The organism is Halomonas jincaotanensis, assembly GCF_018448785.1.
Classification (GTDB): Bacteria; Pseudomonadota; Gammaproteobacteria; order Pseudomonadales; family Halomonadaceae; genus Halomonas; species Halomonas jincaotanensis.
Genome location: NZ_JAHCLU010000001.1, coordinates 1 through 57,208, shown reverse-complemented (window position 1 = coordinate 57,208; position 57,208 = coordinate 1). Strand labels below are relative to the sequence as shown.

Below are 57,208 nucleotides of genomic sequence, written 5' to 3'. Positions count from 1 at the left end.
CGATGCATTATCGAACATCGTATCCTAACCTCCATGCCTTACGCCACCACCTACCCGCTTGCAGCATTGCGGCGCAGCAAGTTTAATGGTCGCCCATTCGCCAGGCCTGGAAACAACTTGCCGTGCTGCTACCGATAATCACCGTACTGCTGGGTTTTCTTGCCCTGCTGTGGAGCGCCGATCGTTTCGTCGGTGCCGCCGCCACAACGGCCTATCGGGCTGGGATGAGCCCCATGCTGGTTGGCATGACCATTGTGGCCCTGGGCACCTCGGCCCCGGAAATCGTTGTCTCCCTGATGGCATCGCTAGACGGCATCCCTGACCTCGCCACCGGCAATGCGCTTGGCTCAAACATCGCCAACATCGGTCTGGTACTCGGTGTGACGGCGCTGGTTACCCCCATCCCGATTCGCTTTTCGATTGTGCGTCGCGAGCTTCCCCTGCTGCTCGGCGCCACCGGCCTGGCGGGTTATGCCCTGGCCAACGGAATTTTAGGGCGCTTCGACGCCCTGTTCCTGCTGGCCTTGCTGGTATTCAGTCTCTGGTGGCTGTTTCGCGCCGACAGTACCGACGACGACGCAACCGGTGATATCCCGGACATGAGTCTGCCCCGGGCCCTGTTGTGGCTGATGGGAACATTGGCCATTATGGTCATCGGCTCACGCGCACTGGTCTGGGGCGCCAGTGAACTGGCCAGAGGACTTGGCGTCAGCGAACTGGCCATCGGCCTCACAGTCGTGGCCATCGGCACCAGCCTTCCCGAGTTGGCTGCCTGCGTGGCCAGCGCCCTCAAGCGCCACCATGACATCGCTATCGGCAATGTCATCGGCTCCAACCTCTTCAACTTGCTGGCGGTGCTGCCGGTACCGGGCTTGCTGGCCCCAGGCGTGATCGACGCCGCCGCCGGGGAGCGCGATTACCCGGTCATGCTGGCCTTGACGTTGGCTCTGGCCATGCTGCTGCTTTGGCAGCGGCGCGGCGCATTGGGCCGAGTGCCCGGCGGCCTGCTGGTGCTGAGCTATCTGGCCTATCTGATCTGGCTGGCTACCGGAGGTAGCGGTCTACCCTCTTATTGAGCCGACCGACTGGGCCAAACGACACCTTTAGCTTGAGTGCAATCCGACAACGGGCAACAATCATCGCATGAGTAAAGATACCCCACTCGGTTCGACCACTTCGCCCCTGCGCGAGAGTGCCCGCCGTACCCTGCAGCTTGAGCAGCAGGCCGTAGCGGCGCTCTGCGAACGTCTCGATGACGACTTCGATCGCGCCTGCGAGTTGATCCTGGCCTGTCGCGGGCGCGTGGTGGTTACCGGCATGGGCAAGTCGGGCCATATCGCCGGCAAGATCGCCGCTACGCTTGCCAGTACCGGCACCCCCGCTTTCTTCGTGCATCCCGGCGAAGCCAGCCATGGCGACCTGGGAATGATCACGCCAGGAGACGTGGTGCTGGCGCTATCGAATTCCGGCGAAACCGCCGAGGTGACTGCCCTATTACCGCTGCTCAAGCGCATGGGCATCCCCCTGGTCAGCATGACCGGCCGCCCTGAATCGACGCTGGGCCGACATGCCAACGCCCACCTGAACGCCGGTGTCGAGCGCGAAGCATGCCCGCTGGATCTCACTCCAACCTCGTCCACCACAGCGTCGCTGGCACTTGGCGATGCGCTGGCGGTCGCGCTTCTGGAGTTTCGCGGCTTCACTGCCGAGGATTTTGCCCTTTCCCACCCCGGCGGCAGCCTGGGCAAGCGCTTATTGCTGCGTGTCGCCGACCTGATGCACGAAGGCAGCCGCCTGCCCTCGGTACCGCTGGGGAGCCCGCTGCGGGATGCCCTGCTGGAAATCTCCCGCCAGAGGCTGGGTTTCACCTGCGTGGTCGACCCCGATGGCCGTCTGGCAGGCGTATATACCGATGGAGACCTGCGCCGGACACTCGACCATCACAATGACCTCACTGGCCTGGTAGTCGACGACGTCATGACCACCCCAGGCAAGCGGGTCTCACCCGATACCCTGGCGGCGGAAGCCGTACGCATCATGGAAGACAATCGCATCTCTGCCCTAGCCGTGATCGACGATGAGGAACGCCCTATCGGCGCTTTACACATGCACGACCTGCTGGCCAGCGGGGTCATCTGATGCCTTTTTCCTACTGCCATCCTGTGATTGGAGACTCCATGACCCTTGACACCCCACTGAAAGACAGCCATCTGACCGACCGCCTACGCCACATTCGACTGCTGGCGCTTGACGTCGACGGCGTACTTACCGACGGCCAACTGTATTTTCAAGCCGACGGGATAGAGATCAAAGGGTTCAATACGCTGGACGGCCACGGTATCAAGCTGTTACAACGCGCCGGATTCACGGTCGCACTGATTACCGGGCGTGACTCACCAATGGTCAGCCATCGTGCCACTTCTCTGGGCATCAAGCATCTCTATCAGGGGGTGGAGAGAAAGCTACCCAAGCTGCGCGACCTCTGCTTACAACTGGGACTATCGCTCGACCAGGTCGCCTACTGTGGCGACGACATGCCGGACATCGGCGCCATCAGGCATGCTGGCGTGGGCATTACTGTTCCCGGCGCGCCGGACTACGTCTGCCAGCTGGCCGACTGGGTGACACAGCGAGAGGGCGGCCATGGCGCGGTGCGCGAGATTTGCGACACCCTGCTGAAAGCTCAGGGGCACTGGGACGCTGTACTCGACACCTATCTTCACGGAGCCCACTGATATCCATGGCGCTGCAACTGCCACGCCCCTCGTTCAAGGTCTGGCTGTTCCTGCTGCTGTTGGGGCTGGGTGGCCTGCTGGCGTTTCTCGATCAGCGCGATGTCCTGATTCCCGGCCCCATCCCCCGCGACGAGGCTGGCGAGCCGGATTATTACCTCGAGGGTGTGCGACTGACCCGCTTCGACAGCGAGGGGCAGGCCCACCAGCGGCTCGAGACACCGCGCCTGGTACATACTCCACACGATGACGTGACTCAGCTGGAGACGCCGGACATGCGACTGATCAGCGAGGCCGGGCGAACCTGGCTGGCCAGCAGCAGCAACGGTACAATCGGTCCTGGAGGCAACCCGCTGACGCTGAGTGGCGATACCCGGCTTCGTGCCCCCGAGGAGAACTGGCAGCTCGACACCGAGATTCTGCATTACGATTCCGAGCAGGGTCGCGCCTGGAGTGAAACTCCCTCAGTCTTTCGCCAGCCGCCACAGGAGATGCGCGGGGAGCGATTCGACGCCTGGATTCATGACAATCTTCTTCGTCTGACCGACAATGTCCGTGGCTATCATCCCCCCGAGACAACGCCAACCACCGATGAGGAACCCTAGCCATGATGCCACAGCCCTCAGGCTTGCTGACCAGACTGGCGCTACTCGGCCTGGTCATCGCCACCATTGTTGCCACTCCCGCCATGGCGCTTGAGGGAGATGCCGAAGCCCCTGTCGAGGTCGTCGCCGACCAGCTCGATCTTGACGACAACGCCGGCACGGCGGTCTACACCGGCGACGTAGAGATTCAACAAGGCAGCATGCAACTCACCGGCGATCGTGTCGAGATCCAGCGCAACGCCGAGGGACAACTGACTCGGGCGACCGCCGATGGCGAGCGCGCCTACATCGAACAGCAGCCCAGCCCCGACGCCCCCCTGGTGCGCGGTTGGGGGCGCAAGGTGATCTACCATGTTGCTGAACGCCGAGTGGAATTGATCGACCGCGCCGAACTTCATCAAGGTGGCGACACCTTCGACGGCGCCTACCTGGAATATTTTCTCGATCGTCAGGTGGTTCAGGCCCGCTCCGAGTCTGAAGGCGTCGAGGATCGCCAGCGCGTGCGCATGACCCTGCAGCCGGAAAACTGAGGCCTTCATGAAGACCCTTCGTGCCAGCCACCTGGCCAAGAGCTACAAGAGCCGCCGCGTGGTGCAGGACATCAGTCTGTCCATCGAACAGGGTCGTGTGGTGGGTCTGCTGGGCCCCAACGGCGCGGGCAAGACGACCTCCTTTTACATGATCGTGGGGCTGGTACGCGCCGATGCCGGCGAAGTGCATATCGACGACCGCGACCTGTCGCGCGCCGCCATGCACGAGCGTGCCCGTGCCGGTATTGGCTATCTACCCCAGGAGGCCTCGATCTTCCGCAAGCTCTCGGTAGCCGACAATATCATGGCGATACTTGAGACGCGCAAGGATCTCGACAGTGCTGGCCGCCAGGCGCGCTTGGAAGAATTACTCCATGATTTCCATGTCGAGCCGATTCGCCACAACCTCGGCATGAGCCTTTCTGGCGGTGAACGGCGACGCGTCGAGATCGCCCGTGCGCTGGCCACGGAACCCGCCTTTATCCTGCTCGATGAACCTTTTGCCGGGGTCGATCCGATCTCGGTAGGCGAAATCAAGGGCATTATCCGCCAACTCAAGGCACGACATATCGGCGTGCTGATTACCGACCACAACGTCCGTGAAACCCTCGATATCTGCGATTCCGCCTACATCGTCGGCGATGGACGCATTATCGCCGAGGGGGACGCCGCGGCGATCATCGCCAACCAGCAGGTACGCGACGTCTATCTCGGCGAAGATTTCCGCCTATAAGTCTTATCCCATAGGATTTTCCTGACTTACCTGCATGATCTGTCAGCTTTAAATAGGCTGACGGCATGCTAATTGCCATTGGCATATTTATTGCAAAGAATCAAGTTGCATCCTGTCGATCAGCGGATTAGGGTGATTCTTTTCGGCAGACGAGCAAGTCTTTTTGATGGCCATGAAAGCGTCTCTGCAACTGCGCCTCGGCACTCAGCTGACCATGACCCCGCAGCTGCAACAGGCCATTGCCCTGCTGCAGCTGTCTACGCTGGATCTGCGTCAGGAAATCCAGCAGGCGCTGGAATCCAACCCCATGCTCGAGCTGGAAGATGAATTCGGCGAGCAATCTGCAAGCGAAGTATCCGAAGAGGAGTGGGCCAGCGATATTCCCGATGAGCTTCCCACTGACAGCAACTGGGCCGACACCTACCAGGACCTCACCCCGGCCGCCGGAAGCGGTGAAGGGCCGGACTTCGAACGTCAGGCCGACGGCCAGAGCCTGCAGGGCCATCTCGCCTGGCAACTGGCCATGACCGACCTGGAACCTCGCCAGCGACTGATTGCCGATACTCTGATCGATGCCGTGGATGGGGCCGGTTATCTGGCCCAGCCTCTCGACGAGCTTTGCGAGGGTCTCAGAAGCCAGGGGCTCGCAGGGCTCAAGAGCCGTGAGATCGAGCAGGTCCTGTTGCGCTTGCAGCAATTCGAGCCGACGGGCATCTTCGCCCGCGACCTGCGGGAATGTCTCATGCTACAGCTCGCTGCCCTACCCGATGATACGCCCTTGCTGCCCCAGGCCCGTCGGCTGGTTCGTCAGTTTCTCGAAGCCCTGGCCAGCGGTGACCGACGCTTGCTCAAGCGCCGGCTTGGCCTCGATGATGACGCCCTGGAGGCGGTAATCGCCCTAGTGCGAACGCTCGACCCCCGCCCCGGCAGCCACCTCGGCATAGCCAGCAGCGATTACGTGATTCCCGATCTCATCGCACGACACGACCGCCATGGCTGGCATGTCGAACTCAACGCGCATGCCCTGCCACGACTGCGCATCCAGACCGACTACGCTTCACTGATCCGCCGCGCGGACAAGAGCCGCGACAATCAGTTTCTCAAGGACCACCTGCAGGAAGCACGCTGGCTAATGAAGAGCCTATCGAGTCGCAACGACACCCTACTGCGTGTCGGACGCGAGATCATGGTGCGCCAAATCGACTTTTTGGAACGTGGCGAAGAGGCGATGAAGCCCTTGATCCTCGCCGATATCGCCCAAGTAGTGGAAATGCATGAATCGACCATCTCGCGGGTGACAACCCAGAAATTCATCCATACGCCTCGCGGGGTCTTCGAGCTGAAGTACTTCTTCTCCAGCCAGGTCGGCAATGGCGACGGCGACGCCCATTCCAGCACCGCGATCCGGGCGCGTATCCGCAAACTGGTTCAGGAGGAGCCGCCGCGCAAGCCGCTATCCGACAGCACGCTGGTGGCGATGCTGGAGGAGGTCGGCATTAACGTGGCCCGGCGCACCGTCGCCAAGTACCGAGAGTCCATGGACATTCCCTCGTCGAGCGAACGCAAACGATTGAAATGATGTTGTTCGCAGTGCTTTGGAATCCCGCTGGCAGCGGGGGTTTGCAAGCCCGTAAAAAGGGTTACAATCGAATCACCATTCGAAGGACGAAGGAGCGTGTCATGCAAGTCAACATCACTGGCCATCATGTGGAACTGACTGACGCCCTGCGTGACTATGTGAACGAGAAGCTCACCCGCGTGGAACGTCATTACGACAACATCACCAATGTGCAGGTCACGCTCTCCGTAGAGAAAGAGCGCCAATTGGCTGCCTGCACGCTGCATGCCGCCGGTGCCGATCTACATGCCGAAGCCCAGGACAACGACATGTACGCCGCTCTTGATGCCCTCGCCGACAAGCTGGACCGCCAACTGGTCAAGCACAAGGAAAAATCCCAGGCCCGCGCCCAAGGCGCTGGCGCCCGCTGACTCATCATGACACTCGAAACTATCCTGCCCCCCGAACGCATCCTCTTCAGCGTCCCCGGGGGGAGCAAAAAGCGGGTACTCGAATTTTTCAGTACCTTTATCGCCCAGAACACACCCAGCCTGGACAGCCAGGAAGTCTTCAGCCGTCTGATCGGCCGTGAGCGGCTCGGAAGCACGGGCATCGGCAATGGCGTAGCTATTCCGCATGCCCGCAACCCTCACTGCAAGTCGCCCATCGCCGGCTTCCTGAAGCTCAACGAACCAGTGGATTTCGATGCCATCGACGGCGAGCCGGTCGATCTAGTCTTCGTGCTGCTGGTACCCGAAGAGGCCGACGACGACCATCTGGCACTACTTGCCCAGGTAGCCGGCGTCATGAACGATGGTGAAACGCGCAGCCAATTACGCAAGACCACCAGTCAGCATGAACTCTACGAACACCTGATTGACGCAATCCGACGACAGGCAGATGCCTGATTTCCCTGGGACCGCCGGGCCAGCGACACGACCAGGAGACCCATCATGCAGCTAGTGATCATCAGTGGCCGTTCCGGCTCCGGCAAGTCGATTGCGCTGCAGGCGCTCGAGGATCTTGGTTATTATGCGATCGACAATCTGCCGGCGATGCTACTCGGGCCTTTGGTGGATGAATTGCGTCGAGATCAGGCCCCGCATACCTCGATCGCGGTCAGCATCGACGCACGCAACTTGCCGCACGCGCTCGAGCGATTTCCACGGCTGCTCGATGAAGTCAGGCAACGCCAGATCGACTGCCAAGTGGTCTATCTCACGACCGACGCTCGCATCCTGCTCGAGCGATACTCCGAGACGCGACGCCGCCACCCGTTGACACGGGGAAGCGACATGACCTTGGCCGAGGCGATCGACTCAGAGGAGCAGGCGCTAGCCGAGATTCGTGACCTTTCGGATCTGATCATCGATACATCGCGCTTGTCTGTCCACGATCTGCGCGGGCGAATCAGCGACCAGGTGGCCAGCCATCACTCCAACCAGATGACGCTCACTGTGGAGTCATTCGGCTTCAAGCGTGGTGTGCCGCTGGATGCCGATATCGTCTTCGACGCTCGCTGCCTGCCCAACCCCCACTGGGATCCAAAGCTACGCGATGCCACTGGGCGTGACCCCGAGATCATCGCCTTTCTCGAAGGCTTCCCCATTGTCGGCGACATGTATCGCGACATTGAGACCTGGGTAGAACGCTGGCTGCCTGCTTATCAAGCCAGCCAACGCAGCTACCTGACGGTGGCGATAGGTTGCACGGGGGGCAAGCATCGATCGGTCTATCTCGCCGAGCGTCTTGCGCGTCAGATGTTGCAGCATCGTCCCAGTGTGCGTTTACGCCACCGTGAACTCGGCATTCACGATACCCTACCGCACATCCAACAGCCGCCACTCATCGAGAATTCAAGCCAAGGAACCTGACGCGTGGCGCATCGCAAGTTGACCCTGACCAATCGACGTGGCCTTCATGCGCGGGCCGCGACTAAGCTAGTGAAATGCTGCCAGCCCTTCGATGCCCGGATCACGGTGAGCCATGCCGGACGGCAGGCGGACGGCGCCAACATCATGTCGCTACTGATGTTGGCGGCGCCATGCGGGACCGAATTGCGTATCGACGCCGAGGGCCAGGACGCCGAGGCAGCGTTGCAGGCCGTGGAGGCCTTGTTCGAGGCCCGCTTCGAGGAAGACGGCTAACCGCCGGCCATGGTCATTTCATCGATCAGCCAGCTACCGGTGTGAATGCTGCCGCGCGTATCGGTATCGCTGCCCACGCCCACCAGCCCCTTGAACATGCTCTCGAGATTCCCGGCAATCGTGAACTCCTCGACAGGGTGCTGAATCTCGCCATCCTCGACCCAGAAGCCGGCGGCGCCCCGCGAGTAATCCCCCGTCACGCCGTTGACGCCCTGCCCCATCAGCTCGGTGACCAGCACCCCGCGTCCCATGCGCTCGAGCAAAACCTCGGACGACGTCAGTGGCGCGTCGATACGCAGATTGCGAGCGCCGCCCGCGTTGCCGGTACTCTGCATGCCGAGGCGGCGAGCGCTGTAGGCTGAGAGCATATAACTGGCCAGGCGTCCCTGGTCGATGAACACGTTGTCACGAGTCTGCACCCCGTCGTTGTCGAACGGGCTGCTCGCCATGCCGCCGATCTCCATGGGTCGCTCACCGAGATTGAACCAGTCGGGAAACAGCGGATCTCCCAGGCGATCACAGAGGAAGGAGGCCTGACGATAGAGCGCGCCCCCGGCGATCGCCCCCATCAGGTGCCCGACTAGACCACTGGCCAATGTCGGGTCGAACAGTACCGGAAAACGCCCTGTGGCCGGACGACGGCCGCCCAGACGACGCAGGGTGCGCTTCGCCGCACTCGCACCGACCGTCTCGGGGCTCTGGAGATCAGCGGGATGCCGCGCTGTCGTATAATCGTAATCGCGCTGCATGCCCATCTCGTCCTCGGCGATCAGCATGCACGACAGTGAGTGTCGACTGCCGCGCTGGCTGCCCAGAAAACCGTGACTGTTGGCGTAGACGCGCACCCCTTCGCCGCTCGATAGTGAGGCCCCATCGGAGCTGCGAATGCCGTCGACGCCGCGACCGGCCGCCTCGCACGCCAGGGCCAACTCGATGCCGCGATCCGTGGTCAGCGCCCAAGGATGATGTACGTCGAGGTCCGGAAGCGCGGTTGCCATCGACGCGGCATCGGCCAGGCCTGCGGCCGGGTCTTCGCCGGTGTGACGGGCGATGGCCATGGCTTTTTCCACCACGACACGAATCGAGGCCTCGCCGGCATCCGACGATGACGCGCTGCCCTTGCGCGCACCAACATACACCGTCACCGCGATACCCTGGTCGCGGGAAAGCTCGACTGTCTCCACGTCACCCTCACGCACGTTGATGCCGATACCCTGATCAACGCTGGCACCGACCTCGCAGGCATCGGCGCCCAAGCGACGCGCAAGGGCCAAGGCTGACTCGGCTCGCGACTCCAGCAAACGCTGCTGGACGGCAGCATTGAACGCCTGTGTCATGATATTTCTCCTTGCTTGGCCGGCGCCATGGCCCAGCCTTTTGTCGGGTGCATTGTCCAGCCCGGAACCGCGGGCTGATATAATGATCGGGATACTGACTCTCACGAATGGGAACCGGCATGACTCAGGATGTTCTTTCTCCGGCCGACGAACGGCCCAGCAAATCCCAGCTCAAACGTGAGATGTCGGCCCTGCAGGCCCTGGGAGAGCAAATTATCGCCATGAGTGACGCCGAACGTGCGCGCTTTCCGCTCTCGGATGATCTGCTCGCCGCCGTCAAGGAAACCTCGCGAATCCGCTCCCACGAAGGCCGTCGTCGGCACATGCAATACATCGGCAAACTGATGCGCCGCGAAGACCTCGATGCCATCCATGCCGTGTTCGAGGAAGTGGAGCAGGAACGACTCCATCGCGATCGCGCCTTCCATCGCCTGGAAGGCTGGCGGGATCGGTTGATCGAGCAGGGCGATCCCGCCGTCGAGGCCTTCATCATCGACTTCCCCGATGTCGACCGCCAAGCCTTGCGGCAATTGATCCGCAACGCTCGCCACGAGCGCGACCAGAACAAGTCGCCGACCCATGCCCGCCGCCTCTTTCGTCTGATCCGCGATACTGCTGGCATATAACCGGCGCTCATCAGGACTGCGTGCCGCCCACCGTCAGCTCATCGAGCTTCAACGTCGGCTGGCCGACACCCACGGGCACGCCCTGGCCTTCCTTGCCACAGACCCCGATGCCGGTATCCAGCTCGAGGTCGTGGCCGATCATCGACACCCGCCCCATCGCCTCCGGGCCATTGCCGATCAGGGTCGCGCCCTTGACCGGCACGGTGATGCGCCCGTCCTCGATCAGATAGGCTTCGCTCGCCGAAAAGACGAACTTGCCGGACGTGATGTCGACCTGGCCGCCACCGAAACTCACCGCATAGATACCACGCTTCACGCTGCGCAGGATGTCACCGGGCTCGTCCTGTCCTGCGCGCATGTAGGTGTTGGTCATGCGCGGCATCGGCAGATGGGCGAAGGACTCACGACGCGCGTTGCCGGTCGGCGCCATCCCCATCAGCCTGGCATTGAGCTTGTCCTGCATGTAGCCGGTGAGAATGCCGTCCTCGATCAGGGTGTTGCACTGCCCCGGGGTGCCCTCGTCATCCACGCTCATCGAACCGCGGCGATCGGCCAGGGTCGCGTCATCGACCACCGTGACGCCTCGCGAGGCGACCTGCTGGCCGATGCGCCCGGCAAAGGCCGAACTGCCCTTGCGATTGAAGTCGCCCTCCAGGCCGTGGCCCACCGCCTCGTGGAGCAGGATGCCCGGCCAGCCCGGCCCCAGCACCACCGGCATCTGACCGGCCGGCGCGTCCACTGCGTCCAGATTGACCAGCGCCTGGCGCACGGCCTCCTTGGCATAGCGCTCGGCGACGTTCTCGTCGCGCAGTCGCGCCATGGGGTAGCGGCCGCCACCCCCGGCGCTGCCGCGCTCGCGGCGGCCGCTCTTCACCACGATCACGCTGACGTTGAAGCGCACCAGCGGGCGGATATCCGCCGCCAGGGTGCCGTCGCTGGCTCGCACCAGCACCACTTCATGAACGCCGGTCAGCGAGGCGCTGACCTGCGACACCAGAGGGTCCGCCGCCCGGGCGACACGGTCGGCCTCCTTGAGCATGGCGATCTTGTCCTCGGCGGACAGGCCGGTGAGCGGGTCCACGCCGGCATAGCGCGCCTCACCGGCGACCGCGATGCGCGGTGCCGAGGCGAGCCGCTTGCCGCTGCGCACGATACCCGAGGCGGTGCGTCCGGTTTCGGCCAGCGCCTCGCCGCTGATCTGGTTGGAATAGGCGAAGCCGGTCTTTTCGCCGGCCATCGCGCGTACCCCGACGCCGCCGTCGATGTTGTAACTGGCCTCCTTGACCTCGCCGTCCTCCAGCACCCAGCCCTCGTGCCAGCTGCGCTGGAAATACAGGTCGGCATAATCGATGCCGGCCCCCATGGCATGGTCCAGGCCGGCGTCCAGGTTGTCGAGACCGAGCCCGCCAGGGGCAAGCAGGATGTCGGTCGCGTCGTCAAGCAAGGTGTGTTGGCGTGATGTCATTCGGCACTTTCCACGGAGATCTGAGGCGAGGTCCAGGGACCCCGCACGCGATAATGAATTCGGGTCACGCGGTCGATGGCGTCACCGAAAAGCTTGTCGGCGATAAACAGGGCGCCACCGATGATCGGCGCACCAGCGATTACCGCCGCCAGCGGCAGATTACGGCTCACCGGGACTGTGACGCCCAGGCGCTGGTCGAGTTCCCGCCGCTGCAGGTCTACCTGACCCTCGAGCGTGAAGCGGGTAGCGGGTCCCTCGACCTCCAACGGTCCGCGGGTTTCCAAGATTCCACCATACAGGGTCGCCGCCCCGGTGACACGATCGAAGGCGGTGCCCTGCCCGGTGACGTCCGAGAAATCCAGACGCAGGCGACGCAGCAAGTTGTCGACGTTGAGCAGGCCCACCAGCCGCGCCGAGGGCGATTCGAGGTTGACGAAACGCCCATCGCGAAGGCTCGCCTCGATACTACCCCGCGAGCGCTCGAGGGCAAACTGCCAGGGTGCGCCCTGCCAGGCCAGCTGGCTCTCGACATGCGTCTCGGCGCTGCGTATCGATGCCCTCTGACCGAGTCGCTCCATGGCCGTGCCCAGGTCTCGGCCATCGAGGTCGAGCCGCGCGCGGCTCAGGCTATCGGCGGGCCCGGCGGCCTCCCAGACCAGCTCGCCACGTGCCGCTATCTCGCCCAGCGTCAGCCCCAATGGCGCGATCGTGAGCCGCTCCGCACTGGCCTGCCAGCGTGCGGTAAAGGGACCGAAGCGCCTCCCTTGGCGTTCGATGTCGGCGATGCGCAGGCGGCCATCGGGCAGCTCCGCGATCCATGCCGGAAAGGGTTCGGGCGCCGGCGGCGTGGCGATCTCGTCAAGCAGGTTGCCAGTGCCCGTATCGGCAGGAATCAGGTTGTCCAGGCTCAGCCGCGTCAGGGCAATGTCCAAGGGTTCGGCGGCTTCGGGGCGATAGTCGAGCCGACCCTCGCCAAGGCTGCCATCCAGCGACACGCCCCAGCCACCGCCGGTCTGAGGGCTGGCAGTGGCATCCAGCCAGCCCAGGCAGCGCTCGTTGATCGCCAGGCAATCGGTTTCCAGATGCACGGTCTGCAATATCCGAGAAATATTGGCGCCCTCGGTGGTACCGCCGCCACCTTGCAAGGAAGCAAGCACGCCTCCCCAAGCGTCGAGCTCGATCCGCGGCTGGAAAGCCTCGACCCACCAGCCGGCCTCTCGCGGCCAGTCGGAGGTCGGTGTTCTCCCTAACCATACCTGGCCCTGACCCGCCGGCGCATCGGCAAACTCACGCCAACGCAGGTGCATCTGCTCACCGAAACGGCCTTCAATGCGACCTTCGGATAGGCCAACATCGACGCGCAGTCGCTTGGGTTCGGCACGGGTCTTGCCGAGCGGTGTCGGCAGCGCAATCTCGAGCCCCTGCAAGTCGCTTTCGAGTCGTAGTGCGCTCGCGCCATCCGCGAGGGATAACCGCCCCCGCCAGTCGAATCTGCCATCGATACGCTCGCCCAGGCCGCTTCCCGGGGCATCACTGCCGATTATCTCGCCCAGGGCGGCTCCCTCGGCGCTGCCGGAAAGGTCGAGGCCGCCGGCCAGCGTATCGATATCGGCGTTGAACGGCCCACCCAGCAGACGGCCCGCGACACGTCCCTCGAGACCACCTTGCCCATCGCGCTGCCGCCAGCTCAGCGGGCCTTCGAGGTTACGAAACATCAGGCCCAGCGGACGATATTCGAGCCATGGAAAGTCGATATTGGTGGCGACCTTCAGTTCCAAGGCCTCGGGTGTTTCCAGCGGCAACGACAGGGCGAATTCACCCGTGGCTTGTCCCTCGCCCTGCCAGCTTTCCACGGCCTCGACGCCCTCGATCGGTAGCGCGATAAGAAAACGCCGCAATGCCCCGGCCGAGGCATCGAGGGCTCCGTCGACCTCGAGTCGACCCTCGTCCAGGACGACCCGCCCCTCCCGCGCCTCGACACCCAGGCTTAGGGCACGCTCGACCGTGGCCTCGAGAATCTTGTCCTGCAGATGCAGCTGACCCTCGATGCTTTCCAGAAACGGCCAGTCAGGCGCGATGGGCAGCCGGCCGTCCTCGACCGCCAATGACAGGCCGAAGGTGGGGTCGACACGCTCGCCGCCGCCTGCCATCGGCACATGCAAGCGCAGCGAGCCTTCCGGGACGCGCCCAGATACGCCATTGCCCAACCAGTCGAGCAGGTCGTCGCTCAGAATGCCGACCGGCAGCCATTGCATCAGCGGCGTACCGATCGCATCCACGTCGCGAAAATCGAGCGTCAACCCAAGACCGCCGCGCTGCCCCTTGCCTGCCGACAACCCGAAGCCACCGGTTACCTCGCTTCCTTGCCATCCAACGGCCAGGTTGCGACCGCTGACAACGCTTCGCGGTCCATCATAAGACCAGACGACCTCGCCTTGGGCATGGTCGAGCGTAAGGGGGTCGGCATAGATATCGGGGAAGATGAGCCGGCTGTCGGTATCGCCGGCGAAGCGTACCTTGCCAGTCAAGTCACGCGCCTCGACCCACATGTCCAGCGGCCCTCCACCGGGGGCCCGTTGCCAGGGAGATACCTCGACATCGTGCAGCGAGGCACGGGCCAGCCATTGGCCGTCCTCGCGCCCGACCCTCAGACCCGCCACCCTGCCCCGCGGATCAAGGGTGGCCACTGCCCTGTCGAGGGCACCAGGTAACGGCAGTCGGTCGCGCCAGGCCGCCATGGCATCGAGGGCAAACGCGCTGGTGTTGAGCCACCAGTCATCTCCCTGGCGCTTGATGTGCCAATGGGACGGCAGCGCCGGACCGCTGGCATCGGAGAGTGTCTCGGGAGCGTCCCAGTCGGCGCTGCCCGCCTCGCCTTCCAGCCAGGCCTCCCAACCGTCTTCGTTTCTCAGCCACTGGCCACGGGCTGCCAGGGTCTCGAGCACGATGGTGCGCAATTCGCCATTTCGTGCGTCATGACTCATCGCCAACAGGGGCACCTTGAGGTCGAGACGCGCATCAGCCAGCTCACCACGTTGCCAGCGCCCCCAGAGCCGAGCGTCACCACTGGCGGCTTCAAGGCGCATGGGAGCCCCGCGTCCCACTAATGCGGCCAGGCCCATCAGGCTGCCCAACCGCATATCAGCCTGCAGCGCAGCGCTGAAATCACGCAGCCCCGCCTGGCCGGGTTGTATTTCCATTACCGCCTCGATGGCAGCGTCACGCTCACCGTTCAGATAGACAGTACCTTCCAGATGGGTGCGTCGGTCATCACCCGTCATCAGCAGCTGCGGCGCCTTCAGCACCGCCCGCTGCTCCTGACCATGCAATACCAGCTGCACGTCCTCGACCCAGGCACGTTGGCGCAACAGCACGCCGATCCAGAAATCCAGACGGTCCAGGTTGAAGGCGGTGTCGGGAAACAGCTCACTGGGGAGTTCAGCCGGATCCGGCCAGTGCCAAAGGCCCTCCTCGTCCTGATAGACGTGGATCGTCATGCCCTGAAGGCGAGCGTCATCTACGACCGGCAAGCCATCGCGCAAGCTGGCCAGGGTATCCAGACGCAGCCTGCCCTGCTCGACCTCGATGAGCGGGAAAGCCCCCAGGCCGGTACGCGAGCGAATCGATAGACCCTCAAGCGCCAGACCAGGATCGAGATATGACAAGCCACCTTCCAGCTCGCGGATTTCCACGACGGCATCGAAGCGTGCCGATAACAGTGCCTCGAGGCGGGGTTTGGCCAGATCGATGAAGCCGAGGCCTAATCGTAGCGACAGCAGCACCAGGGCCACCAGCGCCAGCAACAGTGCTGCCAGTGTCAGTAGCCATCGTGTCAGTGAGCGGATCGCAGGCATGGACTCACATCAGCACGATATCGTACTGCTCCTGAGAATAGTGAATCTCGACCTGAAAGCGGATGGTCTTGCCGATAAAGGTCTCGAGATCCGCCACCGCCGCCGACTCTTCATCGAGCAGCCGATCCACCACGGCCTGGGAGGCAAGGACAGTATAGGTCTCGGCGCTGTAGGCACGATCCTCGCGCAGAATCTCGCGAAAGATCTCGTAACACACGGACTCCGGGGTCTTGAGAGTGCCTCGCCCCTCACAGGTCGGGCAAGCCTCGCAAAGGGTCTGCTCGAGGCTCTCCCGCGTGCGTTTGCGCGTCAGCTGCACCAGACCAAGTTCGGTGACACCCGTGCATTTTGTCTTGGCATGGTCCCGCTCTAGAGACTTCTCGAGCATACGCAGGACCTGGCGTTGATGCTCGGTATCCTCCATGTCGATGAAATCAATGATGATGATGCCACCGAGGTTGCGCAGCCGGAGCTGGCGAGCAATGGCATTGGCCGCCTCGAGATTGGTCTTGAAGATGGTTTCCTCGAGATTGCGATGCCCCACGTAGCCACCGGTGTTGACGTCAATAGTCGTCATCGCCTCGGTCGGGTCGATCACCAGATATCCGCCGGACTTGAGTTGTACCCTTCGCCCCAACGCCTTCTGGATTTCGTCCTCGACGCTGTAGAGATCGAACACCGGTCGTTCACCGGCATAGTGCTCGATCCGCTCGACGGCATGAGGCATGAACTCCTGGGCGAACTCGATCAACTTGACGTAGTTCTCGCGCGAATCGATGCGAACCTTTTCAATGTCATCACGCATCACATCGCGCAGGATGCGCATGAACAGCGGCAGATCATCATAGATGACGCTGGGTGCCGGCGCGGTCACCTTGCGTTCACTGACCTTACGCCACAAGCGCAGCAGGAAGTACATGTCGCTGGCGATCTCTTCGCCCAGCGCGCCCTCGGCAGCGGTGCGCACGATGAAACCCCCAGTCACTTCCAGGCTGTTCTCGGCCTGGCTGGTCTCCAGGAGCGTGCGCAGGCGCTCGCGCTCACGGTCATCCTCGATGCGCTGCGAAACACCGTGGTGCGGCGAGTCCGGCATATAAACCAGATACCGCGACGGCACCGACAGATGGGTGGTCAGTCGCGCACCCTTGGACCCAATGGGATCCTTGGTCACCTGCACCACCAGGGCCTGGCCTTCGTGAAGCAGCTGGCCGATAGCGATCTGGTCTTCGGCGGGGGAGCCCGGTGGCATGACTTCCTGGGCGTGGATGAAGGCGGCCCGATCAAGGCCGATATCCACGAAAGCCGCCTGCATGCCGGGTAGTACCCGAACCACGCGCCCCTTGTAGATGTTGCCGACGATGCCACGGCGCCGCGACCGTTCGATGAAGGCCTCCTGCAGGACACCGTTCTCCACTACGGCAACGCGGGTTTCCATCGGCGTCAGGTTGATGAGTACTTCACCGCTCATGCGGGAATCCTTGTCCAGTAGATTCTCTGGGTATTATGGCATAGCGCGATTCCACACCGGCACGCCCTGGCGTGCCAGCAGCGCCGCCGTCTCGAAGAGCGGAAGGCCCACTACCGCTGAATGACTCCCCTCGACACGCGCCACGAACACCGCGGCCAGCCCCTGAATAGCGTAGCCACCGGCCTTGCCGACCGGCTCGCCGGTGGCCCAGTAGGCGGCTATCTCGTCATCGGTCAAATCGCGCATCTCCACCCGAGTGGTCACGCAGGCGTCGAGCAAACCGAACGGCCCGCTCACCGCCACCGCGGTCAGCACCTCATGACCACGACCGGACAGCGAACGCAGCATCGTCGCCGCGTGCTCGCGACCTTCCGGCTTACCAAGAATGGCGCCATCACAGACCACGGCCGTGTCGGCGCCGAGCACCGGCAGAGCGCAGCGCCCGGCGGCATTACAGGCTTTCTCGCGAGCGAGTCGCATCACGTAGGTGGCAGGCGTCTCGTCCACCAGCGGCGTCTCGTCGATATCGACCGGCTGTACGTCGACCTTCACCCCAATCGAGGTCAATAGATCGCGTCGACGCGGCGAGGCCGACGCCAGACAAAGGACGAGGTCAAGCATGGTGGCACCTCCTGCATCAGTCGCGGGCCAGGCGTCGTCCCAGCTCTTCGAACAAGGTGGTCAGCCACGGCCAGAGCAGCGCCCCGATCAACGACGGCAGCAGAAACGACAGATGAATGGAAAATGGTCCGAGCAGGGTGCGTAACCACTGTTCTACTAGCTGGACAATGCCCAGCAGCACGAAGATCAACACCGCCTGCTGGACCAGCGAATAGGCGCGGAAACGGGGGTAGACCAGCGCGCACAGGAAGGCCAGCAGTGACAGGGTAAGCGCATTCTGCCCGAGCGGCGCGCCCTCGAGCAGATCGATCAGGATACCCAATACGAAACCATGCAGGACCCCGACGCGATAGGGTGCCTTCATGCACCAGTAGATCAGCATCAGCCCCAGCCAGTCGGGACGCCAGATCTGCCAGCCATCGGCCATCGGCATGACTTGCAGGCACAGCGCCATCAGCAGGGTGAACCATATCCACAGCATGCTGGCGGGCGACGACGGCTTCATCAACGCTCCCTTTCTTGAAGTGCCTGGTCTTGAAGTGCCTGGTCTTGCAGTGCCTGGCCTTGTGATGACCGGTCTTGCGGCGGCAAGCCAATCAGCAACCGCGCCGCCTCGATGGCCGGCTCGGAAAGCTCGCGGTCCCAGTCGCCCTCGTCCGGCACCGAAGGCACCGGGGGTGGAAACAGCAGCAGGAAGTGACGCGACCGCTGCAGCCTCGCCACCGGCGCCGCCGTGACCCGGGCGAAGGGCTCACCCGGATCGTGCTCCACGCGAGTGACTCGCGCCACGGGATAGCCCGCAGGAAAACGACCTGCCAACCCTGATGTTGTCAGCAAGTCATTTTCGCGGATGTCGGCGGTATCGGAGACATGACGGATCGCGAGCGCCTCGTAATCTCCCGCCCCCTGGGCGATGAACCGCAATCCATTGCGATTGACTTGGACCGGCAGGGCATGGCTGGCATCGGCAAGTAGCAACACCCGGCTGGAATAGGCCGACACGGCAGTGATCTGACCGACCAGGCCAGAGGCATCCATGACCGGCTGGCCGACATAGACGCCGTCACGTCGACCGCGATCGAGGACCATCTGGTGAGTGAAGGGATCGGGATCGAGCGAGAGCAACTCGGCGGTGATGAAGGGAACCTCGTCCCGCTGAGCCGCCGACAGCAGCTCGCGCAAGCGCACATTTTCCGCAGTGAGGCTGGCCATGCGCTGGACACGATGCGACAGCGTCAGGATCTGACCACGCAGGCGGCGATTTTCATCTACTAGCGCACGCTGATCCGAAAGCGCCAGCGCCGACCAGTTTAGGACACCACTGGGCAAGCTAACCACCCATTGGATAGGTGCCACCAGGGTGGAAAGCTGCGCTCGCACATCTTCCATACGAGTAAAACGCGTGTCAGCGAACATCAGTGCCGCTGCCGCCGCCAAACACAATGCCAGTCGGTAGCCGGGCAGTGGCCCATGCGAGAACAGCGGTTTGATAGACATTCTCCCGCGATGTTTCGATATCAGTCGCTGGAGAGCAATTCGAAGGTGTGCTTGTCAATCATCTCCAGGGCCTTGCCACCACCCCGGGCCACACAGGTCAGCGGATCCTCGGCGACGATCACCGGCAGCCCGGTCTCCTCGGCAATCAGCTTGTCCAGGTCGCGCAACAGAGCCCCACCCCCGGTCAACACCAGGCCACGCTCGGCGATATCCGAGGCCAGCTCAGGTGGTGACTGCTCGAGTGCGCTTTTTACTGCCGAGACAATTGAGCTCAGCGACTCCTGGAGCGCATCGAGAATCTCATGGGAATTCAGCGTAAAACTGCGCGGTATGCCCTCGGCCAGATTGCGGCCACGCACGTCAATTTCGCGTAGTTCACCACCCGGATACGCACAGCCGATTTCCTCCTTGATGCGCTCGGCCGTCGCCTCCCCGATCAGGCTTCCGTAATGCCGGCGAACATAGGCGATGATGGCCTCGTCGAAACGGTCGCCGCCGACGCGGATGGACTCCGAATAGACGATGCCATTCAGCGAGATTATCGCAATCTCGGAGGTACCACCGCCGATATCGACGACCATCGACCCCTGGGCTTCATCTACTGGCAGGCCGGCGCCGATGGCGGCGGCCATGGGTTCTTCCATCAGGAAGACTTCACGGGCTCCAGCACCCTCGGCGGATTCCTTGATGGCGCGCCGCTCGACCTGGGTCGACATGCAGGGCACGCATACCAGAACCCGAGGGCTTGGCGTCAGAAAGGTGCTCTGATGCACCTTGCGGATAAAATGCTGGAGCATCTGCTCGGTGACGGTGAAGTCGGCGATAACACCGTCCTTCATCGGCCGAATGGCCGTGATATTCCCGGGCGTACGACCGAGCATGCGCTTGGCGTCGGAGCCGACCGCCGCCACGCTGCGCATGTTACCGGACTGGCGAATCGCCACCACGGATGGCTCATCAAGCACGATGCCGCGACCGCGTACATAAATCAGCGTATTTGCCGTACCCAGATCGATCGACAGATCGCTGGAGAACAGCCCCCTCAAACGTTTGAACATGGAAGTCGTTACCTAGTGCAGTCCGGAAACCCTGTGCGGAGCCAAACGGTATCACCGCGGCCCCCCAGCAGCAAGCGAAAGCCCCTCCAAAGCACCGGCTTGCAGCCCTGCCAGCAGGACAGCGGATGTGATACCTTTTGCGATTATTTTCGTAAACCCGCTTGTAATCGCTAACCCTTCGAGGACAACCGTTCATGGCGATCGACAAAACCGACGTTCTCAGGGCCGCCCATCTGGCCCGGCTCGGCCTGAACGACGACGAAGCCCGCCACTATCAGGACGACTTGAGTCGCATCCTGGCAATGGTCGACCAACTCCAGGGGCTGAATACCGAGGGCGTCGCGCCCCTTGCCCATCCTCTCGACGCCACCCAGCGCCTGCGCGCCGACGAAGTGACGGAAACCGACCGACGCGAGCAGTTTCAGCGCTGCGCCCCGGTGGTGGAAAACGGCCTCTATCTGGTCCCCCGAGTGGTCGAGTGACCCGCCTCTCGTCCCGGTGTTACCGGCAAGCCTCAACGGAGCCCAAGGCCCATGCATGACAAGACCCTGACGGAACTCGCCGCCGGCCTTGCCGCCGGCGAGTTCTCAAGTCGCGAGCTGACCCAGACACTGCTCGCGCGCATCGAGCGACTGGACGGCCAGCTCAATTGCCTGATCACTGTCACCCCCGAGCAAGCGCTCGCGTCTGCCGACAACGCCGACGCCGCCAGGGCCAGAGGCGATACCGCCCGGCTCAACGGTCTGCCGCTGGCGATCAAGGATCTCTTCTGTACCGAAGGCGTCAAGACCAGTGCCGGGTCGAGGATGCTTGACAACTTCGTCGCGCCCTATGACGCCACCGTGGTCGAGAAGCTCAAGGCCGCCGGCACTGTGAGTCTAGGCAAGACCAACATGGACGAGTTCGCCATGGGCTCCTCCAACGAGAACAGCTTCTATGGGCCCGTGAAGAATCCCTGGGACCCGACCGCCGTGCCGGGCGGCAGCTCCGGCGGCAGCGCGGCCGCGGTGGCTGCTGGCCTGGTGCCAGCCGCCATGGGTACCGACACCGGCGGCTCGATCCGCCAGCCGGCCGCCTTCTGTGGCATCACCGGGCTCAAGCCCACCTATGGTCGCGTCTCGCGCTACGGCATCATCGCCTACGCCTCGAGTCTCGATCAGGCCGGCCCGATGGCTCGCACCGCCGAGGACTGTGCGCATCTGCTCGGTGCCATCGCCGGCCATGACCTGCGTGATTCCACCAGCGTGGCACGCGGCGTGCCGAACTATACCGAGGAGCTCGACGCCCCGTTGAGCGGACTCAAGATCGGACTGCCCAAGGAATACTTCGGAGACGGCTTGGATTCCGAGGTCGAGAGCGCGGTACGTGAGGCGGTAAACGTCTATGAATCGCTGGGCGCGACAGTCAGGGAGGTCAGCCTGCCCCATACTCACTATGCGATTCCGGCCTACTACGTCATCGCTCCCGCCGAAGCCTCTTCGAACCTCTCGCGCTACGATGGCGTGCGTTTCGGGCATCGTTGCGACGCGCCAGCCGACCTTATCGACCTCTACAAGCGCTCGCGTGCCGAAGGCTTCGGCGAAGAAGTCAAGCGACGCATCCTGATCGGTACCCATACGCTTTCGGAAGGCTTCTTCGATGCTTACTACAAGAAAGCCCAGCAGGTCCGCCGGCTGATTCGCCAGGATTTCCTCGATGCCTTCGAAGAGGTCGACGTGCTGATGGGGCCAACATCACCGACGCCGGCCTTCGACCTCGGCGCCAACAAGGATCCGGTCTCGATGTACTTGCAGGATATCTACACCATCGCCGTCAACCTCGCCGGCATCCCCGGGATCAGCGTGCCGGCTGGCTTCGTCGGCGACCGCCCCGTGGGGCTGCAGATACTGGGCACCCACTTCGCCGAGTCGCGCCTGCTCAATGTCGCCCACCAGTTCCAACAGGCCACCGACTGGCATAAACGCCGTCCCGCCATCGCCGAGGAGACCCACTGATGCAATGGGAAACCGTGATCGGGCTGGAAGTGCACGTCCAGCTGGCGACCCGCTCCAAGATTTTTTCCGGCGCCTCCACCGCTTTCGGTGCCGCCCCCAATTCGCAGGCCTGTGCCGTGGACCTGGGGATGCCAGGGGTGCTCCCTGTCCTCAACGAAACGGCCGTAGCCATGGCCGTGCAGTTTGGCCTGGCCATCCACGCCGAGATTCCCGAGGTCTCGGTATTCGACCGCAAGAATTACTTTTACCCCGACCTACCCAAGGGCTATCAGACCAGCCAGATGTACCATCCCGTAGTCGGTCCCGGCGAGGTGGAAATCGCTCTGGATGATGGCGCCACCAAGCGTATCCGCGTTCATCATGCCCACCTTGAGGAGGACGCCGGCAAGTCCCTGCATGAGGACTTTCATGGCATGACCGGTGTCGATCTCAATCGTGCCGGCACCCCGCTGCTGGAAATCGTCTCCGAGCCCGACATGCGCTCGTCCAGCGAAGCCGCCGCCTATCTCAAGGCGATCCACTCGATCGTCACCTACCTGGGCATCAGCGACGGCAACATGGCCGAGGGCTCGATGCGCTGTGACGTCAATGTCTCGGTGCGCCCTGTCGGCCAGGAAGCCTTCGGCACCCGCGCCGAGATCAAGAACGTCAACTCCTTCCGCTTCGTGGAACGCGCCATTGCCTTCGAGCTGGAGCGCCAGATCGAACTGCTCGAGGACGGCGGCACGGTCATCCAGGAGACGCGCCTCTTCGATCCCGACCGCGACGAGACACGCAGCATGCGCACCAAGGAGCAGGCCAACGACTACCGTTACTTCCCCTGCCCCGACCTGCTGCCGGTGGTACTCGACCGAGCTTACGTCGACCATCTCCGCGACACCCTGCCCGAGTTGCCCGCAGACAAGCGCACCCGCTTCGAGAATGTCCTTGGTCTATCCGCCTACGATGCCGGCGTGCTCTCGGCGAGCCGCGATATGGCCGAGTACTTCGAGCGGGTCAAGGATACGTGTGGCGACGCCAAACAGGCTGCGAACTGGGTACAGGGCGAACTCGCCGGGGCACTTAATCGCGAAGGACGTCAGATTCAGGACAGCCCCATCACTGCCGAGACCCTGGGCCAGCTCATCAGCCGGGTCATGGACGACACCATCAACGGCAAGGCGGCCAAGCAAGTCTTCCAAGAGTTGTGGAACGGCGAGGGCGAGAGTGCCGACGAGGTGATCGAAGCCAAGGGGCTCAAGCAGGTCACTGACACTGGCGCCATCGAGGCGATGATCGATCAGGTCATCGCGGACAGCCCCGCCCAGGTGGCGCAGTATCGCGACGCCGAGCCTGACAAGCGTGGCAAGATGATCGGCTATTTCGTTGGTCAGGTGATGAAGGCATCGCGCGGGACCGCCAACCCCCAGCAAGTCAATCGGGTATTGAAAGACAAGCTCGACGCCCTCTGCTGACGCGTTCGCCGGCTCGGGTCGGTCGGGGTCAAGAAATGGCGTGGGATGGCCCCGCCCGCCCCACCACGGAAGGCCGCTAGGGGGAAAACAACAAAATCGTTACCGAGGAGGTCAGGATGTCGGATGAGGTCGGCCCCCGCCTGCGCGCTTTGCGCACCCTGCGCGGCATTTCACAGCGTGAGCTCGCCAAGCGATGCGGAGTGACCCATTCCAGTCTTTCGTTGATCGAGCAGGGCAAGGTCAGCCCCTCGGTCAGCTCATTGAAAAAGATCCTCGATGCGATCCCCATGAGCGTCGGGGATTTCTTCACCATGGACTTGGAAAGCGGCCGAAAAGTATTCTACAGCGCTGAGGAGCTGGCTGATGTAGGGACCGGCGACGTCATTTACAAGCTGGTCGGCGCCGACCGGCGCGACCGCGCGCTGTCGTTCATGATCGAGACCTACTCGGCCGGCGCCGATACGGGCCGCGAAATGATCACCCACCAGGGCGAGGAAGCCGGGGTGGTCCTGGAAGGCAGGATCGAGATCACCATAGGCACGAGCACGCGAGTACTGGGTGCCGGCGAGGCCTACTACTTCGAAACCAATATTCCCCACCGTTTCCGCAATCCTGGCGATACCGCCTGCCGCCTGGTCAGCTGCGCCACGCCAGCTCGGGCATTCTGAGACGGATCATCTTTTGACAGAAAAATTCTTTCTACAGATATTGTACAACGGTGTTTCGCATGTGCCGACACCTATGGTCTGGAAAGCTGTAAGAGTCGCAGTTCGGATACCAACTTTGGCACCGAACAAGCCAAGTTAAATGACTTAAGAGGGCTTCAGCTTTTCGATCTCTGCCAACAGCGCGTTGGCTTCCTCCGTCAAGGTGGCGTTAGCCCGCATGTCGCCGTTGCGAGCCGCCAGCATGGCCTGCTCGAGCTTGCGCTCGTATTCCTTCTGCAGCTTCTTGGTGGGATCACGATTGAAAAGTCCCATGTTAAAGCCTCCTGTGGCATGGACAATGGCACTACCATACGACAAATCTTCTACAAATTCGATACATTATCTCTTGAATTGCCACGGACTTGCGACCCGCGCCGATCCCCTTCAACGACAACGCCGGTCGAGGCGACCGGCGTTGAGAGGGCAGCATGCCGCGTTGATTCAGGGCGTCAGCGACATCCACACCGTCTTGAGCTCGGAGTACTCCTCCAGACTATGGTGCGACTTGTCGCGACCATTGCCGGACTGCTTGACACCGCCGAACGGCACCGTCTGGTCGCCACCGGCCCAGTTGTTGACGAAGACCTGGCCGGAGTGCAAGCGGCGCGTGACGCGCATGATGCGATCGATGTCCTGGCTCCAGAAGCCGGCAGCGAGGCCGTAGTCGCTGTCGTTGGCCATGGCGATGGCTTCTTCCTCGGTATCGAAGCCAAATATCGCCAGCACCGGCCCGAATATCTCCTCGCGACCGATCACCATCTGCGGCGTCACCCCGTCGAATACGGTGGGGGGGATGAACCAGCCATCGCCCTTGAGCGCCTCACCCCCGGCGCGCAGCGACGCACCCTCCTCGACCCCCTGGCGGATGAAGTCGAGCACACGGCGATACTGGGTCTCGTCGACCATTGCGCCCATGAAGCTCTCGGGATCCAACGGGTCACCCGGCTGCATCGTCTCGGCGGCGGCCAGCACCTTCTCGACGAACGCCTCACGAATCGAGTTCTCCACCAGCAGCCGCGAACCGGCGATGCAGACCTCTCCCTGGTTGTGGAAAATCGCCTCGGCGGCATTTCGAGCGACCTTGTCCAGGTCCTTGCAATCGGCGAAGACCAGGTTGGGGCTCTTGCCGCCGCACTCCAGATAGACCTTCTTGAGATTGGACTGGCCGGCATACTGCATCAGCTGCTTGCCCACCTGGGTCGATCCGGTGAAGGACAGGCAATCGACGCCCATCGAGAGTGCCAGCGCCTTGCCGACGGTATGCCCGAAGCCGGGCAGCACCTGGAAGACGCCGCTCGGTATGCCGGCTTTTCGGGCCAGTTCTGCCAGGCGCAGTGCCGAAAGCGGCGACTTCTCCGAGGGCTTGAGGATCACGCTGTTGCCCGCAGCCAGCGCCGGCGCGACCTTCCAGGCGGTCATCATCAACGGGAAGTTCCACGGCACGATGGAGGCCACCACGCCAAGCGGCTCGCGAAGCACCAGGGCCAGCGAGTCGTCGCCGGTCGGGGCGACTTCCCCGAACAGCTTGTCGATCGACTCGGCATGGTAACGAAAGCAACCGATGGCCCCTTGCACGTCGCCCAGTGAGCTCGCGATCGGCTTGCCCATGTCCAGTGTGTCAAGCAGCGCCAGTTCGTGTCGATGGGTTTCCATGAGATCGGCGAGCACCAGCAGGATTTTCTTGCGACGGCCGGGGGCGAGTCGCGACCATTCGCCAGAAGCGAAGGCCGCACGCGCATGGCCGACCGCAAGCTCGGCATCGGGCGCATCGCAGCTGGCCACCCGCGCCAGGCACTTGCCGGTGGCCGGGTTGATCGTCTCGAAGGTGTCGCCGGACGCGGCCTCCACGAATGCATCGTTGATGAAAGCGCGGGTCTCGAACTGCCTATCCGCGGCCATCTGTTGCCAGTCGGCATGTCGCTGGGGGTGACTCATGCGTTTTTCTCCTCTATGTCTGAAACGTTGCCCGTCAGGTTATCCGCTCCGCGGGTAATCTGTGGCAACAGGCGACGGGCAACGCAGGCGTCGGCAAACGCCTGGAAGAGGGCGTCGTAGAGAGGGTGCTCGGAGGTGCGCCATTCGGGGTGCCACTGCACCGCCATGGCAAAACCGGGCGCGTCACGCACGGAGACCGCCTCGATCAAGCCGTCGGGTGCCAAGGCCTCGGCTATCAGCCCGAGCCCCAGTGTGGCGATACCCTGCTGGTGCAGCGAATTGACCCTCGCCCGAGGTTGCGGATAGAGCGCCTCCAGCCGCCCACCCGGCAGGATCTCGATATCATGGGCCGGGGCATAACGCTGTTCGCGATCGCCCTCCGGTTCGCGATGGTCGAGCAACCCCGGCACCGATTGAACCACCTGGTGCAGCGTGCCGCCGAATGCCACATTGATCTCCTGGAAGCCACGACAGATCCCCAGAAGAGGCAGCCCCATGTCCAGGGCCGCCGGGATCCAGGCCAGGGCAGCGGCATCGCGATGCCGGTCGTCCCGGGTGTTCTCGGGCGCTCGCTCGACACCATAGCGACCCGGCTCGACATTGCTGTAGCTGCCGGTCAGCAGCAGGCCATCGAGGGGGCGAAGCAGGTCGGGCTGCACGACACCCTCCCAGACCGGCAGGATCACCGGCGCCAGCCCGTAATCCCGCAGGGCGGTCAGGTACTTGTCGGTAACCGTATGGGCGGGGTGCCCCTCCACCTCGCGACGGCAGGCAATCACACCCACCAGAGGCCGGCTTCGCATGTCAGTCTCCTTGAATCGTCTCGTCTCTTAAATGTTATGCTTTGCTCAACATACGCCGCTGGAAGGCGACTGCCAAGTCAGCAGGCCCTATCGACCGGCGGCCACTACCTTTCCGCTTACCCACAGCGGCTGTGATGCTATCGCCGCCCCTGAAGCCAACCCTTAATGCCGGCCTCCCCGTAAAGTATTTGACAACATTCGAGAAGACTTCAAAGATAGCCGGCATAAATAACGAACAGGACATAAAGGTGCGCCATGCCCTCACATCCCGCCGATGAAGCCCTGAGCTTTCTCGAACGTCATCCCGAGATCGACAGCATCGATCTGTTGCTCAGCGATCTCAATGGTGTACTGCGCGGCAAGCGAATTGGCCGCGGCAGCCTCGAGAAAGCCTATCGGGAAGGTATCAACCTTCCGGCGTCGGTCTTCGCCCTGGACATCCTCGGCAATACCATCGAGAAAACCGGGCTCGGCCTGGAAAAGGGGGACGCCGACCGGGTGTGCCGGCCACTGCCGGGTACGTTGATGCCCACACCCTGGCGCCGCCAGGGCCGCCAGGGCCAACTCCTGATGGGCATGGTCGAGGCAGATGAAAGCCCCTTCTTCGCCGAACCGAGGCAGGTGCTGGCCCGCCAGCTCGAACGCCTCACCGCACGCGGCCTGACCCCGGTGGTCGCCGTGGAGATGGAGTTTTACCTGGTCGATCGCGAGCGCGATACCCTGGGCATGATCCAGCCGCCCTGCTCGCCGACCACCGGCGAGCGCGCTACCCAGAGCCAGCTCTACTCGGTGAGCGAACTGGACGAATACGCGGACTTCCTCGAAGCGGTGCAGGCCGCCGCCCAGGTGCAGGGGCTACCCCTGGACACCATGCTCAAGGAGTGCGCCCCGGGACAGTTCGAGATCACCCTGAAGCATGGCGACGACGTCCTGGCCGCCTGTGACGCCGCGGTGCTGCTCAAACGGCTGATCAAGGGTGTTGCGATCGATCATGGTTTCGAGGCGACCTTCATGGCCAAGCCCTACGGGCTTGAAGCAGGCAACGGCACCCATGTGCACATCAGCCTGCTCGGCGAGGCGGGCGACAATGTCTTCGCCGCCACGGACGGCGATTCGCTGGGCAGCGCCACCCTGCATCAAGCCGTGGCCGGCCTGCTCGCCCTCATGCCCGCCAGCGTCGCGCTGTTTTCGCCCAACATGAACTCCTTCCGGCGCTTCCAGCCGGGCCTGTATGTGCCAATGGCACCGACCTGGGGCTTCGACAATCGCTCGGTGGCGGTACGAATCCCCTCCGGCCCCAACACCGCCCGACGCATCGAGCACCGCCTGGCGGGCGCCGACGCCAACCCCTACCTGCTGCTGGCGGTCCTGCTGGCCGGCATCGAGCACGGGCTGGCCGCCGAGCTCACCCCACCCCCACCGGTCACGGGCAACGCCTACCAGCAGTTCCCCCCCAGCCTGACCAATAGCTGGAGCCAAGCCCTCGACCTGCTGGAAAGCAGTGATGTGCTGGCCCAGGCGCTGGGCCGGGATTTCTTGAAGGTCTTCCTGGCCAACCGCCACGCCGAGCGTGACCAGGCCATGCAGCACGTCAGCCGCCTGGAGGTCGACTGGTATTTGCGCCACGTTTGAGCCATCGGCCAAGGTCCCCTGCTGACAGCCAAGACGAGGATACTCATGACCCAAGCCCGCAGCCCTTCGTATTACGCCGCGTCGATCGTCGAGGAGTCCGACTATCCCGTTCTCGAAGGCGACCACCGAGTGGACATCGCCATCGTGGGGGGCGGTTTCACCGGCGTGGCCACGGCGGTCGAATTGAGCGAGCGGGGCTACCGGGTTGCGATCATCGAGGCGAACAGGATCGGCTGGGGGGCCAGTGGACGTAACGGCGGCCAGGTCACCGGCAGCCTCTCCGGCGAGGATGCCATGCGCCGCCAGATGCGCCGGACCCTGGGAGATGATGCTAACGATTTTGTGTGGAACCTCCGCTGGCGCGGCCACCGCATCATCCGCGACCGAGTCGAGAAATACACCATTTCCTGTGACCTCAAGCATGGTCACCTGCAGGCAGCTTACCAGCCGCGCCACCTGAAGGCGCTGCAACAGGACTACGAGGCCTCCCAGTCCCACTGGATCGGCGAGCATGTTCACTGGCTGGATGCGGCAGGCGTCGCGGAGGTGCTCGGCACCCGGCTCTATCACGGCGCCATCCGCAACGACTACAACATGCACCTCCACCCCCTGAACCTCTGCCTGGGCGAGGCCCGAGCGGCGGCGAGCCTCGGCGCCATGATCTTCGAGAGCTCACCGGTGGTGGAGATCCTCCACGGGGAGAGCCCGACGGTCGTCGGCAAGCATGGCCGGGTGCGGGCCAACAGCGTCATCCTGGCCGGCAACGCCTACCACGGCCTCGAACGCAAACGCCTGGGTGGGCGGCTCTTCCCCGCCTCGCTGGGCATCGTCACCACTGCTCCGCTGGACGAAAACACGACCACGGCGATCAATCCCCAGGATCTGGCCGTCTACGATACCCGCTTCGTGCTCGACTATTATCGCCTCACTGCCGACCGGCGACTGCTGTTCGGCGGGGGCACGAACTACTCAGGAAAAGACTCGGCGGACATCGCCGCCGAGCTGCGACCCCGCCTGGAGCATACCTTCCCGCAACTCGAGGGTGTGGCGCTCGACTTCGAGTGGCAGGGCCTGGCGGGAATCGTCATCAACCGCGTCCCGATGCTTGGCAAGCTCTCGCCCCACGTCTACTACGCCCAGGGCTATTCCGGGCACGGCATCGCGACCTCGCACATCGTCGGTGAGATCCTCGCCAAGGCGGTGAGCGGCAGCCTGGAAGAGTTCGATGCCTTCGCCGATGTTCGCCACTGGCGAATCCCGTTCAGCGACCGCTTCGGCAACGCCTTACTGGCGACCGGCATGGCGTACTACCAGCTACTGGAGCGGCTGCGCTGACACCTGCGCTTAAACGACTGAATGATGCCTTCGCCGCGCTCATCGAGCGACAACGATACCGACCGTGCCGTGGCGACTCACCCCTCGGAGGCGAGGGTTGCCCCCCACTGCGGCTGTCCCTCTTCGAGCAGCACGCGATCGCCTTCGGGTGCGCTATCGAGACGGCTGGTCTGCACTACGTCGCCGTTGCGCCAGGTCACTTCGTAGGCCTCGGTTTCCTGGCGAGTATCGGTGACGGTACGACACTCCTGGCGGGTTGTGGTACGCGGCTGGGACTGCGCCGCCTGGGCATGCTGGCGTGCCTCGACGCGTTCCTGTACTTCGCGGCCGGCCAAGCCGCCGCCGATGGTTCCGGCCAACGTAGCGATCTTCTTGCCACTGCCGCCGCCGATCTGGTTGCCGAGAAGGCCGCCGACGATCGCCCCAGCAGCGGTGCCCACCACGCGATGGGGATCACGGCTGGCGCCCTGACCCGCCTGGGCTTCTGTTGACAGTTGGACGACCACGTTCTCACACACTTCGCGCGGGGTTTCCACGACTCGCGTCAGGGTTTCCACATGGGTGATCTCGGCATACTGCGGCGTGTCTTCCTGCTGGACCTGCCAGGCCCCGAAGGCCAGTCCGCCCAGCCCCAACACGGCCAGGATGGTTCCCACCACGATCGACTTGCTCATTTTTCACCTCCTAGAGGGCGCTCACGCGCCATCATCATTCGAGAACCGGCTTCGCGGAGGCGTGACAAGGACGATGAAAGGCGCATCGCTTTCTGCACCGCGCGAGAGACGAAGATCAGTATATGCTTTTACAGGAAGCGGGAAAGCGCTCGTCATGGACATCCACATTTATTGCCCCGCCGTCGCCGGAGGCCGACAACCGATGCCTTGTGAGAACGTGCTCAGATCCCCAGACCGTCACGCGCCTGGTAGTACCAGGCGCCGATGGCCGAGAGCGGCACCCGCAGCAGATGCCCTCCCGGGAACGGCAGATGGGGAAGCTTGGCGAAAGCGTCGAAGCGCTCCTCGCGGCCGGTCATTACTTCGGCGATCAGGCGACCCGCCAGATGGGTGCAGGTGACGCCGTGGCCGGAATAGCCCTGGGCATAGAAGACGTTGTCATTGATGACTCCAAACTGCGGCAGGCGATTGAGCGTCATCAGGAAGGTGCCACTCCAGGCGTAGTCGACCTTGACGTCGTCGAGTTGCGCGAACGTCTTGAGCATCTTGGGACGAATCACCGCCTCGATATCGGCCGGATCGCTGCCGCCATAGTTGACCCCGCCCCCATACAGCAAGCGGTTGTCGGCGGTCAGTCGAAAGTAGTCGAGCAGATAGTTGCCGTCCTCCACCGCCATGTCGTTGGGTATCAGCGAGCGGGCGCGCGCCTCGCCCAGTGGCTCGGTGGTGATGATCTGGGTGCCGCAGGGCATTGACTTGCCCTCGATCTCGGGCAGCACGCCCTTGAGGTAGGCATTGCCCGCCATCACTGCGCGCTGCGCCCGAACCCGGCCACGTGGGGTGCGCAGCTCGACCGGAGCGCCGTGCGTCAACGACTCGACGGGGGTCTGTTCATAAATCGTGCCACCCAGCGACTCGAAGGCCGCCGCCTCGCCCAGCACCAGGTTGAGCGGGTGCAGATGCCCGCCCGAGTGGTCCACCAGGCCACCCACGTAGCGATCGCTGACCACCTCGCGCTGCAGCGCATCACCCTCGAGCAACTCCAGTTTTCGATTACCGTAACGCTCCCAGAGCGCCTTGTGTTCGACCAAGCTCTGCATCTGCTTGGCGTTGCAGGCGGCAAACAGATTGCCATTCCTGAGATCGCAGTCGATGGCGTACTGATCGATGCGCTCGCGAATGATCCGGTTACCCTCGAAGGCCATGTCGCCCAGGGCCCGGGCGGTCTCATCGCCGTACTTGGTCTCGATCACGTCCATGTCACGGCTGTAGCTGTTGACGATCTGGCCACCGTTGCGACCCGAGGCGCCATAGCCGACGCGAGCGGCTTCCAGCACCACGACGCTATGCCCCTGTTCGGCCAGATGCAGCGCGGCCGAGATGCCGGTGAAGCCCGCCCCCACCACGCAGACGTCACACTCGATCTCGCCTTCCAGCGCCGGACGTTGCGGTGTCGGATTGGCCGATGCCGCATACCAGGACCGCGCATGCTCGGGGTGGACGGAAACGCTCATGGTAGCCTCCAGTGGGTGTTGATTGATGGCATGGCATCAGCAGGCGACAGATGCCAGAAAAAACCGGGGCAGCGACCAAGGCCGCCGCCCCATCGATACTCTTTCATACGTACCGGATTCACGTCTGTCGCGATCAGCGACTGCGCGCTTCACTCCACAACTCCTGTAGCAGCTGCAGCTGGTCGCCGCTCACCGACGGCGTGAAATGCAACCGCTCGCGGGCCGCCTCGTCGGGCATCACCGGCGGCTCGCGCAGGGCATCGTCGACCAGCGCCAGTGCCGCCTCGTTGGGCGTGGTGTAGTAGTTGTAGTTGGCCAGTCGAGCGGCGACGTCCGGGCGCAGCAGGTATTCGATAAACGCCCGCGCCGATTCAGGGTTGGGAGCCCGGGCGGGAATGGCCATCACGTCGACCCAGCGCTGCGACCCTTCCTCGGGGATGAAGAAGCCCAGCTTGCCGTAGGTCTCCGGCGACTCGGCACGCTTGGCCGCCAGGTCGCCGTTGTAGGCGATGCCGGCATGGATCACACCGCTGGCGACCTGCTCGATGGCGGCCGTGGCATCGACGAAGCCGACGAAGTTGTCACGACCACGGGTCTCGATCACCGCCTGGGCGGCCTCGGTCCAGGGTGCCTCACCGATGCAGTCAAAGCCACTGCCTTGAAAGGCACAGAGTGTGCCGAAGGTGAATTGAGCGTCGCCCTTGAGCATCGCGAACGGATAGTCCGGGTTGACCGTCGGGTCGTACAGGAGGCCCCAGCTGGGCTCGGGGTCAGCGAAGGTCTCGGTGTTGTAGACCACGCCCGTCACGCCCCAAAGGTAGGGCACGGTATAGTCGCCCTGCGGGTCGTAGGAGGGCTGACGGAATTCGTCGAGAATGTTGTCGTAGCCCTCCAGGCCTTGGCCCTTACGGGCCAGCGGCTGTACGAGCCCGGCATCGATCAAGCGCGGCACGAAATAATCCGAGGGTACGATCAAGTCGTACTGGGCATCGCCACCGGCGGTCAGTTTCGAGAACAGCTCCGCGTTGGAGTTGTAATAATTCTGCACCACCTCGATGCCCGTCTCGGCCTCGAAGTCCTCGATGATGCCCGGGGCCATGTAATCCGACCAGTTGAACAGGCTCAGCTTGTTTTCCTGGGCAGACGCGGCAATCCCCGCGCTCATCAACCCCAGACCGACCAGCCCCACTACGTATTTCGACAGCATGTTGTCTCTCCTCGGCAATCTGATAGCGGGGCTCTCAGGTCTCTTGCACATTCACGCCCTTGAGCACTCGCCCATCCAGGTGATCGTCCTGGTCGTTACATCCACTACATCTTCTACATCTACTAGACCCGCAGCAGCAGGTGCTCGCGTTCCCAGGAGCTGATGACCTGGAAGTAGGCGCGGTGCTCGGCGCGCTTGACCGCCAGGTAGCTGTTGGTGAAACGTTCACCAAGAATATCGGACAGCGGCTTGCAGTCATGCAGCATATCCAGCGCCGGGCCGATGTCGTCGGGCAGCTTGTTGCCGCCGGACCAGGCGGACCCGACCATGGGTGGACGCGGCTCGAACTGGCCCAGCATGCCCAGATAGCCGCAGGCGAGCGACGCCGCCATCACCAAATAGGGGTTGGCGTCCGCCCCCGCCAGGCGATTCTCGACGCGAGTGGACTCGGCGGAAGACATCGGCACTCGCAACCCCACCGTGCGGTTGTCCAGCCCCCACTCGACATTGATGGGGGCCGAGCCGCTGGTATCGGTGCGCATCAGGCGGCGATACGAATTCACGTTGGGCGCCAACAGCGGCATCACTGCCGGCAGGTAACGCTGCAGCCCGCCGATGAAGTAGTGGAAGAGTCGGCTAGGCTGGCCATCCTCGCCAGCAAAGATATTGTGACCATCCTTGCTGTCGAGCAGGCTCTGGTGGATATGCATGGAGCTGCCCGGCTCGTTGGCCATGGGCTTGGCCATGAAGGTGGCGTACATGCCATGGCGCAGCGCGGTCTCGCGCAGGACGCGCTTGAACATCACCACCTGGTCGGCGAGGGTCAGTGGGTCGCCATGCTGGAAGTTGACCTCCATCTGCCCGGCGCCCTCTTCATGGATCAGCGTATCCAGATCCAGGTTCATGGCCTCGCAGTAATCGTACATTTCCTCGAATAGCGGATCGAACTCGTTGACTGCGTCGATGGAAAATGACTGGCGGCTGCTCTCCTGACGCCCGGTACGACCGATCGGCGGCTCCAGAGGGTAGTCGGAGTCGGTATTAGTCTTGACCAGGTAGAACTCGACTTCCGGTGCGATTACCGGACGCCAACCGCGGTCCTCGTAGAGCGCCAGTATCCGCTTAAGCACGTGGCGCGGCGAAAGATCCACCGGCTCGCCAGTGAGGTAGAAGCAGTCGTGGATGATCTGAGCGGTGGGGTCGTCGGCCCAGGGCACCAGGTAAATGGCGTTCGGGTCCGGCACCAACTCCATGTCGCGTTCGGCGGGGTTCCAGAAACGAATATCCTCGTCATCAGGATAGCCCCCGGTGACGGTCTGGATGAAGATCGAATCGGGCAGCCGAGGCCGGCCGCCGTTGAGATATTTGCCGGCAGGCATGATCTTGCCCTTGAGGATGCCGGTCAGATCGGAGACGAGGCACTCGACCTCGGTAATACCGTGGGTCTGGAACCAGTCGTTAAGGAGCGGCTGCTCCTGTCGGTTACTCATGGGACATTCCTTGCTCGGGATGACGAGCCCCCGGCCATCGCCGGGCGCTCTGAGCTCAGCGCGACTGCACCTCTGACCACAGCTGCTGGAAAGTTTGCAGTGCATCGCCTTCCAGGCTCGGGGTGAAGCGGAGGCGTTGCATATCGTCTTCACTCGGCTGGACGGGTGGCTCGGTCAGCACCGCATCGAGATGGGGCTCGGCGGCCGCATTGGGGCTGGCGTAGTAGTTGTAGTTCGAAAGCTGGGCACCGACTTCGGCATCGAGAATGAAATCGATGAACTTGTGGGCCATGTCGGGATTTGGCGCCTCGGCTGGAATCAGCATCGAGTCCACCCACATCTCCGCGCCCTCATCGGGAATCATGAAGTCCAGCGACGCGAAGGTCTCGGGATCTTCATCCTTGAAGAAGAGGTAGTCGCCGTTATAGGAGAGCCCCACATGGGTCACGCCGCGTGCTAGCTGCTGGAGTGCCGGTGTGCCATCGGTAAAGCCGCTGAAGGTCTCGCGCTCCTTGGTATCGAGAAGCAGCTGTGCTGCCTCGCGCCAGGCCTCCATGTCGATGCAGTCGTAGCCGTGGCCGAGGTAGGCGCATGCACCGCCCATGCTGACCTGGCCGTCACCCATCATGGCGAAGGGATGCTCGGGATTGACCTCGGGGTCAAAGAGCAACGACCAGCTCTTGGGCGCGTCCGGAAATGTCTCGGTATTGTAGACGATGCCGGTGGTTCCCCACTGGTAGGGGACGCTGTAGTCAGCACCGGGGTCGAACGATGGATCCTGGAACTGCTCCATGACGTTGTCGAGATTGCCCAGTTTCGACTTGTCGAGCTTCTGCACCAGGCCGGTCTCGATCAGCCGCGGCACATAATAATTGGATGGCACGATGATATCGTACTGGGATACCCCCCCGGCGTTAAGCTTGGCCAGCATCTCGGGCAGCGAATTGAAGTAGTTCTGTACGACATCAACGTCGTATTTCTCCTCGAAGGCCTCGATGATCTCGGGGTCCATATACTCGGTCCAGTTGAACAGATAGAGCTTGTTCTCCTGCGCCTGGATGCTGCCGGCAAGCATTAGCCCGCCCAGTGAAAATGCCAGTGTCGTCGTCTTGTTGATCTTCATTATGGATTTTCCTCGGTTCCCTGTGGGAAGGTTTACCGGCTTATGCTTGCCGGCGACGGCTCATGGTGAGGCTCAGGATGGCAGCAATCGCCACCGCGCCGATCATCAAGGCGGCAATGGCATTGATTTCCGGCGAGACCCCCTTCTTGATCGCGCCCCAGATATAGATGGGCAGGGTCGCGCTCTCCGGCCCGGCGGTGAAGAAGCTAATGACGAAATCATCCACCGACAGGGTAAAGGAGAGGAAGAAGGCTGAGATCAACGCTGGCTTGATAGTCGGCAACATGAAATGCACCACCCGTTTCACCGGCGTGGCATAAAGATCCTTGGCCGCCTCGAACAGCGTCGGGTCCAGGCCCACGAAGCGCGAGTAGACGATCAGTGCCACGAACGGTATCTGGAAGGTCACGTGGGAAATAATCATGGTCAGCAGTCCGGGCTGCAGCAGCCCCGTCAAGCGATGGATCTGCACGAAGAAGGCCATCTCCGAGATGCCAAAGACGATATCGGGCAGCACGATGGGCAGGTAGATCAGCACGATCAGCCAGCCGAGCTTGCGATGCCGATGGCGATACATGCCGTAGCCGATCAGACAGCCGATGCACAGCGCGATCACCGACGAACAGATCGCCAGTATCAGGGTATTGCCGAAAGCCGAAAGGATCTGCTCGTTACCCAGCAACGCTTTGTACCAGCGCAGCGACACGCCGGTGAAGGTCGCCGCACTGTTGGAGGCGTTGAACGAGAACAGCACCACAACGGCCAGGGGCAGATACAGAAACGTCAGCGTCAACCACCAGAACCCGGTCAGGCCACGCTTCAAGGTCCGCTTTCTCATATCACCACCTCCTCGCCGCCACCCAGGCGCTTGCCGATACGTCGCATGGCGAAAAGCCCGATGAAGGTGGCAATCAGCATCAGGATCGCCCCAGCGGCCCCCAGCGGCCAATTGGCGCCACCGGAGAACTGCGTGGCCACCAGGTTGCCGAGCATCATGCCCTTGCCGCCACCGAGCAGTTCGGGGATCACGTACATGCCGAACGCCGGGATCGCCACCAGCACGATGCCGGCCAGCAGCCCCGGCAGCGTCTGGGGAAAGACCGCGTGCCAGAAGGCGCGTACCGGCGAGGCATAGAGATCCTGCGCGGCCTCGACCTGGGCGGTATCGAGCTTCTCGAATGCGGCATACAGCGGCAGCACCATGAACGGCAGGAAGTTGTAGACCAGGCCCAGGGTAACCGCGAAATTGGAAGGATAAAGCCCCATGTTGGGAGGAATGAACCCCAGCCCCTCGGCCAGCGACGAGAGCGGCGTACCCGGCGCCAGCAGGTTCATCCAGCCGAAGGTGCGGATTACCTGATTGGTCCAGGACGGCACTACGACGAGCAGTAGCATGATCGGCCGCCATTTCTCGCGACAGGTGGTGATGTAGTAGGCGATCGGATAGGCAACGATCACCACCAGCCCGGTGGAGACCAGGGTTTGCCACAGCGAGCGAAAGAGCGTGTAGAGATTGCCAGGGCTCCAGCCGAGAAAGCCGAAGCCGGCCAGCCGCCGAAACGACTCCAGCGTCAACGGCAGCTCGGGCAGGCCATAGGTGCCGTTGCTCATGAAGGCGACACCCATCAGGTAGGCGCTGGGCAGCACCAGGAAGACGACGATCCAGGTCGCCCCGGGGGCCACGGTGAACAACAGGTGCCGAGACTCGCGCACCATGCCACGACTTCGTGCGCTTACGGTCGCGCCAGCATAGGCCATGATGCGCTCCTCATTCGCTCAGAGTGACAAGGTCTTCCGGCGCCACCACCACGGTGACCCGGTCGCCCACCTCGGGCAGGTGGCGCCCACGATTGTTCAGCGTCGCTTGCAGGGTGGTATCGCCGATCGCCAGGCAGTATTCGGCGTGGCTGCCGCGATAGAGGCGCTCCGTGACCCGCGCAGGCAGATGATTGGTGCCCGTCACGTCTCCCGCCAGCAGGTCCAGGGTCTCGGGGCGAATCAGCAGCAGATCACCCGCCCCCGGCGACTCCGCCTGCAGCTCGCCGAGGGTCGTGGTCAAGCGATCGCCCTGCCGCGCGGTGATCGCGAAGAGATTGTCGTGGCCCATGAAGCGGGCGACGAAGGCGTTGACCGGACGTTCGTAGACATCCCGCGGCGGCCCGACCTGTTGGATGATGCCGCCATTGAGCACGGCGATTCGGTCGGACATCACCATGGCTTCCTGCTGATCGTGGGTGACGAAGACGAAGGTCATGCCCAGGCGCTTCTGCACGCGCAAGAGCTCCACCTGCAATTGGCTGCGCAGGCCGGCATCCAGCGCCGACAGCGGCTCGTCGAGCAGCAGCACGTCGGGCTCGCAGACCAGCGCCCGGGCCAGGGCGATACGCTGTCGCTGGCCACCGGACAGTTGCTCCACCCGCCGGTCGACCAGGTCGCCCAGCTTGATGAACTCGGCGATCCTGGCGACGCGAGCGTCGCGCTCGGCAGCCGGCAGGCCACGCATCTTGAGGCCGAAGGCCAGGTTGTCGCGCACCGACAGATGGGGGAACAACGCGTAGGACTGAAACACGGTATTGACGCTACGCTGGTGGGGCGGCACCTCGGTGATGGTGCGGCCACCGATGCTCAGCTCGCCAGCGTCGGCGTCTTCCAGCCCGGCGAGAATGCGCAGCAAGGTGGTCTTGCCACAGCCCGAGGGGCCGAGCAGGGTAAAGAACTCGCCCGCCTCGATGGTTAGATCGACCCCATCCAGGGCCACGGTATCGGCCCCGAAACGCTTGTGGAGGCCCTGCATCTCAATGGACGAAGGCTGTCGCCTCGGTTCCTCGAGGTCCACTGCCGGCGGCGCATCCGCTGAATCGGTGACGTCCGCCGTGAAGGATTCGCTCATGGGGGGTGCCCTCTTGGTTCTTGTTGGCCCGGATTAAAGCCGGTCGCGCAGCTTGAAGAAGTGGGTGGCCAGCACCAGCAGCGGCTTGCGCAGCATGCTACCCCCGGGGAAACGACGATGGGGCATGGCCGCAAAGACATCGAAGCGCTCGCTCTGACCAGCAATGGTTTCACTCAAGAGCTTGCCGGCCAGGCTCGCCAGCGCCATGCCATGTCCGGAATAGCCCTGGGCGTAATAGAGATTGCTCCCCAACCGACCGAAGTCCGGTGCCCGATTCTGGGTAATCGCCACGTCGCCGCCCCAGCGGTAGTCGATGCCGACCCCGGCCAGCACCGGAAACAACCGGGCGATCTTGGCGTCCATGCGCGCCTGAAGGCCTCGGGGTTCTCGGCCATCGTAGCTGACCTCACCGCCATAGATCAGGCGGCGGTCGGCCGTGAGCCGATAGTAGTCAAGCACGAAGTTGGCGTCGGACAGCGCATCGTTGAGCGGCAGCACCTGGGCCGCTTGCTCGGCAGAGAGCGGCTCGGTGGCGATCATGTAATTGGCGGCGCGCATGATGCGCCCGGAGAGCGCCGGCACCAGCCCCGCCTGGTAGGCATTGGTGCCGAGCACCACGAAGTCTGCGGTGACCCTGCCTTGTGCGGTCAGCACCCTGGCCGGCTCGCCGCGTTGTATCTCCACGGCGGCACTATGCTCATGGATCGCCGCGCCGGCAAGGCGAGCCGCCCGTGCCAGGCCCAGGGTGTAATTGAGCGGATGCAGATGGCCGCCTTCGCTGTCATGAAGCGCTGCCGGGTAGGCATCGGTGACCACGTGCTCGCGAAGGGCCGCCCCCTCGAGCCAGCTTAGTGCCGGGTAGTCGTAGTCGCGCGCCATGCGATCACGAAACGCCTGCAGCTCATCCACGTGGCGCGGCTTGACCGCGGCGTGCAGATAGCCCCAGGCGAGTTCGCAGGGAATGGCATGACGCTCGACGAGCTCGGCGGTGAGACGCACCGCCTCGCGGCTCATTTCCCACATATCCCGGGCTTGCGCGAGACCCAGCGCCTTCTGCACGGTCGCGATATCGGTGCCCAGGCCGGGCAATATCTGCCCACCGCTGCGCCCGGAAGCCCCGTAGCCGATCTCACCGGCCTCGAGCAGCACGACCGAATAGCCGCGCTCGGCCAGATGCAGCGCCGCCGAGCAGCCGGTGACGCCACCACCGATCACGCACACGTCGGCCCGCACCTCGCCTTCCAGCGCAGGGCAGCTGTCGAGATCGACGGCGATGGAGTCGCGATACCATGAGGCGGGACGCTTGAGGGAGGAAGACATGCCGGACGCCTGTGAAATCATGCGCGTTTGCGCTCATTGTTATTGAATGACGACGTCTCTAAACGCCGTAATGAGCCTTCAGTGTGACACCAGCACGCCTGTCGATGTCAAGTATTCAATAACAACGCAATCGGGAATTTCACGATACCAGGCATGCCTGTCAGACTGAAGAAATCGCCGATTTCTGGCTCTCCAGCGCCTCGAGAAAGGCCTCCAGCACTCGATTTGGCCGTCGGTCGCGACGCACGATGACCACGAAAGGCGTCAAGAAATGACAGTCACTCGGCCAGAGCGCCCGCAAGCGTCCCGCGCTCACCCACGGCGCTGCCTGATGATCGGGCAGATATCCCAGGTAAGCCCCGGTCAGGATCAGGAAGGCCGCTCCTTCGCGATCGGAGGCGGTCGCGGTGCCACGCAGCCGCGCATGCTGGGCCCGCCCCGACGCTGGTAGCGGGTAGGTCGGCACTACGGCGTCCCACTCGGCCAGATCGTCCGGAGGTGAGGTCGGCTTGGCGGCAAACAGGGGATGCCCGGCGCTGCAGTAGAGCCGCGACAGCTCCTCGTAGAGCGGGCGCCGCTCCAGGCTCGCCGGCAGGTCGACGTCCGGCACGACCCCCAGTTGCAGGCGGCCGTCCAGCACGGCCCTGGCGATCTCGCCCGGTGGGTCCATGTGCATGTTCAGGCGCACCTCTGGCCCTCGCGCCTTGAGGGTCGCCAGGGCGTGAGTGATGCGCATCTCGGGCAGGCTGACCAGCGTATCGGTAATGCCGATATCGAGCTCGCCGCGCAGGCTCTCGTGCAGCGCATTGACCTCGGTACGAAAGGCCTCGAGACCGGCCAACAGCGTCTCGGCCGCCTCGAGCACCTCCCGGCCCTCCTCGGTCAGGGCGAAGCCTCCCCGGCCACGGCGGCAGAGGCGCAACCCCAGGCGCCGCTCCAGATCGCCCATGTGCAGGCTGATCGCCGAGCGACTGATACCCAGCTCGCTCTCGGCGGCAGAAAACCCGCCACACGCCGCCACGGCCTTGAACACCCTGAGCAAGCGGATATCGAAATCGGTCACCGGCCCCGTCAGCGCCTGGCGATGCGCCATGGCGTTCACCCCCCGCAGACCGGGCAGGCAGGATCCTTCGGCACCCGGAAATGGCGCCATTGGCCACTCAGCCCATCGAAGGTCGACAGACCCTGATGCGGTGAGCCAGCGCCACTGAGCCACTTGACCGCCTCCAGCGCCTGAAAACTCCCGATCAGCCCCACCAGGGGCGCTACCACCCCATTCTCGGCGCAGCGCAACGCCTCGTCATCGTCCTCGCCCGGCGGGTAGAGACAGGCGTAGCAAGGGGCCTCGGCGTCGTGCGGATCGGCAACGAAAAGTTGACCGGAGAAGCGAATGGCCGCCCCGGATACCAGTGGAACGCCGGCCTTGCGGCAGGCCGCGTTGATCGCGAAACGGCTGGAGAAGCGGTCGGTGCAGTCGAGCACCAGGTCGGCAGCCGCCACCGCTTGGGCCAGCGATTCACCCTCGAGATGGTCGGTCAGCGCCTCGATGTGGCAATCGGGGTTGAGCGCCTGTGCCGCCTCCTGCGCCGATTCGGCCTTGCGGCGCCCCAGGTCGGCCTGACCGTGGGCGATCTGGCGCTGCAGGTTGGAAAGCTCCACCTCGTCGGAATCGGCCAGCGTCAGGCGCCCGACCCCGGCAGCGGCGAGATAGAGCGCCACCGGTGAACCCAGCCCACCGGCGCCGATCACCAGGGCGTGACTGGCCAGTAGCCGCTCCTGACCGTCGATATCGATCGGCGCCAGCATGATCTGACGGCTGTAGCGCAATAGCGCGTCATCGTTCATGGTCGCGCTCACTTTTCATCGAACTCCTCGATATCGGGCACATGCAGCGAAAACTCCTCCTTGACCTCCTCCATGACCACATAGCTCTTCGACTCCTTCACGCCGGGCAGGGTCAGCACCACGTCGCCGAGTAGCTGGCGATAGGCGGACATCTCGGGAATGCGGCACTTGAGGATGTAGTCGAATTGGCCCGAAACCAGATGGCATTCCTGAATCTGGGGCAGCGTGGCCACGGCGCGACGAAACTCGTCGAAGACCGCCGGCGACTGGGTCTCGAGGCTCACCTCCACGAACACCAGCAGGTTGGCCTTGAGCGCGCGGGGGTCGAGCAGCGCCTTGTAGCCACGGATCACCCCGGACCGCTCCAGGCGTTTGACGCGTTCCAGGCAGGGCGTGGTGGACAGGCCCACCTGGGCTGCTAGCTCGACGTAAGAGATGCGCGCGTTGTCTTGTAGGCAGCGCAGAATGTTCAGATCGATACGGTCGAGCGAGCGGGTCTTGGCTTTCATCGTCGTTGGCACGCCGGTCATGAGGGCTGGAGAACCCCAGAGGAATCGACTGAAATACACCCTGCCATCGCGGCCATTTGGTGTTCGGTCATGTTGTAGAGGGTGCTCGTGGTGATTTTTACTGCTCGTGATTGTTACGGCTCATGTGTAACACAGCCACCCCCGCGGCTCCAGCGTCGCCGCTCAACGCGGCGCCTCCCCCAGACTGACCCGCTCATGCCCGGCCAGGTCATGGCGGCTCTGTACCGCCAGCAACCCCGTCACAGTCAGCGCCTCACGCACCGGGCCCGCCTGGTCGAAGCCATGCTCCAGCAGCAGCCAGCCACCGGGAAGCAGATGTCTTCGCGCCTGACCGGCGAGATGACGCAGATCGGCCAGCCCGCCCTCGCCTGCCACCAGCGCGCTGTGCGGCTCGAAGCGCAGGTCGCCGCGACGTAGATGAGCATCGTCGGCGGCGATATAGGGCGGATTGGAGACAATCAAGTCGAACCGCTCGACACCACGCTCATCCTTCAGCGACTCGAACCAGTCGCTCCGAAAAAACGTGGCGTTGGCGATGCAAAGCCGCTCGGCGTTGCATCGCGCCAGCGTCACCGCCTCGGGGCGTATATCCACGCCGGTGATATGCCAGTCGGGTCGCTCGCTGGCAAAGGCCAGGGCGATCGCCCCGGTGCCGGTTCCCAGGTCGAGCAGGCGACCCGTTTCGCCAGGGGCGAGCTCCAGGGCCGCCTCCACCAGGGTTTCGGTATCGGGTCGGGGAATCAGGGTGTCGGCGGAGGTCTTCAGCGGCAGTCCCCAGAACTCGCGCTCACCGGTGAGGTGTGCGATCGGCTGCCCGACCGCGCGCGCCGCCACGAGCGCCTCGAAGCGGGCGCGTGCCAAGATCGCAACATCATGATCGTTCCAGGTATAGAGCCAGGTGCGATCGACCTGCAGCACCTGGCAGAGCAAGACTTCGGCATCGAGCCGAGCGCTGGGGGAGCCGGCCTTTTCCAGTCTGGCCGACGCCCATGCCAGCAGCTGATCGACGCGCCTCATGATTCCTGCTCGCACTTCATGATTCCTGTTGGAGCGCCGCGAGCTGTTCAGCCTGGTATTCATGGATCAACGGCTCGATCACCTCGTTGAGGTGCTCACCGGACATCACGTCACCGAGCTTGTAGAGGGTCAGGTTGATGCGGTGGTCGGTCACCCGTCCCTGGGGGAAATTGTAGGTGCGGATGCGTTCGCTACGATCACCGGAGCCAACCAGCGAGCGACGGGTATCCGCCTGCTGCTGTCGCTGGCCTGCCACGGCCTCCTGCTTCAAGCGCGAGGCCAGCAGCGACATCGCCTTGGCGCGATTCTTGTGCTGACTGCGCTCTTCCTGGCACTCCACCACCACGCCGCTGGGAAGATGGGTCAGGCGGATTGCCGAATCGGTGGTATTGACGTGCTGGCCCCCCGCTCCGCTGGAGCGAAACGTATCCACACGCAGATCATTGGTATCGATAGTGATGTCACCCACCTCATCGACCTCGGGCATCACCGCCACGGTGCAAGCCGAGGTGTGGATGCGACCCTGTGACTCAGTGGCCGGCACCCGCTGCACACGATGGGCACCCGATTCGAACTTGAGACGCGCATAGACATCCTCGCCCTTGATGCGCGAGATGATCTCTTTGTAGCCGCCCTGCTCGCCGTGGCTGACGTTGACGATCTCCACTTTCCAGCCTTGCTGCTCGGCGTAGCGGGAATACATGCGGAACAGGTCTCCGGCGAACAGCGCGGCCTCGTCGCCCCCGGTGCCGGCCCGCACCTCGAGAAAGACGTTGCGCCGGTCGTCGGGGTCGCGCGGCACCAGCAACTGCTTAAGATGGGTTTCCGTTTCTGCTAGCCGTTCGCGTCCATCGGCGAGCTCCATTTCGGCCAGCTCGCGCATCTCGGCATCGTTGTCTTCGGTGAGCTGCGAGGCGGAGACAATATCGGCTTCGATGCGTCGATACCCCTGCCAGGCCTCGACCAGCGCCTCCAGCTCGGCATACTCGCGGGAATAGTCGCGAAAACGCCGCTGATCATCGATCACCTCGGGGTCCGCCAGCAGGGCGGAGAGCTCCTCGAAGCGCTCGGTAAAGGCATCGAGGCGCTGGCGCAGGGAAGCTTTCATCGGTAGGTCCTATCGGGGCTTGTCGGATGAACTGTCGAGCAGCAGGGTCGCAGCGGCATCGAGCAGGTCGTGCCGTTCGGCGGAGGCCGCCTCGCGCAACGCCACCGTGGGGCTGTGCAACAGGCGGTTGGTGAGCTGGTGGGCCAGGCGCCGTACCACGGCCTCGGGGTCATCTCCACGCGCGAGTTGCGCCAGTGCCTGCTCTTCAGAAAGCTCGCGAAGCGACTGGCAATGTGCCCGAAAATCGCGGATCAGCTCGCCGCCGCTACGAATGCGTCGTTCGTGCTGCCAGGACTCCACGCCATGCTCGATCAGCGCCTCGGCCTGGTCGGCGGCGACCTGACGATGACGGCGATTCTCGCCGATCACCTCCTCGAGGTCGTCGACGGTATAGAGGAAGACATCGCTGAGCTCCCCCACCTCGGGTTCGATATCGCGAGGAACGGCGATGTCGACCATGAAGATGGGGCGATGACGGCGCTTTTTCAGGGCCCGCTCGACCATGCCCTTGCCGAGGATCGGCAGGGGCGCGGCCGTTGAAGTGATAACGATATCGGCCTCGACCAGGGCATCGGGAATCTCGTTGAGTGTCACGGCCCGGCCACCCAAGGGTCCGGCGAGCAGCTCGGCGCGCTCACGGGTGCGATTGGCGACGGTCAGCTGGCGTACGCCGGCTTCATGAAGATGGCGGGCCACTAGCTCGATGGTCTCACCCGCGCCAATCAGCAAGGCCCGGGAACGGCCAAAATCGCCGAAAATACGACTGGCCAGGCTGACCGCCGCATAGGCGACCGATACCGGATTACGCCCGATGCCGGTCTCGGTGCGCACCTGCTTGGCCACCGCAAAGGTGTGCTGGAAGAGACGCTCCAGCTCGCCACCGAGTCCCTTGGCCTCGCGCGCACTCTGATAGGCATCCTTGAGCTGACCCAGGATCTGCGGCTCGCCGAGCACCATGGAATCGAGGCCGACCGCCACGCGCATCAGATGACGGGCGGCGTCGTTTTCCAGGTAATGATAGGCACAGCGCGTCAGCTCCTCCGGCTGCAAGCCGTGGTAACGCCCCAGCCAGTCGAGTATCGCCTTTTCGCCAGTGGTGTCAGCGATGCAGTAAAGTTCAGTGCGATTGCAGGTGGAGAGTACCGCCGCCTCCTTGACCTCGGGCAGTTCGCGCAGCTCGCCCAGCGCCGCTGCCAGCTGGGCGGGCGAAAAGGCGACCTGTTCGCGCACCTCGACGGTGGCGGTTCGGTGATTGATTCCCAAGGCAAGCAGCGTCATGCAGTCGGCGTCTTCACTCAGATAAACGGCGCTCGGGGGCTGTACCACCCGGCTCTCGGAGCGCAAGATTCTACCACAGCACGAGGCTGTGAGGCGCCATGGCCTGATCGTGCGCTTTGCCCGGGGAGGCCGAGCCGTTATGCTGGCGGCTCGGCATTTTGAACGAGACCCGCATGCCATTTGTATTAGCGCTTCCTCACCCGTTGGCCCGACACATCCTGTCGCCTCTGACGCTTGTCGCTCTGCTCGCCGGCTGCCAGTCGCTGCCTTCCAGTGCGCCCGGCATAGCAGCAGAGAACGACCCCATGGCAAGCGCCCCACCCATCCAGCGTGGATTGGACGCCCAGGGGCTCGCCGGACTGATGGCCGCCGAGATCGCCGGCCAGCGCGGCGATTACCGACGTGCCACCCAGGGCTACCGGGAAGGGGCCGAGCGTTACGACTCGCTGGAGCTGATCGAGCGGGCCGCGCTGGCCGCCCGCTTCAGCAATGATGCGCAACTGCTGGCCGACACCGCCCAGCGCTGGCAGGCCATGGCGCCCGAATCCGAAGAGCCCGCCAGGTTGCTGGCCAGCCTCGCCGTGCAGCAGGGCGACTGGCCAAGGGCGCTCGACCAGCGGCTGCGCCTTATCAAACTGGGGGGCCAGGGCGAGCTCGTCGCTTTCGTCGAAAGCGCCCTCGCCGAGGGCGCCGACCCGGCGCCGCTGCTCGAGCGGATGCACGCTCACCTGGCCAGTCGGGATGCGACCGCTGCTCCCGAGTCCCACGATGCGGAGCTCGCCACGGCAATGCTCGAAGTGGCGACGGGCGACACCGCCTCGGCCTCGCGTCGACTCGACCGCCTCACGCAGCGCTCACCCGAACTGCCTGCGCTATGGCTGACCCGCGCCCAGCTCGCCCAGCAAGCCGGCGACTTCGCCAAGGCCCGTGATGCCGCTCGTCGCGGCCTGACGGTGGCACCGGGTGACGCCCGCTTCATCCTGCTGCTGGCACAGTCGGAGCTACGCCTGGGCAATGTCGCCGCTGCCGAGGCACAGACCGATGCCCTGCTCGGTGAGCATTCTGGGGACGAAGGCTTGCGCCTCGCCCTCGCCCAGCTTTATTTGGATGAAGGCCTGGCCGAGCCTGCGCGCCGTCTGCTGCTGCCGTTGATTGGCGAGAGCGACGCGCCACCATTGACCTTTTACTTGCTTGGCGCCATCGCCGAATCACAGGGCGAGATCGACAATGCCCTGCTCTATTATCGGCAGGTGACTGCCGGGGAAGAGTTCATGCCGGCCCGTCTGCGCGCCGCTCGCATGCTGATCGATGACGATCGCCTCGTGGATGCACGCACTTTCCTGCGCACCGAACGACTTCGCCATGACGACGCCTTCACCGACCTGATCTCGCTTGAGGTGGAGCTGCTCGACCAGCAAGGACTTGCCGATCAGGCCGACGCCCTGATCGACCGGGAACTCTCGCGCACCCCCAATGACGAGGAGTTGCTCTATCTGCGGGCCATGCGGGCGTTCAACGCGGGCGATGTCGAGGCCATGGAGCGCGATCTTGAGCGTATCATCGAGCGTAATCCCGACAGTGCGGCGGCGCTGAACGCATTGGGGTACACCCTGGCAGAGCTGGGACACGAATCGCGCCTTGAAGAGGCACGCAGAATGATCGAACGCGCCCATGAACTCGAGCCCGACAATCCGGCCATTCTCGACAGCATGGGCTGGATCCGCTTTCGCCAGGGAGAAACCGAGCAGGCCCTTCCCTGGCTGCAGCGTGCCTGGGCGGCAATGCCCGACCAGGAGGTCGCCGCCCACCTGATCGAGGTACTTTGGACCCTCGATCAGCGCGACGAGGCTCGCGAGCTGCTGCGCGCGGCGCTTCGGCGCTTCGAGGAACGCCCGGCACTCGAGGAATTGCTCGAGCGTCTACCCGAGCTGAGCCCAGCGCCTCGCTGACACCGCCACTCCATGACCCGAGAACTCTCCATGCCCTTAGTCTCGTCACCCACGCTCACCTCCATGGCGAAACGGATCACGACGCTGTTGATCATCGCCCTGCTCGCCGGCTGTGCCGGCCGTGCGCCCGCGCCGGAAGGCGAGCGAGCCAGCGGGCAGTGGAAATCTCAGCAAGACCGCCTGGAAGCCCTTGACACCTGGGTCCTGATCGGCAAAGCCAGTCTGCGAACCCCGCAGGACGCCACCAGCGCCAATCTCGACTGGAGCCAGACCCTGTATTACTACCGACTACTGATCAGCGGCCCCTTCGGTAGCGGCCGCAGCACGCTGGAAGGACGCGAGGGGCGATTCTCGCTGACCACGGCAGAGGGACGCTTCGAGGCCGAGACCCCGGAGGCGCTAATGGAAGAGCAGCTAGGCTGGTCGCTGCCGGTCAGCTCGCTGTCCGACTGGATTCGCGGCCTGCCCGACGAGCAGACCGAGCATCGTCTCGAAGAGGACTCGCTGGGCTTTCCCGCTACCCTGCAGCAGGACGGCTGGACCATCGATTACCGCGACTGGACACGGGTGGAAGGCCTCTGGCTGCCGCGCCGCCTGGTCATGGAATACGACGAGCTGCGCGTCACTCTGGTGGTCACCGATTGGCAGCCCCAGCTCGACGATGGCTAAGTCAACAATCATGAACATGAAGTCGACCATGTCCGAGTCAATAAAGCCCAGCCCGACGCTTCCCGACCGCCTGGTACTGCCGGCCCCCGCCAAGCTGAACCGGCTGCTGCACATCACTGGCCGTCGTCCGGATGGCTATCATGAACTGCAGACACTGTTCCAGTTTCTCGATGTCGGCGACAGCCTGAGTTTCGAGCGCCGGGGCGACAGCGAGATCGGCCTGACCCCGCACCTCGACGATATACCTCTCGTGGATAATCTGGTCATGAAGGCAGCCCGGCAACTGCAGGCGGCCACGGGCTGCACGCAAGGCGCCAACATCCATCTTGACAAACGCCTCCCACAGGGGGGGGGGCTGGGCGGCGGCAGCTCGGATGCCGCCACCACCCTGCTTGGCCTGGATGCGCTCTGGGGACTCGGTCTCGGGCTGGAACGACTCGCCTCGCTGGGCCTCTCCCTGGGCGCCGACGTGCCGGTATTCGTGAAGGGCCATGCCGCCTGGGCCGAGGGTATCGGCGAGCGCCTGACCCCCGTCGAGCTCGACACGCCTTGGTTCGTGGTAATTCACCCCGGCATCGCGGTGTCCACCCCGGCGGTGTTCGGAGCGGCACAATTGACACGCAACACCCCCCCGATTACCATGGCGCGCGCACTAAAGGGGGGAGCGACGAGTTGGCGCAATGATTGTGAGTCGACGGTACGCCACCTCTACCCTGAGGTAGCAAGCCTGTTCGACTGGCTGTCGGGTCGAGCACCGGCAAGGCTCACCGGAACCGGTGCCTGCGTTGTCGCAAGCCTGGAAAATGAAGCCCAGGCCGAGCACCTAAAGGCCGAGGCGTCACATCATTGGCTGACGTTCAAGGCACAAGGCCTGAACCGCTCCCCTCTTCATGACGTGCTGGCTTCATGACGTGCTGGGTCGATAAGCATCGCGTCCCGGCCGGGGCAATCGATCCCCATCCCGAGACCCAACACTGCAAAGGTGGCTGCACGTGTCAAAACTGATGGTTTTCGCCGGGAACGCCAATCCCGAACTGGCCCAGAAAGTGGCTGAGAGTCTGGATAGCCGTCTGGGCAACGCCACGGTAGGTCAGTTCAGCGACGGAGAAGTCGCGGTCGAGATCAACGAGAACGTGCGCGGCAAGGATGTATTTCTTCTTCAGTCCACTTGTGCACCGACCAACGACAACCTGATGGAGCTGATACTGATGGTCGACGCTCTGCGCCGGGCGTCGGCCACACGGATCACCGCCGTGGTGCCTTACTTCGGTTATGCCCGTCAGGATCGCCGGGTACGCTCCGCCCGGGTCCCGATCTCCGCCAAGATCGTCGCCGACATGTTAGTCAAGGCCGGCGTCGACCGTGTGATGACCATGGACCTGCACGCCGACCAGATTCAGGGCTTCTTCGATGTCCCGGTGGACAACGTCTACGGCTCGCCGATTCTGCTCGACGATATCGAACGCCAGAATTACGAGGATCTGGTGGTGGTATCGCCGGATGTTGGCGGGGTGGTGCGGGCCCGCGCCATCGCCAAGCAGCTCAACGCCGATCTTGCCATCATCGACAAGCGCCGCCCACAGTCCAACCAGGCGCAGGTGATGCACATCATCGGTGAGATCGAAGGACGCAACTGTGTCGTAGTGGACGACATGATCGATACCGCTGGTACGCTGTGCAAGGCCGGCGAGGCACTCAAGGCCCATGGCGCCTGCCGCGTGGTGGCATACGCCACCCATCCGATCCTCTCGGGGCCGGCGGTCGACAACATTACCGGCTCGGTACTCGACGAAGTGGTCGTCACCGACACCATCCCGCTGTCAGAGGTTGCCCGTCGCAGCGGAAAGATTCGCCAGCTCAGCGTGGCCGGGCTGATCGCCGAAGCGATCCGCCGTGTCAGCAACGAGGAATCCGTCAGCGCCATGTTTCATTGAATTCGCTTCACTGAAAAAGGTGCCGACGACGCCCCCGGTCATACCGGGGATTACGAAAGCGTCATCGCCTGGTCGCGGGGATGGCGCTTTCTTGCTCAACCCACGAGGTTACAATCCATGTCAGACTTTACACTCAACGCCAGAGTTCGCCACGACCTGGGGAAAGGTGCGAGCCGCCGCCTGCGTCGTGCGAACGAGCAAGTGCCGGCCATCATCTACGGTGGCGAGCAGGCTCCAGAACCCATCTCCGTCGAGAAGACAAGCTTCTACAAGGCGATCGAGGAGGAGTCGTTCTTTTCCTCAGTGCTCACCATTCAGCTGGATGGGAAGTCGCAGCAGGTCGTGGTTCGCGACCTTCAGCGTCATCCCTACAAGCCGCTGGTAACGCATGCCGATTTCCTGCGCGTCGATGCGACCCACGAGATCACCCTCAACGTGCCGCTGCACGTGGTGGGTGAGGAAGCCTGCAAGGCCATCAAGGACGACGACGGCGAGCTGCACATCCTCTCCAACGATGTCCAGATCAGCTGCCTACCCAAGGATTTGCCCGACTACCTGGAAGTCGACATTTCCGAACTCGAGATGGGCACTACCCTACACCTGTCCGACCTCAAGGTACCGGCAGGCGTGACCCTGGTCGACCTGACCCATGGCGAAGACCACGACAACGCCGTGCTCAGCGTCACCAAGGCGAAGGTGCGGGTCGACGAAGATGAAGACGAAGACGCCGAAGGCGATGATGCCGCCAAGGGCGACGACTCAGCTGAAGGCAAGAGCAGCGACGAGTAATCGTCTTGTTCCGGCGCCATGCCCGGTATGGCGCCTACCTTTCTGATCAAGCGCCCAGGCGCTTGATTTTTTTTGGAGGCAGTGACGATGCGTCAGGTTAAAGCGATCATCGGACTGGGCAACCCCGGTAGCGACTACGCCGCCACGCGGCACAATGTCGGCGCCTGGCTCGTCCAGGCCGTGGCCCGCCAGGCCGGTGGCGAACTGCGTCCCGACAAGAAATTTCTCGGACTTCACGCTCGGGTTCGCCTGGAAGGGCACGACATCCATCTGCTGGAACCGACCACCTTCATGAACCGCAGCGGTGGCGCAGTGGCCGCGCTCTGTCAGTTCTTTCGCATCGAGGCGGACGAGTTGCTGGTCGCGCATGATGAGCTCGACCTGCCCGCCGGCACCGCACGTTACAAGCAGGGAGGCGGCCACGGCGGCCACAACGGCTTGCGCGACATCATCAGCGCACTCGGCAACGAACGCGGCTTCCACCGCCTGCGCCTGGGCATCGGCCATCCCGGTGAGGCTCCCCAGGTCACTAACTACGTGTTGGGACGTCCCGGCAAGGCTGAACATACCGCCATCGACGCCGCCATCGAGGAGTGCATTGCCACCCTGCCAATGGCCATCGCCGGCGACTGGGCCAAGGCCATGAACCGGCTGCATAGTTTCAAGCCGTAAGCGCAGCCTGTGGCTGATACCGCAGGCGTCCCGTAGAATACCGGCCATTCTCCATCCTCGTATTCGCTTTCCAGGAAGATTCCATGGGTTTCAACTGCGGTATCGTCGGCCTGCCCAACGTCGGCAAGTCCACGCTCTTCAATGCGCTGACCAAGTCCGGCATCGACGCCGAGAACTTCCCCTTCTGCACCATCGAGCCCAACGTGGGCATCGTGCCGATGCCGGATCCGCGCCTGGATGCCCTGGCCGAGATCGTCAAGCCGCAGAAGGTGATCCCCACTACCATGGAGTTCGTCGATATCGCCGGCCTGGTGGCAGGGGCCTCCAAGGGAGAGGGACTCGGCAACCAGTTCCTGGCCAATATCCGCGAGACCCAGGCGATCGCCCATGTGGTGCGCTGCTTCGACAACGACAACGTCATCCACGTGGCCAACCAGATCGACCCGCGGGCCGATATCGAGATCATCAACATGGAGCTCGCACTGGCCGATCTCGACACCGTCGAGCGCGCCATTCAGCGCCTGACTCGCGTTGCCAAGGGCGGCGACAAGGACGCCATCGCCACCAAGGCGATCCTCGAGCGCATCCAGCCACATCTCGCCGAGGGCCTGCCGCTGAGAAGCGTCGGTCTCGACGACGACGAGCAGCGTCAACTCAAGAGCTTCGGCTTCCTGACGCTCAAGCCCACCATGTATATCGCCAACGTCAACGAGGACGGCTTCGAGGCCAATCCCTACCTTGACGTGGTTCGGGAAATCGCCGCCGAGGAAGACGCCGTGGTGGTGCCGGTGTGCAACCAGATTGAAGCCGAAATCGCCGAGCTCGACGATGACGAACGCGCCATGTTCCTCGACGAGATGGGCATGACCGAGCCCGGTCTCGACCGGGTCATTCGTGCCGGTTACGCCCTGCTGGGCCTGCAGACCTATTTCACCGCCGGGGTGAAGGAGGTTCGTGCCTGGACCGTGAGGATCGGCGCGACCGCGCCTGAAGCAGCTGGCGCCATCCATACCGACTTCCAGAAGGGTTTTATCCGCGCCGAAGTCGTCGGTTACGACGACTTCGTGACCCTGGGCGGCGAACAGGGCGCCAAGGATGCCGGCAAGTGGCGCCTGGAAGGCAAGGACTATGTAGTGCGTGACGGCGACGTCATTCATTTCCGCTTCAATGTGTAAGTCGTCAGCAGTGTGTTACACCAGCCACGCCGGGCTTGACCCCGGTAACCTGCATCCGTAGACTGCGCCTCCGTTACACGGCTACGTAGCTCAGCTGGTTAGAGCACATCACTCATAATGATGGGGTCCCCTGTTCGAATCAGGGCGTAGCCACCAGATACAAGAAAGCTCGCGAAAGACTACTTTCGCGAGCTTTTTGCTTGCCGCTTAGAGCGGTCCGCGGCGATTCAGGAAAGCCGTCAGCACCGTGGTCAGCGAGGCCACGTCGCGCGCGCCGGCCGTCTCGCGGATCGAATGCATCGCCCATTGCGCCACGCCCACGTCGAGCGTCGGCACGCCAAGTTCCGTCGCGGTGATCGGCCCGATGGTGCTGCCGCAGCCCATATCGGCGCGTGTCACGAAAGTCTGCGCCGGCTCGTCCACCTCGCAGCACAGGTCACGAAACATCGCGGCGGTGGCGCTGTTGGTGGCATAGCGCTGGTTGGCATTGATCTTGATCACCGGGCCGCCGTTGATGGCGGGGCCATGCGACGCATCGTGCTTGTCGAGAAAGTTGGGATGCAGCGCATGGGCGTTGTCGCAAGAAATCATCCGCGACGCCTGGATCAGGCGGATGAAGGCTTCTTGGTCACCGCCACCTAGCTGTTCAACCACGCGACGCAGCACATCAGCGAGGAAAGGCCCCTGCGCGCCGCACGCGCTGGCACTACCGACTTCTTCATGGTCATTGGCTACCAGGACCGCACCCTGGCTGCCGTCGCTTTGCAGCATGGCTTCGAGACCCATGAAGCAGGACAACAGATTATCGAGTCGGGCGCTGCAGATGAGCTCCCCTGCCACTCCCACGCTTGCCGGCGGCTGCGAGTCGTAGAACCCCAGCTCGAAATCGAGAATCTCGACGCCCTCGAGCCCATGCTGTTCGGCGAGCCAACCCTTGAGCAGGCGATCCAGGTCCTGGTGATCCCCGCCCTGCAGAAAAACCGGCGCCATCTGGGTCTGAGCATTAAGTTCGCGGCCACTGTTGGCCTCGCGGTCCAGGTGGATGGCCAGGCTGGGAATCGTCGCCACCGGCCGGTCGACATTGAGCAGTACACCCTCGATACTCCCGTCAGCGCGCCGCACATGCACGCGGCCGGCAAGCCCCAGGTCGCGGTCGAACCAGGGGGCCAGTAGTGCACCGCCATAGACCTCGACGCCCAACTGCAACCACCCCGCCGAGCTCTGTGCAGCATTGGGCTTGAGCCGCAGTCCTGGGCTATCGGTATGGGCGCCAATCATGCGCAGCGCGACGAGCGCATTACTGGGGAGCTGCAGCGCGATGATCGATGAGTCGTTGCGGGTCACGTAGACCCGCTCCCCAGGGGTAAGGTGCCAGGCCTCACGCTCATCGAGGCGTCGGAAGCCTGCCGCCTCGAGCCGGGCGGCCATATTGGCCGTCGCGTGCCACGGGGTGGGAGAAAGGCGCAGGAAATCGAGCAGGCGCCCGATCGGATCGTCCTGGGTCATGGTTTTCCTCTTCGGGGAGACATAGACAAGTTCAGAAACATGGCCGGGGAATATGCAGCAATTACCTATCTCCGCTCATCCAAGGTCATACGCCACTGTACGAGCTGGTACAATAAGTGTTGATCCACGCAACTCATTGGCCTAATTCGGGTCTAGGGCAAAGTGTACATGAAACCGAGAGAGCTTAATCGATGAGCCTGTTTGCCACCCTGGGGCGTTCGATTGCCCTGACCGGTTTGCTGCTGGTCGCCACCACCGCCTCGGCTCAGCTGCAACCTACCGACAGCCAGCGTCAGGCCGCCATGGAGGTGGCCGAATCCCTGCGCCAGGGCCACTATGCCGACGTGGAGGTCGATGACGAATGGTCCCGTCAAGCCTTCGAGCGCCTGCTGGACATTCTCGATGGCCAGCGCGCCTACCTCTTGCATGATGATGTTGAGCGCTTTCGCGACCTCGAAACCCGCATGGACGATGCTATCCTCGAGGGCGAACTGGCGCGAATCTTCGACCTCTATGCCCTGCACCACGAGCGCGCCGAAACGCGCCTTGAATGGCTGCTGGCGAAGCTTGACCGAGGCATCGATTACGATTTCGATACCGACGCGCGTCTTGATCTCGAGCGCGACGAGGCCCCCTGGGCGCGGACAGAGGCGGAGCTTGACGAGCTCTGGAACAAGCGCTTGATGAACGCCGCCCTGACCCAGGAAATCAGCGGACAGGATACCGAACAGGTCGAAACGAACCTGCGTCAACGCTACGAAGGCCAACTGTCGCGGCTGGAGCAAACCGAATCCGAGGACGTCTTCGGGCTCTTCATGGCCGCCGTGACCGGTAGCATCGATCCTCATAGTGAGTATCTGTCGCCCCGGCAAGGCGAATCCTTTGATATCCAGATGCGTCTGTCACTGGAAGGCATCGGTGCCCTGCTGCAAGCTGACGGCGAATACGTCAAGGTCTCAAGCCTGGTGCCGGGTGGCCCTGCCGAGCAGTCCGGCGTGCTCGAACCGGCTGACCGCATCGTCGCTGTCGGCCAGGAGGACGAAGAAGAGATGGTCAACGTGGTCGGCATGCGCCTCGATAATGTCGTTGACCTGATCCGCGGCCCCAAGGGCTCGGTGGTGCGTCTCGATGTCGTCCCTGCCCAAGCCGTGGACATGACCCGCTCCAAGGTCGTCGAGATCACTCGCGACACCGTAGATCTCGAGGATCAGGCCGCGCAGGGCGAGGTGATCGAGATCGAACGCGACGATGGCGTCCACCGTATCGGCGCGATCAAGATCCCGACCTTCTATGTAGATTTCGAAGCCTGGCAGGCGGGAGAAGAGGATTACCGCAGCACCACCCGCGATGTGGCCCGCGAGATCGAGCGACTCCAGCGCGAAGGCGTCGAAGGTATCGTACTGGACTTGAGAAACAACGGCGGCGGCGCCCTGCAGGAAGCCAACTCCCTGATCGGCCTGTTCATCGACCGCGGTCCGACCGTACAGGTGCGCGACGCCCGTGGCCGAATCAGCCTCTACGGTGATACCGAGGCCGGTACCCTCTATGACGGCCCGCTCGGTGTGCTGGTCAATCGCCTTTCCGCCTCGGCCTCGGAAATCTTCGCCGGTGCCATTCAGGATTACGGGCGTGGTCTGGTACTGGGTACCTCGACCTTCGGCAAGGGAACGGTACAGACGCTCAATGACCTCAGCCATGGCGAGATCAAGCTGACCCGAGCCAAGTTTTACCGGATTTCCGGTGAAAGCACCCAACACCGCGGCGTCGAACCCGATATTGCCTTCCCGAGCCTTCTGGACCCGGAGCAGATCGGCGAGAGCAGCCTCGACAACGCCCTCGAATGGGACACCGTCAGGCCGGTGCAGTACCGTACTTATGGCGACCCGAACCAGTACCTGAGCACCCTCGAAACGCGCCATCAACGGCGTGCTGAGGAGCTACCCAACTTCCGCTATCTGGAAGATCAGGCCGCCTTGGTGCGTCGCATGCGCGAGCAACACACCAGCGTCAGCCTGAACCGCGAAATGCGCCAGCAGGAGCTAAAAGATCAGGAAGCCGAACAGCTTGCCCTCGAGAACGAGCGCCGTATTGCCTTGGGTCTTGACACACTCGATGAATGGATCGACGCACGCGACGAGGATGAAGTAGACCCTGATGAGCGCGAAGAGCCCGTCGAAGAGGTACAAGTGCTCGAGGCCGCTCATATCCTGCTCGACTTCACTCAGCTAGACGGCAGTTACCGTCTGGCAGGTCGGCAATAAAGGCCCTCGCCTGATCGGTAAACACCAACGCCGGGCGTGAAGCCCGGCGGCACACAGCGCGCTCGATGATGGCTATAAAGCAAGCGGGATGGCTCCCCGAACAGGACTCGAACCTGTGACCCAGTGATTAACAGTCACTTGCTCTACCAACTGAGCTATCGGGGAA

At 63.3% G+C, this 57,208-nt stretch carries 53 protein-coding genes and 2 tRNA genes; 27 read left to right on the top strand and 28 right to left on the bottom strand.

Annotation, left to right across the window (positions count from 1 at the left end; all coding sequences use genetic code 11):
- Positions 1-122 precede the first annotated feature (122 nt).
- From KG088_RS00275 to KG088_RS00225, 11 genes are all read left to right on the top strand, one after another.
- Positions 123-1,076 carry a calcium/sodium antiporter gene (locus KG088_RS00275; protein ID WP_213823489.1) on the top strand — a complete coding sequence of 318 codons (954 nt, stop codon included), beginning with the start codon at positions 123-125 and terminating at the stop codon, positions 1,074-1,076.
- A gap of 67 nt (positions 1,077-1,143) precedes the next feature.
- Positions 1,144-2,139: a KpsF/GutQ family sugar-phosphate isomerase gene (locus KG088_RS00270; protein ID WP_213823488.1), complete on the top strand. Its 996-nt coding sequence runs from the start codon at positions 1,144-1,146 to the stop codon at positions 2,137-2,139.
- A 38-nt stretch (positions 2,140-2,177) separates the two neighbouring features.
- On the top strand, positions 2,178-2,735 hold the full coding sequence (locus KG088_RS00265; RefSeq protein ID WP_213823487.1) for a KdsC family phosphatase: 558 nt from the start codon (positions 2,178-2,180) through the stop codon (positions 2,733-2,735).
- Positions 2,736-2,740: 5 nt separating this feature from the next.
- A complete protein-coding gene (lptC, locus tag KG088_RS00260; RefSeq protein WP_213823486.1) occupies positions 2,741-3,337 on the top strand; it encodes an LPS export ABC transporter periplasmic protein LptC in 597 nt (198 codons plus the stop codon).
- A gap of 2 nt (positions 3,338-3,339) precedes the next feature.
- Positions 3,340-3,867 (top strand): lipopolysaccharide transport periplasmic protein LptA, encoded by a 528-nt coding sequence (lptA, locus tag KG088_RS00255; protein WP_250147979.1) that lies wholly within the window; start codon positions 3,340-3,342, stop codon positions 3,865-3,867.
- A 7-nt stretch (positions 3,868-3,874) separates the two neighbouring features.
- Positions 3,875-4,600 (top strand): LPS export ABC transporter ATP-binding protein, encoded by a 726-nt coding sequence (lptB, locus tag KG088_RS00250; RefSeq protein WP_213823485.1) that lies wholly within the window; start codon positions 3,875-3,877, stop codon positions 4,598-4,600.
- Positions 4,601-4,766: 166 nt separating this feature from the next.
- Positions 4,767-6,179: an RNA polymerase factor sigma-54 gene (locus KG088_RS00245; RefSeq protein WP_213823484.1), complete on the top strand. Its 1,413-nt coding sequence runs from the start codon at positions 4,767-4,769 to the stop codon at positions 6,177-6,179.
- Positions 6,180-6,280: 101 nt separating this feature from the next.
- Positions 6,281-6,589, top strand: coding sequence for a ribosome hibernation-promoting factor, HPF/YfiA family (gene hpf / locus KG088_RS00240; protein WP_089796982.1), 309 nt, complete (start codon positions 6,281-6,283; stop codon positions 6,587-6,589).
- A 6-nt stretch (positions 6,590-6,595) separates the two neighbouring features.
- Positions 6,596-7,066: a PTS IIA-like nitrogen regulatory protein PtsN gene (gene ptsN / locus KG088_RS00235; protein ID WP_213823483.1), complete on the top strand. Its 471-nt coding sequence runs from the start codon at positions 6,596-6,598 to the stop codon at positions 7,064-7,066.
- 45 nt (positions 7,067-7,111) lie between these two features.
- Positions 7,112-8,032 carry an RNase adapter RapZ gene (gene rapZ / locus KG088_RS00230; RefSeq protein WP_213823482.1) on the top strand — a complete coding sequence of 307 codons (921 nt, stop codon included), beginning with the start codon at positions 7,112-7,114 and terminating at the stop codon, positions 8,030-8,032.
- A gap of 3 nt (positions 8,033-8,035) precedes the next feature.
- The gene (locus tag KG088_RS00225; RefSeq protein WP_213823481.1) at positions 8,036-8,305 is read left to right on the top strand and encodes an HPr family phosphocarrier protein; all 270 of its coding nucleotides are present in this window, start codon (positions 8,036-8,038) and stop codon (positions 8,303-8,305) included.
- Here the strand turns inward: KG088_RS00225 and pmbA are convergent.
- A complete protein-coding gene (pmbA, locus tag KG088_RS00220; RefSeq protein ID WP_213823480.1) occupies positions 8,302-9,642 on the bottom strand; it encodes a metalloprotease PmbA in 1,341 nt (446 codons plus the stop codon). The two genes, KG088_RS00225 and pmbA, sit on opposite strands and share 4 nt — an antisense overlap.
- 119 nt (positions 9,643-9,761) lie before the next feature.
- On the opposite strand from pmbA, the gene yjgA reads away from it, so the two are divergent.
- A complete protein-coding gene (yjgA, locus tag KG088_RS00215; protein WP_213823479.1) occupies positions 9,762-10,268 on the top strand; it encodes a ribosome biogenesis factor YjgA in 507 nt (168 codons plus the stop codon).
- A 10-nt stretch (positions 10,269-10,278) separates the two neighbouring features.
- On the opposite strand, the gene tldD is transcribed toward yjgA, so the two are convergent.
- Genes tldD through KG088_RS00180 form a run of 7 tightly spaced genes read right to left on the bottom strand, consistent with a single transcriptional unit; the run spans position 10,279 to position 20,231 of the window.
- The gene (gene tldD / locus KG088_RS00210; RefSeq protein WP_213823478.1) at positions 10,279-11,733 is read right to left on the bottom strand and encodes a metalloprotease TldD; all 1,455 of its coding nucleotides are present in this window, start codon (positions 11,731-11,733) and stop codon (positions 10,279-10,281) included.
- Positions 11,730-15,587: a YhdP family phospholipid transporter gene (locus KG088_RS00205; protein WP_213823477.1), complete on the bottom strand. Its 3,858-nt coding sequence runs from the start codon at positions 15,585-15,587 to the stop codon at positions 11,730-11,732. The genes tldD and KG088_RS00205 overlap by 4 nt, the downstream gene beginning before the upstream one ends.
- A gap of 4 nt (positions 15,588-15,591) precedes the next feature.
- Complete coding sequence (gene rng / locus KG088_RS00200; RefSeq protein WP_213823476.1) at positions 15,592-17,055, bottom strand: ribonuclease G; 1,464 nt, start codon at positions 17,053-17,055, stop codon at positions 15,592-15,594.
- Positions 17,056-17,088: 33 nt separating this feature from the next.
- Positions 17,089-17,676, bottom strand: coding sequence for a Maf family protein (locus KG088_RS00195; protein ID WP_213823475.1), 588 nt, complete (start codon positions 17,674-17,676; stop codon positions 17,089-17,091).
- 16 nt (positions 17,677-17,692) lie between these two features.
- Positions 17,693-18,181 (bottom strand): rod shape-determining protein MreD, encoded by a 489-nt coding sequence (gene mreD, locus KG088_RS00190; protein WP_213823474.1) that lies wholly within the window; start codon positions 18,179-18,181, stop codon positions 17,693-17,695.
- Positions 18,181-19,173 carry a rod shape-determining protein MreC gene (gene mreC, locus KG088_RS00185; protein ID WP_213823473.1) on the bottom strand — a complete coding sequence of 331 codons (993 nt, stop codon included), beginning with the start codon at positions 19,171-19,173 and terminating at the stop codon, positions 18,181-18,183. The genes mreD and mreC overlap by 1 nt, the downstream gene beginning before the upstream one ends.
- 20 nt (positions 19,174-19,193) lie before the next feature.
- Entirely contained in the window at positions 19,194-20,231 is a 1,038-nt protein-coding gene (locus tag KG088_RS00180) for a rod shape-determining protein (RefSeq protein WP_213823472.1), read from the bottom strand.
- Positions 20,232-20,425: 194 nt separating this feature from the next.
- On the opposite strand from KG088_RS00180, the gene gatC reads away from it, so the two are divergent.
- The 4 genes from gatC (at position 20,426) to KG088_RS00160 (ending at position 24,347) form a co-directional block, all read left to right on the top strand.
- Complete coding sequence (gene gatC, locus KG088_RS00175; protein WP_213823471.1) at positions 20,426-20,713, top strand: Asp-tRNA(Asn)/Glu-tRNA(Gln) amidotransferase subunit GatC; 288 nt, start codon at positions 20,426-20,428, stop codon at positions 20,711-20,713.
- Between the two features lie 51 nt (positions 20,714-20,764).
- The gene (gene gatA / locus KG088_RS00170) at positions 20,765-22,225 is read left to right on the top strand and encodes an Asp-tRNA(Asn)/Glu-tRNA(Gln) amidotransferase subunit GatA (protein ID WP_213823470.1); all 1,461 of its coding nucleotides are present in this window, start codon (positions 20,765-20,767) and stop codon (positions 22,223-22,225) included.
- Positions 22,225-23,679, top strand: coding sequence for an Asp-tRNA(Asn)/Glu-tRNA(Gln) amidotransferase subunit GatB (gene gatB / locus KG088_RS00165; protein ID WP_213823469.1), 1,455 nt, complete (start codon positions 22,225-22,227; stop codon positions 23,677-23,679). Before gatA ends, gatB begins: the two co-directional genes overlap by 1 nt.
- A gap of 116 nt (positions 23,680-23,795) precedes the next feature.
- Entirely contained in the window at positions 23,796-24,347 is a 552-nt protein-coding gene (locus KG088_RS00160) for a cupin domain-containing protein (protein ID WP_213823468.1), read from the top strand.
- 144 nt (positions 24,348-24,491) lie between these two features.
- On the opposite strand, the gene KG088_RS00155 is transcribed toward KG088_RS00160, so the two are convergent.
- The 3 genes from KG088_RS00155 to KG088_RS00145 form a co-directional block, all read right to left on the bottom strand.
- A complete protein-coding gene (locus KG088_RS00155) occupies positions 24,492-24,659 on the bottom strand; it encodes a DUF6435 family protein (RefSeq protein ID WP_213823467.1) in 168 nt (55 codons plus the stop codon).
- A 168-nt stretch (positions 24,660-24,827) separates the two neighbouring features.
- Positions 24,828-26,321, bottom strand: a complete 1,494-nt coding sequence (locus KG088_RS00150; protein WP_213823466.1) for an aldehyde dehydrogenase — start codon at positions 26,319-26,321, stop codon at positions 24,828-24,830.
- A complete protein-coding gene (locus KG088_RS00145; protein ID WP_213823465.1) occupies positions 26,318-27,124 on the bottom strand; it encodes a gamma-glutamyl-gamma-aminobutyrate hydrolase family protein in 807 nt (268 codons plus the stop codon). Before KG088_RS00145 ends, KG088_RS00150 begins: the two co-directional genes overlap by 4 nt.
- Positions 27,125-27,379: 255 nt before the next feature.
- On the opposite strand from KG088_RS00145, the gene KG088_RS00140 reads away from it, so the two are divergent.
- Positions 27,380-28,756: a glutamine synthetase family protein gene (locus KG088_RS00140; RefSeq protein WP_213823464.1), complete on the top strand. Its 1,377-nt coding sequence runs from the start codon at positions 27,380-27,382 to the stop codon at positions 28,754-28,756.
- A 45-nt stretch (positions 28,757-28,801) separates the two neighbouring features.
- Positions 28,802-30,091: an NAD(P)/FAD-dependent oxidoreductase gene (locus tag KG088_RS00135; RefSeq protein WP_213823463.1), complete on the top strand. Its 1,290-nt coding sequence runs from the start codon at positions 28,802-28,804 to the stop codon at positions 30,089-30,091.
- 77 nt (positions 30,092-30,168) lie between these two features.
- On the opposite strand, the gene KG088_RS00130 is transcribed toward KG088_RS00135, so the two are convergent.
- The 15 genes from KG088_RS00130 to hemA all read right to left on the bottom strand — a co-directional run bounded on the left by KG088_RS00130 (position 30,169) and on the right by hemA (position 46,087).
- Positions 30,169-30,765 carry a glycine zipper 2TM domain-containing protein gene (locus KG088_RS00130; RefSeq protein ID WP_213823462.1) on the bottom strand — a complete coding sequence of 199 codons (597 nt, stop codon included), beginning with the start codon at positions 30,763-30,765 and terminating at the stop codon, positions 30,169-30,171.
- Between the two features lie 221 nt (positions 30,766-30,986).
- Positions 30,987-32,279: an NAD(P)/FAD-dependent oxidoreductase gene (locus KG088_RS00125; protein ID WP_213823461.1), complete on the bottom strand. Its 1,293-nt coding sequence runs from the start codon at positions 32,277-32,279 to the stop codon at positions 30,987-30,989.
- A gap of 133 nt (positions 32,280-32,412) precedes the next feature.
- The gene (locus tag KG088_RS00120; protein WP_213823460.1) at positions 32,413-33,486 is read right to left on the bottom strand and encodes an ABC transporter substrate-binding protein; all 1,074 of its coding nucleotides are present in this window, start codon (positions 33,484-33,486) and stop codon (positions 32,413-32,415) included.
- A gap of 122 nt (positions 33,487-33,608) precedes the next feature.
- Positions 33,609-34,976 (bottom strand): glutamine synthetase family protein, encoded by a 1,368-nt coding sequence (locus tag KG088_RS00115; protein ID WP_213823459.1) that lies wholly within the window; start codon positions 34,974-34,976, stop codon positions 33,609-33,611.
- Positions 34,977-35,031: 55 nt separating this feature from the next.
- Positions 35,032-36,099 (bottom strand): ABC transporter substrate-binding protein, encoded by a 1,068-nt coding sequence (locus tag KG088_RS00110; protein WP_213823458.1) that lies wholly within the window; start codon positions 36,097-36,099, stop codon positions 35,032-35,034.
- A 40-nt stretch (positions 36,100-36,139) separates the two neighbouring features.
- Positions 36,140-36,937: an ABC transporter permease gene (locus KG088_RS00105; protein WP_213823457.1), complete on the bottom strand. Its 798-nt coding sequence runs from the start codon at positions 36,935-36,937 to the stop codon at positions 36,140-36,142.
- Entirely contained in the window at positions 36,934-37,857 is a 924-nt protein-coding gene (locus tag KG088_RS00100; RefSeq protein WP_213823456.1) for an ABC transporter permease, read from the bottom strand. Before KG088_RS00100 ends, KG088_RS00105 begins: the two co-directional genes overlap by 4 nt.
- Before the next feature lie 10 nt (positions 37,858-37,867).
- The gene (locus KG088_RS00095; RefSeq protein WP_213823455.1) at positions 37,868-38,989 is read right to left on the bottom strand and encodes an ABC transporter ATP-binding protein; all 1,122 of its coding nucleotides are present in this window, start codon (positions 38,987-38,989) and stop codon (positions 37,868-37,870) included.
- A 33-nt stretch (positions 38,990-39,022) separates the two neighbouring features.
- Positions 39,023-40,309 (bottom strand): NAD(P)/FAD-dependent oxidoreductase, encoded by a 1,287-nt coding sequence (locus tag KG088_RS00090; RefSeq protein WP_213823454.1) that lies wholly within the window; start codon positions 40,307-40,309, stop codon positions 39,023-39,025.
- A 160-nt stretch (positions 40,310-40,469) separates the two neighbouring features.
- The gene (locus tag KG088_RS00085; protein ID WP_213823878.1) at positions 40,470-41,402 is read right to left on the bottom strand and encodes a LysR family transcriptional regulator; all 933 of its coding nucleotides are present in this window, start codon (positions 41,400-41,402) and stop codon (positions 40,470-40,472) included.
- A 5-nt stretch (positions 41,403-41,407) separates the two neighbouring features.
- Entirely contained in the window at positions 41,408-42,154 is a 747-nt protein-coding gene (locus KG088_RS00080; protein WP_213823453.1) for a HesA/MoeB/ThiF family protein, read from the bottom strand.
- An 8-nt stretch (positions 42,155-42,162) separates the two neighbouring features.
- Positions 42,163-42,663: an Lrp/AsnC ligand binding domain-containing protein gene (locus KG088_RS00075; protein ID WP_213823452.1), complete on the bottom strand. Its 501-nt coding sequence runs from the start codon at positions 42,661-42,663 to the stop codon at positions 42,163-42,165.
- A gap of 183 nt (positions 42,664-42,846) precedes the next feature.
- The gene (gene prmC, locus KG088_RS00070) at positions 42,847-43,701 is read right to left on the bottom strand and encodes a peptide chain release factor N(5)-glutamine methyltransferase (protein WP_213823451.1); all 855 of its coding nucleotides are present in this window, start codon (positions 43,699-43,701) and stop codon (positions 42,847-42,849) included.
- A gap of 16 nt (positions 43,702-43,717) precedes the next feature.
- Complete coding sequence (gene prfA / locus KG088_RS00065) at positions 43,718-44,809, bottom strand: peptide chain release factor 1 (RefSeq protein ID WP_213823450.1); 1,092 nt, start codon at positions 44,807-44,809, stop codon at positions 43,718-43,720.
- Between the two features lie 9 nt (positions 44,810-44,818).
- Positions 44,819-46,087 (bottom strand): glutamyl-tRNA reductase, encoded by a 1,269-nt coding sequence (gene hemA, locus KG088_RS00060; RefSeq protein WP_213823877.1) that lies wholly within the window; start codon positions 46,085-46,087, stop codon positions 44,819-44,821.
- Positions 46,088-46,260: 173 nt separating this feature from the next.
- Between hemA and KG088_RS00055 the strand changes: the two genes are divergently transcribed.
- The 8 genes from KG088_RS00055 (at position 46,261) to KG088_RS00020 (ending at position 53,431) form a co-directional block, all read left to right on the top strand.
- Entirely contained in the window at positions 46,261-48,036 is a 1,776-nt protein-coding gene (locus KG088_RS00055) for a tetratricopeptide repeat protein (RefSeq protein ID WP_213823449.1), read from the top strand.
- 30 nt (positions 48,037-48,066) lie between these two features.
- Entirely contained in the window at positions 48,067-48,705 is a 639-nt protein-coding gene (gene lolB / locus KG088_RS00050; RefSeq protein ID WP_406565573.1) for a lipoprotein insertase outer membrane protein LolB, read from the top strand.
- Between the two features lie 28 nt (positions 48,706-48,733).
- Positions 48,734-49,615, top strand: a complete 882-nt coding sequence (gene ispE, locus KG088_RS00045) for a 4-(cytidine 5'-diphospho)-2-C-methyl-D-erythritol kinase (RefSeq protein WP_213823448.1) — start codon at positions 48,734-48,736, stop codon at positions 49,613-49,615.
- A gap of 82 nt (positions 49,616-49,697) precedes the next feature.
- Entirely contained in the window at positions 49,698-50,639 is a 942-nt protein-coding gene (locus KG088_RS00040) for a ribose-phosphate pyrophosphokinase (protein ID WP_213823447.1), read from the top strand.
- Between the two features lie 117 nt (positions 50,640-50,756).
- Positions 50,757-51,428 carry a 50S ribosomal protein L25/general stress protein Ctc gene (locus tag KG088_RS00035; RefSeq protein WP_213823446.1) on the top strand — a complete coding sequence of 224 codons (672 nt, stop codon included), beginning with the start codon at positions 50,757-50,759 and terminating at the stop codon, positions 51,426-51,428.
- Positions 51,429-51,515: 87 nt separating this feature from the next.
- Complete coding sequence (gene pth, locus KG088_RS00030; RefSeq protein ID WP_213823445.1) at positions 51,516-52,100, top strand: aminoacyl-tRNA hydrolase; 585 nt, start codon at positions 51,516-51,518, stop codon at positions 52,098-52,100.
- An 83-nt stretch (positions 52,101-52,183) separates the two neighbouring features.
- Positions 52,184-53,275, top strand: coding sequence for a redox-regulated ATPase YchF (ychF, locus tag KG088_RS00025; protein ID WP_213823444.1), 1,092 nt, complete (start codon positions 52,184-52,186; stop codon positions 53,273-53,275).
- Positions 53,276-53,354: 79 nt separating this feature from the next.
- Positions 53,355-53,431: transfer RNA gene (locus KG088_RS00020), tRNA-Met, on the top strand.
- 51 nt (positions 53,432-53,482) lie between these two features.
- Here the strand turns inward: KG088_RS00020 and KG088_RS00015 are convergent.
- On the bottom strand, positions 53,483-54,781 hold the full coding sequence (locus KG088_RS00015) for a M18 family aminopeptidase (protein ID WP_213823443.1): 1,299 nt from the start codon (positions 54,779-54,781) through the stop codon (positions 53,483-53,485).
- Positions 54,782-54,972: 191 nt separating this feature from the next.
- On the opposite strand from KG088_RS00015, the gene KG088_RS00010 reads away from it, so the two are divergent.
- On the top strand, positions 54,973-57,042 hold the full coding sequence (locus KG088_RS00010; RefSeq protein ID WP_213823442.1) for a carboxy terminal-processing peptidase: 2,070 nt from the start codon (positions 54,973-54,975) through the stop codon (positions 57,040-57,042).
- A gap of 89 nt (positions 57,043-57,131) precedes the next feature.
- On the opposite strand, the gene KG088_RS00005 is transcribed toward KG088_RS00010, so the two are convergent.
- Positions 57,132-57,207, bottom strand: a tRNA-Asn gene (locus tag KG088_RS00005).
- Between the last annotated feature and the right edge of the window lies 1 nt (position 57,208).

Bases quoted from the DNA above. Each gene is read 5' to 3' on its own strand.
- KG088_RS00270 (WP_213823488.1), top strand. From the start codon at position 1,144: ATGAGTAAAGATACCCCACTCGGTTCGACCACTTCGCCCCTGCGCGAG.
- KG088_RS00265 (WP_213823487.1), top strand. From the start codon at position 2,178: ATGACCCTTGACACCCCACTGAAAGACAGCCATCTGACCGACCGCCTA.
- lptC (WP_213823486.1), top strand. From the start codon at position 2,741: ATGGCGCTGCAACTGCCACGCCCCTCGTTCAAGGTCTGGCTGTTCCTG.
- lptA (WP_250147979.1), top strand. From the start codon at position 3,340: ATGATGCCACAGCCCTCAGGCTTGCTGACCAGACTGGCGCTACTCGGC.
- lptB (WP_213823485.1), top strand. From the start codon at position 3,875: ATGAAGACCCTTCGTGCCAGCCACCTGGCCAAGAGCTACAAGAGCCGC.
- KG088_RS00245 (WP_213823484.1), top strand. From the start codon at position 4,767: ATGGCCATGAAAGCGTCTCTGCAACTGCGCCTCGGCACTCAGCTGACC.
- hpf (WP_089796982.1), top strand. From the start codon at position 6,281: ATGCAAGTCAACATCACTGGCCATCATGTGGAACTGACTGACGCCCTG.
- ptsN (WP_213823483.1), top strand. From the start codon at position 6,596: ATGACACTCGAAACTATCCTGCCCCCCGAACGCATCCTCTTCAGCGTC.
- rapZ (WP_213823482.1), top strand. From the start codon at position 7,112: ATGCAGCTAGTGATCATCAGTGGCCGTTCCGGCTCCGGCAAGTCGATT.
- pmbA (WP_213823480.1), bottom strand. From the start codon at position 9,642: ATGACACAGGCGTTCAATGCTGCCGTCCAGCAGCGTTTGCTGGAGTCG.
- yjgA (WP_213823479.1), top strand. From the start codon at position 9,762: ATGACTCAGGATGTTCTTTCTCCGGCCGACGAACGGCCCAGCAAATCC.
- tldD (WP_213823478.1), bottom strand. From the start codon at position 11,733: ATGACATCACGCCAACACACCTTGCTTGACGACGCGACCGACATCCTG.
- KG088_RS00205 (WP_213823477.1), bottom strand. From the start codon at position 15,587: ATGCCTGCGATCCGCTCACTGACACGATGGCTACTGACACTGGCAGCA.
- rng (WP_213823476.1), bottom strand. From the start codon at position 17,055: ATGAGCGGTGAAGTACTCATCAACCTGACGCCGATGGAAACCCGCGTT.
- KG088_RS00195 (WP_213823475.1), bottom strand. From the start codon at position 17,676: ATGCTTGACCTCGTCCTTTGTCTGGCGTCGGCCTCGCCGCGTCGACGC.
- mreD (WP_213823474.1), bottom strand. From the start codon at position 18,181: ATGAAGCCGTCGTCGCCCGCCAGCATGCTGTGGATATGGTTCACCCTG.
- mreC (WP_213823473.1), bottom strand. From the start codon at position 19,173: ATGTCTATCAAACCGCTGTTCTCGCATGGGCCACTGCCCGGCTACCGA.
- KG088_RS00180 (WP_213823472.1), bottom strand. From the start codon at position 20,231: ATGTTCAAACGTTTGAGGGGGCTGTTCTCCAGCGATCTGTCGATCGAT.
- gatC (WP_213823471.1), top strand. From the start codon at position 20,426: ATGGCGATCGACAAAACCGACGTTCTCAGGGCCGCCCATCTGGCCCGG.
- gatA (WP_213823470.1), top strand. From the start codon at position 20,765: ATGCATGACAAGACCCTGACGGAACTCGCCGCCGGCCTTGCCGCCGGC.
- gatB (WP_213823469.1), top strand. From the start codon at position 22,225: ATGCAATGGGAAACCGTGATCGGGCTGGAAGTGCACGTCCAGCTGGCG.
- KG088_RS00160 (WP_213823468.1), top strand. From the start codon at position 23,796: ATGTCGGATGAGGTCGGCCCCCGCCTGCGCGCTTTGCGCACCCTGCGC.
- KG088_RS00155 (WP_213823467.1), bottom strand. From the start codon at position 24,659: ATGGGACTTTTCAATCGTGATCCCACCAAGAAGCTGCAGAAGGAATAC.
- KG088_RS00150 (WP_213823466.1), bottom strand. From the start codon at position 26,321: ATGAGTCACCCCCAGCGACATGCCGACTGGCAACAGATGGCCGCGGAT.
- KG088_RS00145 (WP_213823465.1), bottom strand. From the start codon at position 27,124: ATGCGAAGCCGGCCTCTGGTGGGTGTGATTGCCTGCCGTCGCGAGGTG.
- KG088_RS00140 (WP_213823464.1), top strand. From the start codon at position 27,380: ATGCCCTCACATCCCGCCGATGAAGCCCTGAGCTTTCTCGAACGTCAT.
- KG088_RS00135 (WP_213823463.1), top strand. From the start codon at position 28,802: ATGACCCAAGCCCGCAGCCCTTCGTATTACGCCGCGTCGATCGTCGAG.
- KG088_RS00130 (WP_213823462.1), bottom strand. From the start codon at position 30,765: ATGAGCAAGTCGATCGTGGTGGGAACCATCCTGGCCGTGTTGGGGCTG.
- KG088_RS00125 (WP_213823461.1), bottom strand. From the start codon at position 32,279: ATGAGCGTTTCCGTCCACCCCGAGCATGCGCGGTCCTGGTATGCGGCA.
- KG088_RS00120 (WP_213823460.1), bottom strand. From the start codon at position 33,486: ATGCTGTCGAAATACGTAGTGGGGCTGGTCGGTCTGGGGTTGATGAGC.
- KG088_RS00115 (WP_213823459.1), bottom strand. From the start codon at position 34,976: ATGAGTAACCGACAGGAGCAGCCGCTCCTTAACGACTGGTTCCAGACC.
- KG088_RS00110 (WP_213823458.1), bottom strand. From the start codon at position 36,099: ATGAAGATCAACAAGACGACGACACTGGCATTTTCACTGGGCGGGCTA.
- KG088_RS00105 (WP_213823457.1), bottom strand. From the start codon at position 36,937: ATGAGAAAGCGGACCTTGAAGCGTGGCCTGACCGGGTTCTGGTGGTTG.
- KG088_RS00100 (WP_213823456.1), bottom strand. From the start codon at position 37,857: ATGGCCTATGCTGGCGCGACCGTAAGCGCACGAAGTCGTGGCATGGTG.
- KG088_RS00095 (WP_213823455.1), bottom strand. From the start codon at position 38,989: ATGAGCGAATCCTTCACGGCGGACGTCACCGATTCAGCGGATGCGCCG.
- KG088_RS00090 (WP_213823454.1), bottom strand. From the start codon at position 40,309: ATGTCTTCCTCCCTCAAGCGTCCCGCCTCATGGTATCGCGACTCCATC.
- KG088_RS00085 (WP_213823878.1), bottom strand. From the start codon at position 41,402: ATGGCGCATCGCCAGGCGCTGACGGGGCCGGTGACCGATTTCGATATC.
- KG088_RS00080 (WP_213823453.1), bottom strand. From the start codon at position 42,154: ATGAACGATGACGCGCTATTGCGCTACAGCCGTCAGATCATGCTGGCG.
- KG088_RS00075 (WP_213823452.1), bottom strand. From the start codon at position 42,663: ATGAAAGCCAAGACCCGCTCGCTCGACCGTATCGATCTGAACATTCTG.
- prmC (WP_213823451.1), bottom strand. From the start codon at position 43,701: ATGAGGCGCGTCGATCAGCTGCTGGCATGGGCGTCGGCCAGACTGGAA.
- prfA (WP_213823450.1), bottom strand. From the start codon at position 44,809: ATGAAAGCTTCCCTGCGCCAGCGCCTCGATGCCTTTACCGAGCGCTTC.
- hemA (WP_213823877.1), bottom strand. From the start codon at position 46,087: ATGACGCTGCTTGCCTTGGGAATCAATCACCGAACCGCCACCGTCGAG.
- KG088_RS00055 (WP_213823449.1), top strand. From the start codon at position 46,261: ATGCCATTTGTATTAGCGCTTCCTCACCCGTTGGCCCGACACATCCTG.
- lolB (WP_406565573.1), top strand. From the start codon at position 48,067: ATGCCCTTAGTCTCGTCACCCACGCTCACCTCCATGGCGAAACGGATC.
- ispE (WP_213823448.1), top strand. From the start codon at position 48,734: ATGTCCGAGTCAATAAAGCCCAGCCCGACGCTTCCCGACCGCCTGGTA.
- KG088_RS00035 (WP_213823446.1), top strand. From the start codon at position 50,757: ATGTCAGACTTTACACTCAACGCCAGAGTTCGCCACGACCTGGGGAAA.
- pth (WP_213823445.1), top strand. From the start codon at position 51,516: ATGCGTCAGGTTAAAGCGATCATCGGACTGGGCAACCCCGGTAGCGAC.
- ychF (WP_213823444.1), top strand. From the start codon at position 52,184: ATGGGTTTCAACTGCGGTATCGTCGGCCTGCCCAACGTCGGCAAGTCC.
- KG088_RS00015 (WP_213823443.1), bottom strand. From the start codon at position 54,781: ATGACCCAGGACGATCCGATCGGGCGCCTGCTCGATTTCCTGCGCCTT.
- KG088_RS00010 (WP_213823442.1), top strand. From the start codon at position 54,973: ATGAGCCTGTTTGCCACCCTGGGGCGTTCGATTGCCCTGACCGGTTTG.